This is a genomic window from Serratia sp. 2723 (assembly GCF_050434425.1).
GTDB lineage: Bacteria > Pseudomonadota > Gammaproteobacteria > Enterobacterales > Enterobacteriaceae > Chania.
On record NZ_JBNDIN010000011.1, the window covers coordinates 113542 to 171212 of the forward strand.

The window sequence follows — 57671 nt, forward strand, 5'->3', positions numbered from 1 at the left end:
GATAGTCCCCAGCCTGATAGCTGACTGCGCTATGTGCTGGTGTGCCTTTGGTGGTGAGGGCAAACAGCCGCTGTGGATTTTCGCTGGCGAGGAAGGCGGCATAGTCGGCATGGCGCTTGATGCAGGCAAATTCGTGATAATCCAACCCGGCACGACGCAGGCGTTTGTCGTCCCACGGGAAGCCCATGGGTTCGATCAGATGCAGTTGGAAACCGGTGTTGGCGCACAGGCGAATGATGTTACCGGTGTTCGGTGGGATCTCTGGTTCAAATAAAACGATATTCAGCATGTAAAAAGCCCCTCATGACGAGGGGCGCAGAATAGCAAAATCTTTGGGTGCTGGCGATTAACGCTGATGCAGCGGCAACCACAGCACCAGACGCAGGCCACCCAGCGGGCTATCTTCCGCTTTCACCCAGCCGCGATGCTGATTGACAGCGGATTCGACGATGGCCAAGCCCAGCCCGGTGCCGCCGGATTGGCGATCGCGTGCTTCATCGGTGCGGTAGAACGGCCGGAAAATCTGCTCACGATCTTCCGGGCTGACGCCAGGGCCGTCATCGTCCACCACGATGGTGATCCCCTGATTATCGGCGCTGAATGCCACCGCGATGCGCGTATTGGAGTAACGCAGGGCATTACGCACAATATTCTCCAGCGCACTGTCCAGGGCACCTGCGTTGCCGTAAATCGTCCATGGGCCAGGAGGGGAAGTGACCTCCAGCTGTTTGCCCATCTGTTCGGCTTCGAAACTGGCGTTGTCCAGCACGTCGGCCCACAGTTCGTTGGCCTTCAGCAGTTCGCGTACCAGCTCGCTTTTCTGTTGGCCACGGGATAGCAACAGCAGATCGTTGATCATCGAATCCAGCCGTTGGGCTTCGGTTTCGATACGCGCCAGTTCATGGCCTTCACCGTGGCGTCGGCGCATCAGAGCGGTCGCTAACTGCAGGCGCGTCAACGGGGTGCGCAATTCGTGGGAGATATCGGAGATCAGCCGTTGCTGGGCCGTCATCATTCTTTCGAGCGCGCTGATCATCTGGTTGAAACTGGCCCCGGTGGCAAGGAATTCCTGCGGCCCGGCTTCCAGTTCAGGGTGTTGTTTAAGGTTGCCACGTGCGACATCATCGGCGGCGTTTTTCAACTTACGTGCCGGTTTGGCCAAGCTCCAGGCCAGCCACAGCAACAGCGGGGCACTGATCAACATGGTGACGATCAACAGCAGCAGCGGCCGGTCGAACATCAGGTTGATAAAATCGGACTGCGAGCTGTTGGCGGGGCGGATCAGGTACAGCTGATAGTTGTCTTCACCATCGCGCACCGAGAACGGACCAACCAGCTCGACGCGGCCATATTTTTTCTTTTGCGGTTGGTCGGAGTTGTCCGACTGGCCGATAAAGTTGCGCACGATCTGCATTTCGTTGCGCTGCGCGCCGATCACTCGCCCTTCGCTGGTCACCAACAACAGACGCTGGCCCGGCGGTGCCCATTTTTCGATGGCGCGGAACAGACGACGCCACCACATCAGGTCGTTGGCAGGATCGTTTTGCAGTTCGGCCTCGACGTGCTGTTCCAGCATCAACCCCTGCCGCTGCTCGCTTGCCAGCAGCGTGGTCATTTGGCGGGAGTCGAGTTTGGGCACCATCAACACCAACATCAGCACCAGGGCCAATGTGAACCAGAAAATGGCGAAAATGCGTGCCGTCAAGCTGTTGATCATGTTGCAGATACCATCAGGTAGCCCCGTCCGCGCAGGGTCTTGAACCAGGGATGCCCATCTTTGCGGTCTGGCAGTTTGCGGCGCAGGTTGGAGATATGCATATCAATGGCACGATCGAACGGCGTCAGGCGTTTGCCCAGCACTTCCTGGCTGAGGAGTTCACGGGAAACTACCTGGCCGAGATGCTGTGCCAGCAGATATAACAGGGTAAATTCGGTACCCGTCAGATCCAGCACCTGCCCGTCGAAACTGGCTTCCTGGCGGCCGGGGTTCAACTGCAGGCCATCAACGTCCAGCGTAGGTGCGCTGGCGTCCACATTCTGCTGCTGCTCGCTCCAGTTGGAACGGCGCAGAATGGCCCGGATGCGCGCAACCAGCTCGCGATCGTTAAAGGGTTTTGCCAGGTAGTCGTCCGCACCCAGTTCCAGGCCAAGTACCCGGTCCAATTCGCTGCCGCGAGCGGTCAGCATGATCACCGGCGTCTGGTGGTGTTGACGCAATTCTTTCAACGTATCGATACCGTTCTTCTTTGGCATCATGATATCGAGCAACAGCAGATCGATGGAGCTGTCCAGTAACGACAACGCCTGTTCACCATCGTGAGCCACGACGATGTTAAAGCCTTCCATTTCAAGCAGTTCTTTCAGCAGCGAGGTGAGCTCGCGGTCGTCGTCAACTAACAGAATTTTATTCATAAGTGATTTACCTCCTGACGCAAAATACGTCATCAACTGTTGCCATTCCATGACTTTACGTAGTTTTACATGCACTGACGCATGTTTGCAGGTGCAGCGATACACTGCTCCTCGTTGATTCGCAAAGTGAGAAAGCTCGAGGAGTAAAAATGGTTAAGGTGGCCGCAGTAGTTATGGCATCAATATTGGCATTAGGTTCTACCGCTGCCTTTGCTGCTGATACTACACCGGAAACTGTCCAACCTCCTGCTAATGATGCACTGCTGAGAGCACTTGGTCAGAATCACATGTTCGACGGCGTCCGCTTGACCGAACAGCAACGCCAGCAAATGCGCGATTTGATGCGCCAGGCCCGTTACGATCTGCCTGGTGTTAATGTAGACGAAGTGGAAACCATGCATAAGCTGGTCACCGCAGATAAATTTGATGAAGCCGCCGTGCAGGCCCTGGCGGAGAAAATGGCTCAGGAACAGGTTAAGCGCCAGGTCGAGATGGCCCGGGTACGCAACCAAATGTATAACCTGCTGACGCCAGAGCAAAAAAGTGTTTTAGACCAGAAGCATCAGCAGATGAAGCAACAGCTTTCTGGTTTGCAGCAAACTTCTGCCCAGAAGTTGAGTATGACTGAGTAATCCCCTGTTTTTCCTTGCCATAGACACCATCCCTGTCTTCCCCCTCATGATGAGGGGGTTTTTTTTATTTCATTTTTAGTGATCTCTTTAAAAAAAACAATATGTTAAATTTTCAGTGAAAGATTGCGGTTTTTCAGAAACCGTTGAGTGTGGACACTATGTGGACGCTTTCAAACCCGGATACCTGATGAATACTTATCTGGGCAGAGGGGACTAAACGTATTGCCAGGTTTTTTTGTTTAACTGACAAGTATTCCGCAACGATGGCGGGACTTTTTTTACCTGACATTCCGTTATACTGAAGCCCATAAATTTTGGTTGGGGTTTTTTATGGAACAGCAATACGCGCGGCTGGTGCAGTCTGCTGCTTTAGCTGCTACCGGGATGGCTGCCGTTCTGCTGCTAATCAAGATCGTTGCCTGGTATCTCACCGGCTCGGTCAGCCTGCTGGCGTCGTTGGTGGACTCGTTGGTGGATATTGCCGCTTCGTTGACCAATCTGCTGGTAGTGCGCTACTCGTTGCAGCCGGCTGATGAAGAACACACCTTTGGCCACGGTAAGGCGGAGTCGTTGGCAGCGCTGGCGCAAAGCATGTTTATCTCCGGTTCTGCCCTGTTCCTGTTCCTGACCGGCTTCCAGCATCTTTACTCCCCACAACCTCTTAGCGCTCCAGGCACCGGTATGATCGTCACGGTTGTCGCCTTGATCAGCACCATGATCCTGGTGACCTATCAGCGTTGGGTAGTCAGAAAAACGCGCAGTCAGGCGGTGCGGGCCGATATGCTGCATTATCAGTCAGATGTGATGATGAATGGTGCTATTTTGATAGCACTTGGGCTAAGCTGGTACGGATTTCACCGTGCGGACGCGCTGTTTGCCTTGGGCATTGGGGTTTATATTCTCTATAGCGCGCTGCGTATGGGGTATGAGGCGGTGCAATCCCTGCTGGATCGCGCCTTGCCGGATGAAGAGCGTCAGGCAATTATCGATGTGGTATCGTCTTGGCCGGGTGTGAAAGGTGCACACGATCTGCGTACGCGGCAGTCTGGGCCAACGCGATTTATCCAGTTGCATCTGGAAATGGAAGACTCCCTGCCGTTGATGCAGGCGCATATTCTGGCGGAACAGGTGGAGCAGGCATTGTTGCATCGTTTCCCTGGGGCCGACGTGATAATTCACCAAGATCCGTGTTCTGTTGTTCCTCAGGGCCGACAGGGGCATTGGGAACTATAATCAACTGGTGTAGGTCAATGTTGGGTGGATTGAAAAATGACGTTGTTAGCACGCCGTGCCATGTGAAGTTTTTTCCTTAATGTTGCGTGACCTGAATCAATTCAGCTGGGTGTTTTTGTTATAATATCCAGCAATAAAAGCCGTAAAGCTGGTTTTGCGCCGTTGGAGAGATACTCGGTGAGTCGGCGAATACAGAATTCTTAAGAAATTGCATCTACAGTTCAGAGGTAGTCATGATCAAGAAAATCGGTGTACTGACGAGTGGCGGTGACGCCCCAGGTATGAACGCTGCCATTCGTGGCGTTGTGCGTGCTGCGCTCACAGAAGGTCTGGAAGTATTTGGTATTTACGATGGCTACCTTGGTTTGTATGAAGATCGCATGGAGCAATTAGACCGTTATAGCGTGTCTGACATGATCAATCGCGGCGGCACCTTCCTGGGTTCTGCGCGTTTTCCAGAGTTCAGGGATGACAGCGTGCGCGCCAAGGCGATTGAAAACCTGAAAAACCGTGGCATTGATGCGCTGGTGGTCATCGGCGGTGACGGTTCTTACATGGGGGCGAAGCGCCTGACCGAAGAAGGTTTCCCTTGCATCGGTTTGCCTGGCACCATCGATAACGACGTTGCAGGTACCGACTACACCATCGGTTACTTCACCGCGTTGGAAACCGTGGTGGAAGCGATTGACCGCCTGCGCGATACCTCTTCATCACACCAACGTATCTCTATCGTGGAAGTAATGGGGCGTTACTGTGGCGACCTGACCCTGGCGGCGGCCATTGCCGGCGGTTGTGAATTTATCGTCCTGCCGGAAATCGAATTCAGCCGTGACGATCTGGTTAACGAAATCAAAGCCGGCATCGCCAAAGGCAAAAAGCACGCCATCGTGGCGATCACCGAGCATATCTGTGATATCGACGAACTGGCACGCCATATCGAGCAGGAAACCAAGCGTGAAACCCGTGCTACCGTATTGGGCCACATCCAGCGTGGTGGTTCACCTGTTGCCTACGACCGTATTCTGGCTTCCCGCATGGGCGCGTACTCCATCGACCTGCTGCTGCAAGGTTACGGTGGTCGTTGCGTAGGGATCCAGAACGAGAAGATGGTGCACCACGACATCGTTGACGCGATCGAAAACATGAAGCGTCCGTTCAAAGGTGACTGGTTGGAAACGGCGAAAAAGCTGTACTAACCTGCCCCTGATTTTGCTAGGCGGGCGCGTATACGGCGCTCCTACAAAAATTCAGCCGCATTACCACTTGGTCATCAATCTGGAGCCTCCGTTTTGGAGGCTTTTTTTGGTCTGTTATCGCTATATTCCAGAATGGTCTAGTACCACATTTTTTATTCTTTAATTGTGAGAGAAGTTTCTGGCAGGCTTTGATGCTAAATCAACCGTTTGAGGTTGCGTCATTTTCTGGGGAAACGGCAATGCAAAAATGGGGTGTGGGTCTGGCTTTACTGCTGTTGGCATCGGGTGCCATGGCGAAAGATATTCAACTGCTGAACGTCTCATACGATCCAACGCGTGAGTTCTACCAGGAATATAACACGGCGTTTGGTAAGTATTGGCAGCAGCAGACTGGCGATCAGGTTACCGTACGTCAGTCACACGGTGGTTCCGGTAAGCAGGCAACCTCGGTGATTAACGGCATTGAAGCGGATGTGGTCACGCTGGCGCTGGCATACGACGTGGACGCCATTGCCGAGCGTGGCCGTATTGATAAAGCGTGGATCAAGCGCTTACCGGATAACTCGGCACCTTATACCTCGACCATCGTTTTCCTGGTGCGTAAGGGCAACCCAAAACAGATCCATGATTGGGCTGACTTGGTGAAGCCTGGCGTGTCGGTTATTACGCCGAACCCGAAAACCTCTGGCGGTGCCCGTTGGAACTATCTGGCCGCCTGGGGCTATGCGTTACACCAGAACGGTGGCGATAAAGCCAAGGCTCAAGAGTTCGTCAAGGAACTGTACCGCAATGTGGAAGTGCTGGATTCCGGCGCACGTGGTGCAACCAATACCTTCGTTGAACGTGGCATTGGTGATGTGCTGATCGCCTGGGAAAACGAAGCCTTGCTGGCAGAAAAAGAGCTGGGCAAAGACAAGTTTGAAATCATCACCCCAAGTGAATCCATTTTGGCCGAACCGACGGTATCGGTGGTGGATAAGGTCGTTGATAAGCGTGGCACCCGTGATGTGGCCACGGCTTACCTGAAATATCTGTATTCACCGGAAGGCCAGACCATTGCGGCCAAGAACTACTACCGTCCGCGTGATGCAGCCATTGCAGCCAAATTCGCCGAGCAGTTTCCAAAACTGAAGCTGTTCACCGTGGATGAGACCTTTGGCGGTTGGACTGAAGCGCAGAAAGTGCACTTTGCCACCGGCGGGATCTTTGACGAAATCAGCAAGCGCTGATCGCCAATTTTTGGCCATAAAAAACCCCGGAAAACCGGGGTTTTGTTATTTCAGGCCGGATAGAATCAGGCTTTTTTCGCTTGGGCAGCGGCTTTGACGATCACGGCGAAAGCGTCTGCTTTCAGTGATGCGCCGCCAACCAGCGCGCCGTCGATGTCTGGCTGAGCAAACAGCTCTGCGGCGTTCTTATCGTTCACGGAACCGCCGTACTGGATGATCACTTCGGCTGCGACCGCAGCGTCTTGCTTGGCGATATGGTCACGGATAAATTTGTGTACTGCCTGAGCTTGCGCTGGAGTGGCAGATTTACCGGTACCGATAGCCCATACTGGCTCGTAAGCGATGACGGTGCCTTTGAACGCTTCTGCGCCCTGAGTTTTCAGCACGGCGTCGATCTGGCGCGCACAAACTTCTTCGGTTTTACCCGCTTCGTTTTCTGCTTCGGTTTCACCGATGCACAGCACTGGGATCAGGCCAGCGGCTTTCAGCACGGCAAATTTCTCTGCGATCGCTGCGTCGGTTTCTTTGTGATAGGTACGGCGCTCTGAGTGGCCGATGATGATGTATTGGGCACCCACGTCTTTGAGCATGGTGGCAGAAACTTCACCAGTAAAGGCACCAGACAGGTTGATGTCGACGTTCTGTGCGCCCAGAGCGATGCGGCTGCCACCCAGTTCGTGCTTGGCCAGATCCAGATACATGACTGGAGGTGCGATGGCAACGCCACAACCGTCAACGCTGCTCAGTTCTTTACGCAAGGCGGCGATCAGTTCGTTAACCATGTGAACGCTGCCGTTAAGCTTCCAGTTACCCATTACTAATGGATGACGCATGTGTTTTCCTCCAAAAAGGGGACGCGAGAGTCTAAATGACAACTGCCGGACAGGCAGTTTACCTGCCCAACAGTATAGAGATGAATCAGTGCAAAGGCTTTGCTTTTTGTCATTAATTGCTGGGGTATCATGGCTCGGATAGCGTTAGCTTAATCGGTTCAACGGCGAAAGTTATCCCCTTATCGCCGTTATCTGCCACCACATAGCGTATTGCCCCGACCTGTTGCTGGTAGAAGTAGGAGCCTTTGCCTTTTTCCAGCAGGTTGTTCACCTTGATGATGCTTTCTTCCACGGTGAGCGCCGGTTCAAACTGGCGGCTCAGGGCCGCCATGTAGTTCACCGCGATGGCTCTGGCCGCTTTTTCTTCGCCATCCTGCAGCAGCAAATGGGTAATTTGCATGGTTTTGATTTTACCGGTGCCCTTTTCCAGCGCGGTAGAGGCGTACAGGTTTTCATTAATCTTGCTGGCCGCGCGGGTCAGCAAAGGGGAGTCATCTTCTCTGGAGGGGACGACGCGGAATTCACCAATCGGCAGCGTTGGGTTGTCGCGGTTGTACTTTTCGCGAAATTGCACCACCGTCAGATCGAAAGTGGGCGCGCCAGCCAGCAAGTAGGGGGCGTTTGCCGGTACTTCGGTAGGCGTATCCGGTGGAGCGGCCCAAGCATTGCCGATGGTGGAGCACAGGCAGGCTATAACAATGATTTTTTTCAGCATGGTATACGGCATCGGTAACAAGGATGACTCCGATTAAAACGATAATCTGGGCGAATTGTCAAAAATTCCGCGTGATTGTCGTTTGCTGACGCAAGGCGGTGCGATGGTCTGCGCTTTGCCGGGGCTAGCTCTACCCGGTATGGCCTATGTTACACTGCAGCGCAGAATATGGGCAGGCCAAGAGTGCATGAATCGATGACCTTACAGCAATGGTGTTTTTCATTTAATGGCCGCATCGGGCGGCGCGACTTCTGGATCTGGATGGCAGTCTGGGTGGTGCTGATGGCGGTGGCTTTCACGTTGGCCAACTACGATGTGGTGGCGATCCAGACTATCGCTTTTTGCATTGTGGCGCTGTTGTGGCCAACGGCGGCGGTGCTGGTCAAGCGCCTGCACGATCGAAATAAAAAGGGCTGGTGGGCGTTGCTGCTGATCCTGGCGTGGATATTGGCGGCCGGTAACTGGCAGATGTTGGCGCCAGTCTGGCAGTGGGGCGTGGGGCGTTTTATTCCGACGCTGATTGTGGTGATGATGACGATCGATCTGGGGGCTTTTCTTGGCACCCCAGGGGATAACCGATTCGGGCCAGAGGCCGAACCGGTAAAATTCCGCTGAACTACCAGTAATGCTCGCTGGTGATATGGCCAGGCTTGCGGCGCAGGTGTTTGCGCATCTGGTACTTCTCTTTCAGCGTTTGCTGGGTATCTCGCACCATCTGCGGGTTGCCGCACAGCATCACATGGCTGGTTTCGGCATCCAGGGTCAAACCTACCGCCGCTTCCAGCCGCCCGTCCTCCAGCAGAGTCGGAACGCGCCCGGTCAATGAGCCTGCTACCTCTTCGCGGCTGACCACGGTTTGAATACGCAGCTTGCCGTTAAAACGCTGTTGCAGCTGCTGCATCAGTGGCAGGTAGCTGAGATCGCGGGCAAATCGTGCAGCGTGCACCAGCACCAGATTGTTGAAGCGCTCCAGATCTTTGCCTTCTTGCAGAATCGACAGATAAGGGCCGATGGCGGTGCCGGTCGCCAGCATCCATAAGGTGTCGCAGTCTGGCACTTCTTCGAGCACAAAGAATCCGGCGGCTTCTTTGGTGACCAGCACTTCAGCGCCGGGCTGCAACTGATGAAGTCGTGGGCTGAGTTTTCCTTCCGGCACCGTGACCAGATAAAACTCCAGGTTGGGATCGCTGGGGGCATTAACGTAAGAATAGGCGCGCTGAACGCGCTCGCCGTCGATTTCCAGAGACAGCTTGGCAAACTGCCCGGCGGTGAAACTGTCGATCGGGGCATTGACGGTGATGCTGAACAAGCCATCGGTCCAATGTTGTACCCCTGTCACTTTGCCATTAACCCATTCAGCCATACTTTTAACGCTCCCGTGGTCGGATCAAATAAGCACAATGTCGTGAGCCGGAGATGGCATGCGCGGTGCGTTCTATCCGGTAGCCTTTACCAAACAGGCGATGGAACAGCTGCAGTTCGGAGTTACACAGGTTGCTGCAAGTATGGGCCGCCACGCCGATCGGACAGTGGTTTTCCACCAGTAACATACCCTGTGGGCTTTCCAACAGTTCCGCCATGTAGCCGTCGCGTTGGCGCAGGCTAACCAAGCGGTTGAGCTTGCCGAGATGGTCTTCTTCCTCAGCCAGCTCATCAGCGTACCGGTGATAGAGTTTATCCTCCCGTGCACGGATCAGCTTTTCTATGCCTTCGGCGCCGAACAGCTCATGTGCCGACTCCAGCAAAATAGCCGAAAGCCGATCGTGTCCGTCGGCAAACTGGGCGTGGCCCTGTGGGGTCAGCGACCAGTAACGCGTCGGGCGGCCTACTTTGGCACGTGTTTCCTCGTAGCAAACCAGCTCACGTTGTTCAAGGGATTGCAGATGCTGGCGGATCCCCATCGGCGTGATTGCAAGCCGTTCTGCCAGCATTTTGGCAGAATGAGGACCCAAGGTTTTTAACTGCAATAAAATCAGCTCTGGTGTTTTCATAAAACCCAAATCCCTGTGGCAGTATCTTATTTCAAGTTGATGGAAATAATTATCGATTAAGTGTTAAAGCCAAACTTCTGCAAGCTTATCATTTTTAACTCTTTCCTGTTACACGTACAGTTTGATTTACGAGACTGGTAGCGGGAGGTGCCAGTGTGACGGCGATCTATATTTGCCTGAAACTCGCTAAAAAAATTAGATTTGTTAGCTTATGCGACGCTGAGAAGCTGCTCTGTGGTTCCTCCTGGGTTATTGGGCAGGGTTGAGTGTCGTAATACTGAATAAGTTAATGAAGATAATGAGAAAAGTTGAGAACTTCCACCTGTTGGTGATGCTGATCCTGCTGGTTGCCGTCGGTCAGATGGCGCAAACCATTTATGTGCCTATTATCGCTGATATTGCCCGCGATCTCTCGGTGCCTTCCGGCTCCGTGCAGCGCGTCATGGCGGCTTATCTGTTGACCTACGGCTTCTCACAGTTGATCTATGGGCCGCTTTCCGATCGCATTGGCCGCCGCCCGGTGATCCTGGCGGGCATGATGATTTTCCTGCTCGGTGCTTTGGGCGCTTTGCTGGCCAACAGTCTATCGATGTTGGTGGCCGCCAGCGCTGTTCAGGGAATGGGGACCGGGGTGGCGGGTGTGATGGCCAGGACCATGCCGCGCGATCTGTATGCAGGCACTTCCCTACGTTATGCCAATAGCCTGCTGAATATGGGCATTCTGGTCAGCCCACTGTTGGCTCCGGTGATTGGTGGGGCGTTGGCGATGGTGTTTGGCTGGCGGGCCTGTTATGCCTTCCTGCTGGTGTTGTGCGCCGGTGTGGCGTTTGCCATGTTCCGTTGGTTGCCGGAAACCCGGCCACAGCAAACGGAAAAACGCCGCATGTTTTCCAGCTTTCGCCAACTGCTGGCGGACGGAACCTTCAGCTGCTATCTGGTGATGTTGATCGGCGCTCTGGCTGGCATTGCCGTATTTGAAGCCAGCTGTGGCGTATTGATGGGCGGGGTGTTGGGGCTGAGCGGTTTGACCGTCAGTATTCTGTTTATCCTGCCGATCCCGGCGGCGTTCTTTGGTGCCTGGTATGCCGGGCGTGACGGCAAATCCTTCCACAGCCTGATGTGGCATTCGGTGATCAGTTGCCTGTTGGCGGGGTTGATGATGTGGATCCCAGGTTGGTTCGGGGTGATGAATATCTGGACGCTGATCGTGCCTGCGGCGCTGTTCTTCTTCGGTGCCGGGATGCTGTTCCCCTTGGCGACCACCGGTGCGATGGAGCCGTTCCCTTATCTGGCTGGGGCGGCGGGTGCCCTGGTGGGCGGCATGCAGAATATGGGGTCTGGCCTGGCGACCTGGCTGTCGGCCATGCTACCGCAAACCGGGCAGTTCAGCCTTGGGTTGCTGATGTTTGCCATGGCGTTGCTGATTTTGCTGTGCTGGTGGCCGCTATCGAGCCGTATGCAGCATCAGGGACATACCGCCTGATAGAATCAGGGGCGCGTGCTGCGCCCCTAGGCGTTATAGCAGGAATTCGTGCAGCGCTGCGTCTTTGCGATCCAGATAGTGGGTTGAACGGATGCGGCGGATAGTGCGCGATTTACCCCGGATTAACAGGGTTTCGGTGGTGGCCATATTGCCTTTGCGGCTGATGCCCTCCAGCAGATCGCCCTTGGTGATCCCGGTCGCGGCAAAGATCACGTTATCGTTGCGCGCCATTTCATCCAGCACCAACACCTTACCGGCTTCGATGCCCATTTCTTTACAGCGGGCCAGTTCCTGCTCGCCGATACGGCGATTATCTTCGTTATCCCCTTTGACCTGATGACGAGCCAGCAGGCGGGCTTGCATATCGCCATCCAGCGCACGGATCACCGCAGCGGAGATCACGCCTTCCGGTGCGCCACCGATGCCGTACATCACATCCACTTCGCTTTCCGGCATACAGGTCAGGATCGACGCGGCGACATCACCGTCGGGAATAGCGAAAACCTTCACCCCGAGCTGCTGCATTTCTGCGATCACCGCATCGTGGCGTGGTTTAGCCAAGGTGATCACCGTTAGCTCCGTCAGTGGCTTGCCTAGGCAGGTAGCGATGTTATTCAGGTTGGTGGCTAGCGGTAAGTTGAGATCGATCACCCCACGCGCCTGCGGGCCGACGACCAGCTTTTCCATGTACATATCAGGAGCGTGCAGGAAGGTGCCGCGATCGCCTACTGCCAGAACCGCCAGCGCATTGGATTGCCCCATTGCGGTCATGCGCGTGCCTTCGATGGGATCGACGGCGATATCCACCGCATCGCCCAGCCCGGTGCCGACGTTTTCGCCGATATACAGCATCGGGGCCTCATCAATCTCACCTTCACCGATCACGATCCGGCCATCGATATCCACCCTGTTAAGCATAATGCGCATGGCATTGACGGCGGCACCGTCGGCGGCGTTTTTGTCACCACGGCCCAACCATTTATAACCCGCAAGAGCGGCGGCTTCGGTAACGCGGGAAAATTCGATGGCTAATTCACGTTTCATGGCAAACCTGTCAGTGAGTAAAGGGAAGAGAATATCGGCAAAGTTTACCACAGGGGGGAGGCGGCAGGGGGAGGCAAAAAAAACGCTGCCCGTAGGCAGCGCTGTTGCAGGGTAAAACGAATCAGTCGTGATCTTCCCAGGCTTGCGCACGAGCCACAGCCTTTTTCCAGCCGCTGTAACGGACATTACGTTCGGTAGTTTCGATACCCGGACGGAATTCACGCTCGATGTTGGCTTTGCTCTTCACCTCATCCAGATCGCTCCAGTAGCCAATCGCCAGCCCGGCCAGATAGGCCGCACCCAACGCCGTCACTTCACGCACCTCAGGACGCTCGACACGGGTGCCGAGGATATCGGATTGGAACTGCATCAGGAAGTTGTTGGCTACCGCACCACCGTCCACACGCAGCGATTGCAGACGGGTATTGGCATCGGCCTGCATGGCATCCAGCACGTCGCGGGTCTGGTAGGCGATAGACTCCAGCGTGGCGCGGATGATGTGGTTACTGTTGACGCCACGGGTCAGGCCGAAGATCGCGCCACGGGCATACGGGTCCCAGTAGGGGGCACCCAGGCCGGTAAAGGCGGGCACTACGTAGACGCCATTGCTGTCTTTGACCTTGGTGGCGAAGTATTCGGAGTCGGCGGCATCGCTGATCAGTTTCAGCTCGTCGCGCAGCCACTGGATTGAGGCTCCGCCAATAAACACCGCACCTTCCAGCGCATAGTTCACTTCTCCGCGTGGGCCGCAGGCGATAGTGGTCAGCAGGCCGTGGCTGGAGCGTACTGCCTCTTTACCGGTATTCATCAACAGGAAACAGCCGGTGCCGTAGGTGTTTTTCGCCATCCCCGGCTGGACGCAGAGTTGGCCATACAGCGCCGCCTGCTGGTCACCGGCGATCCCGGCGATAGGAATACGCGTCCCGCCTTTACCCCCGATGTTGGTCTGGCCATATACTTCGGAAGAAGGGCGGACTTTAGGCAGCATGGCGCGCGGGATATCCAGCGCTTCAAGCATACGATCGTCCCAGTCCAGCTCATGGATGTTGAACATCATGGTACGCGAGGCATTGGTGTAGTCGGTTACGTGAACCCGCCCTTGGGTCATCTTCCACACCAGCCAGGTGTCGACGGTACCGAACAGCAGTTCACCGCGCTTGGCACGTTCGCGCGCGCCTTCGACGTGGTCGAGGATCCATTTGACCTTGGTGCCCGAGAAGTAAGGGTCAACTACCAGGCCGGTGTTGTGGCGGATATACTCTTCCAGGCCATCACGCTTGAGTTTTTCACAGATGTCGGCGGTGCGACGGCACTGCCAGACGATAGCGTTATAAATCGGCTTACCGGTCTCTTTTTCCCAGACGATGGTGGTTTCACGCTGGTTGGTAATGCCGATCCCGGCGATCTGGTCTGAACTGATATCGGCTTTGGCCAGCACTTCGACCAAGGTGGAACTTTGTGAGGACCAGATCTCCATCGGGTCGTGCTCTACCCAGCCGGCCTTCGGGTAGATCTGCGTAAATTCACGCTGTGAAACCGCAACAATATTGGCATCGTGATCGAGCACTACAGCACGTGAACTGGTGGTTCCCTGGTCGAGGGCGACAATATATTTTTTCTCGGTTGTCATAATTTTTAGTCCTACTGTGGTTAACCGTTTAAAGCCGTGCCAATCACGCTTTACGTTGTTCTGATTTAGGGGCGGGTTGCTCTTCCTCGAAGCAAACGTCACAAGGCAGATGGCGACCGATCAGCGCGCGATAACCAAAGGCGCCCAAACCGGCACCGACGATAGGGCCGAAGATTGGCACCAGGAAGTAAGGGATGTCACGAGCGCCGGTGAAGGCCACCTTGCCCCAACCTGCCAGGTAGGCGAACAGTTTCGGGCCGAAGTCACGAGCCGGGTTCAGTGCAAAGCCGGTTAATGGTCCCATAGAGGCACCTATGACGGCAATCAGAATACCGATCAACAGCGGTGCCAGCGGGCCGCGTGGAATGCCGTTGCCGTCGTCGGTCAGCGCCAGGATCAGGCACATCAGGATGGCGGTGATCACGGTTTCTACCAGGAACGCCTGGCCAACGGAGATATGCGCGTTGGGATAAGTCGAGAAAATGCCGGCCAGCTCAAGGCTTTCGTTGCTGCCACGTACCATCTGGTGGGCGGCTTCAAAATCGAAGAACAGACTGTAATACAGCCCGTAGACCAGTGCTGCCGCGCAGAAGGCACCCGCAATCTGCGCAACGATGTAAGGAAGTACTTTGCGTCCATCAAAGCAGGCAAACAGCCACAGCGCGAGCGTGACGGCCGGGTTCAGGTGAGCACCGGAAATGGCGGCGGTCAGATAGATGGCCATCGCCACCCCCAGGCCCCAAATGATGCTGATTTCCCACTGGCCGAAGCTGGCACCTGCCAGTTTCAGCGCTGCAACACAGCCTACGCCAAAGAAAATCAACAGACCGGTGCCGAGGAATTCAGCGATGCACTGGCCTTTTAAGGTCGGACTGATGGTTTGGCTCATAATATTATTGTCCTGCAGACGACGGTTATAGGTTATCTAGGCTTGGCGCGTTAGCGTTTTGGCCTTGAGCTACAGAGTTTTTCTTTACGTCCCCTTATCGGTTGAGGATGTGATGTAAATTTATCGTTAACGAGCATAAACGAGAAATAGCGAAATCAAAATGTGTGTACTTCGTCATAAAATTGAGCGAATTCGCGTTGTTCGGTGTTCTTTCTGCGCCATAAAAAGGTGATCTGACCAGTTATTTTGTCTCTATTTGTTAACAACCCTGCCGTTTGGCAACGGTGACTTTCAGCTTTGACCGATAGCCACAGTCGGAAAATTGCAACAGAGTGCGCCTTGGGTCGGTATGTTGCTAGACACTGGGGGGCTGGCTACTTACAATCGTTTTTATTGCGGGAAAGGTTTTATCGAGACAGGCGCTGGGCCTGTTGGTTACGCGAGCATATTCGCAGTAGCTGCAGCTAAGGTTGCGGCGCTACTTATGGATGTACGCCTTGCTATCATGAGGGGACTGAAGAATGTCATTTGAAGTGTTTGAAAAACTGGAAGCAAAAGTTCAGCAGGCGATTGATACCATCACGCTGTTGCAGATGGAAATTGAAGAGCTGAAAGAGAAGAATAATTCCCTGTCTCAGGAAGTTCAGAGCGCTGCGGGTAACCACGAGTCACTGGTGCGTGAAAACCAGCAGCTGAAAGAAGAGCAGCACGTGTGGCAAGATCGCCTGCGCGCATTGCTGGGCAAAATGGAAGAAGTCTGATCCATTAGCACCAACGAAAAGGGCGCCTCAGGCGCCCTTTGTCATTTTCTGCGGTTACTCGATATCGAGCGGATCTTCAGAAAGGATGATGCCGGTGTTGTCGGCATAAAGATGATCGCCAGAGAAGAAGGTAACACCGCCAAAATTAACGCGGATATCACTTTCGCCTATCGCTTCGCTGGTGGCCCCTACCGGGATCGCTGCCATCGCCTGAATGCCGATGTCCAGTTCTTCCAGATCGTCCACCTGGCGCACTGCACCGTAAACCACGATGCCTTCCCATTCGTTCTGAGTCGCCAGACGGGCCAGCTCCGCGTCGATCAGGGCACGGCGTACCGAGCCGCCGCCGTCGATCACTAACACGCGGCCACGGCCGTTTTCTTCGAGCAGTTCAAACAGCAGGCCGTTATCCTCAAAGCATTTCACCGTAGTGATTTGCCCGCCAAATGAAGTACGCCCGCCAAAGTTGGAGAACAGAGGCTCAACTACGTTGACCTCTTCCTGATAGATATCGCAAAGTTCGGAAGTATCGTATTTCATAGGATTTTACGTCTGTTTGCCGCTGGAATAACCAGTATATCCCTTTATGCGCCCTGTTGGCAAAATCATCAGTGCCAGGATGCGTTCTGGCACCCAAGTCTCAACTAACTGAGCACCACGCCGATGGCAAACAGCACGTTGGCAAGCAAGGCAGCCTTGACCATATGTTCCAGCATAGGGCGCATACCGACGGCCGTAGGGTCACGTAAGACACGCATGCCGTGGCGATACAGCAGCGGGATGGCCAACACAAACAGCCAGCCCCACAGGCTGTGCAGGTTAAGCAGGGTAAACAGGGCAAAGCAGACCACGGCGGCGATCAGCAGCGTTGCGTGGTAATAGCGTGCATTCTGTGGGCCAAGGCGGACGGCCAGGGTATTTTTGCCGTTAGCGCGGTCACTTTCGATATCGCGCAGATTATTGATGTTCAATACCGCCGCCGCGAGCAGTCCACAGGCGGTGGCTGGCAACATCACGACGCTATCGAAAGTGTGAGTCTGTAGATAGTAAGTGCCAGCCACGCTGAGCCAGCCGAAAAACACCAATACCGAAATATCGCCCAGCCCCAGATAGCCGTATGGTTTGGTACCCACGGTGTAGGTAATGGCCGCAACAATCGCTAACCCGCCCAGCACCAGGAAGCCCACCACATCGCTGGGTTTTTCACAGGCGACGGCGATTAGCCAGCAACCGGAAATGGCGATCAGCACCACCGTCAGCATCAAGGCCCGTTTCATCTGGCTTTGGGTGATCATGCCCTTTTGCATGCCGCGCAACGGGCCGATACGATCTTCTTTATCGCTGCCTTTTACCGCATCGCCGTAATCGTTGGCCAGGTTGGAGAGGATCTGCAGCAGACCTGCGGTCAGCAGAGCCAGCAGCGCCACGCCGGGCTTCAGGCTGCCCTGCCAGGCGGCGATCGCGGAACCGACAACGATGGAGGCAAAGGCCAATGGCAGGGTGCGTGGTCGTAAACTTTCCAGCCAGGCTCTGGCCGGGGTGGTGGTGGTTGATGAGCTCATATTTCGCTTCAGTAAGTCAAAAGACGGTGTCCGTTAAAAATAAATGTGGGAGGCAATGCCTCCCACAAAGATAACTGACAGGACAGTGATAGAGCGATTATAGGATAAAACGACTCAGATCTTCATCCGCTACCAGCTCATCCAGGTGATTGCGCACATATTCGGCGTCAATTGTAATGGATTGGCCGCCAATTTCACTCGCATCGTATGAAATATCTTCCATCAGACGTTCCAGCACGGTGTGCAGACGACGCGCGCCGATGTTTTCGGTGCTTTCGTTAACCTGCCAGGCGGCTTCGGCGATGCGGCGGATACCGTCAGTGGTGAAATCGATGGTGACGCCTTCGGTGGCCATCAACGCTTTGTACTGCTCGGTTAATGATGCGCTTGGTTCGGTCAGGATACGTTCAAAATCTTCCGTGGTCAGCGCTTGCAGCTCAACGCGGATGGGCAGGCGGCCTTGCAGTTCCGGGATCAGGTCGGAAGGGCTGGCAGTCTGGAACGCGCCGGAGGCGATAAACAGAATGTGATCGGTTTTCACCATGCCGTGCTTGGTCGATACCGTACAGCCTTCCACCAGCGGCAGCAGGTCGCGTTGGACGCCCTCGCGGGACACGTCCGGGCCGGAACTCTGGCCGCTACGCTTACAGATTTTGTCGATCTCATCGATAAACACGATACCGTGCTGCTCAACCGCTTCCACCGCCTGCTCTTTCAGCTCTTCCGGGTTTACCAGCTTGGCCGCTTCTTCTTCGATCAGCAGCTTGAAGGCTTCCTTGATCTTCACTTTACGCGGTTTCTGTTTCTGCCCACCGAGGTTTTGGAACATCGATTGCAACTGGTTGGTCATCTCTTCCATGCCCGGAGGCGCCATGATTTCCACGCCCATCGGGGCCGAAGCCAGATCGATTTCGATTTCTTTATCGTCCAACTGGCCTTCACGCAGTTTCTTGCGGAATGCCTGGCGAGCGGCAGAGGGTTCATTCTGCTCTTCTGCCTGGCCCCAGTTGTTCTTGGCCGGTGGGATCAGCACGTCAAGAATGCGTTCTTCTGCCATCTCTTCCGCACGGGTGCGGTTTTTCTCGATCGATTGCAGACGCACCATTTTCACGGCGGCATCGGTCAGATCGCGGATGATAGAGTCCACTTCTTTACCCACATAGCCCACTTCGGTGAACTTGGTGGCTTCTACCTTGATGAAGGGAGCGTTGGCCAGTTTAGCCAGACGACGGGCGATCTCGGTTTTACCGACGCCAGTTGGGCCGATCATCAGAATATTTTTTGGGGTCACTTCGTGACGCAGCATCTCGTTGAGCTGCATCCGGCGCCAGCGGTTGCGCAGGGCAATGGCGACAGCACGTTTGGCTTTGTTCTGGCCAATGATGTAGCTGTCCAGTTCGCTGACGATCTCGCGCGGGGTCATCTCAGACATGGTATTCGATCCTTACGCTTTGGAAGGCAATTCTTCAATGGTGTGGAAATGGTTGGTGTAAATACAGATGTCACCGGCGATGGTCAGGGATCTTTCCACGATTTCGCGGGCGCTCAGTTCGGTATTTTCCAACAGCGCGCGGGCGGCCGATTGGGCATAAGGGCCACCGGAGCCGATCGCAATCAAATCATTTTCTGGCTGAATTACGTCACCGTTACCGGTGATGATCAGCGAGGCATTCTCATCGGCTACCGCCAGCAGTGCTTCCAGCTTGCGCAGCATGCGGTCGGTGCGCCAGTCTTTTGCCAGCTCAACGGCCGCTTTCACCAGATGCCCCTGGTGCATCTCCAACTTGCGCTCGAACAGTTCGAACAGGGTGAAAGCATCAGCGGTACCCCCGGCGAAACCGGCAATCACTTTGTCGTTATACAGGCGACGGACTTTTTTGACGTTGCCCTTCATTACCGTGTTGCCCAGTGTGGCCTGGCCATCGCCACCGATCACTACCTGGCCGTTGCGGCGTACGCTTACAATTGTTGTCACGAGCAGACCCTCGTTGCGGACGGAAAGAAGTCCCCGCAGCCTCTGCGTTGGCAGAGGCTACGAGGCATATTGAGACTATAGATGGGGGGAGATTGACGCTTTTCAACCCCCAACGGAGAGGGGAATGCAACTTGACATGCCCATGCCCTTCAGGCGCGCCAGGGTTTTGTCTGCGGCGGCGCGGCTGCTGTATGGGCCGAGCATCACGCGATTCCAGCCACCGCCTGCGGTAACTCGGCTTTCAACCCCTTCAAACGCCAGCTGTGCCCGTACCGACTCGGCCTGATCGGCTGCGCGGAACGAACCACATTGCACCATCCACTTCTGCTTCGACTCCGGTTTGGTTTCCGGCTTGGCCGCTTCCGTTTTCACTTCTGGCTTCGCTGCTGCTTCCGGCTGACGAGTCTGCACTGGCGGAGTCACGGCCTGTGGTTTTGGTTGCTGTACCTGCGGTTTCGGCTGCTGCACGGGTGCTGCGCCGTTGTTGAACGGGTTGCGAGGCTGAGTGACCTGCTGTTGCTGTACCGGTGGTGCCATCTGTTGCTGTACCGGCGGTTGAACCTGTTGCTGCCGGCCACCGTTACGCAGCTGTGAAGGATCGTTATAAGGCACTTCAGACAGCTGCGTTGGGCGCTGCTGCATATCGGCCTGCATCTGCTCCAGCAATTGGCGCTGTTCATCGGTCAACTGAGTTTTGGAATTGACCTCTCCCCCGGCTGTCGGTTCGGTAGGTGTTTTGACGCCGATCTGGCGGTTCTCCAGCTCTTTGATGTAACGCCAACGCTCTTCCGGCTTCGGTGGCAGGCCGTTGCCCGGGCGTGTGCCATGCGTAGGTAAAATCGGCGTTTCATCCGGTTTGTTGTGGGTAATGAAATAAAGACCACCGATAAAGACAACCAGAATGGCGACGGCAAGCGCCACCACGGTTTTGGATACCTTTGGAGAACTGCGTTTTTTACGGCTGGGGGTCTTGCGCCGCGCTGCTCCTGAGCGCCCGCGGCCTACATAGTCTCTCTGTGCCACTATAATTCCGCTGTGTCGTGATGAGGTTAAAACCTATCCTCTAGCTATTTTATCGGCCATTTTGCATCAGCTTACTGCCCTGTAGGTGTAGGCAGGCTCCGGGGAGCGGTTCTGGCAAAATGACCACAACAATGATCATTACGCCGGTTTGGCCGGCGCTGGGTCAGCCATGTTACTTAACCCGAAAATATTTGACTAGCGTTTAGGGGCTGCGGTGCTGCCTCTGATGATCAATTCAGTGTCCAGTAGCCGGGAGCCGCTGTTCACGGTTTGTCCATGCAACTGTTCCAACAGCAATAACATCACTTGCTGACCAATCTGGAAACGGGGCTGTGCCACGGTGGTCAGTGGGGGATCGCAATACTGCGCCAGTTTGATATCGTCAAAGCCGACAATTGACAGATCCTGCGGTACCCGCAAGCCCAGTTTTTTCGCCTGGGACAATACGCCGATCGCCATGACATCGCTGTGGCAAAAGACCGCCGTTGGCGGTTTCGGCAGCGCCATCAGTGAGGCTAATGCCTGTGCACCGGCTTCGTAGGTGAAATCACCACGGGTAATATAGCTGTTTTCGACGCTAATGCCATTACGGCGTAGCGCCTGAATGTAACCCTGCAGCCGGTAATGGCTCAGCGGCATCTGCTCTGGCCCGGCGATACAGGCGATCTGTTTATGACCGAGCTGGTGCAGATAATGTACGGCTTCAAACGCGGCGGTCAGGTTGTCGATATGTACCGTTGGCAGCTCCAGTTCCGGTGCAAATTCGTTGGCCATCACCATTGGCGGCAGGTTGCGCTGCTCTTCCTTGCTGGCGTCGAAAGGCAGGTTGGAGCCGAGCAGCACCATGCCATCGATTTGTTTGGTGATGATAAGATTGACGAAGGTGCGTTCCTGCTGGTTCTGTTGCGCACAGTCTCCGATCAGTACCAGGTAACCCTGCTGTGCGGCCGTTTGCTCGATCCCCTGGATCACGTCGGCAAAAAACGGATCGCAGATGTCCGGGACGATCACCAGGATGGTGCGGGATTCATTGCGTTTGATATTGCGTGTCAGGGCATGAGGGGAGTAACCCACGGCCAGCACGGCCTGTTCCACTTTCTGGCGCGTTGGCGTTGACACCTTTTCCGGATTCATCAGCGCACGCGACACGGTTGCCGTGGAAACGCCAGCCATTTCGGCAACGTCTTTCATGGTCGCCATGGGTAATTCTTGCTTGTGTTCCAACGCCTTTCTCCTTGCGTCAGCACCCGGCTAACGCGGTTACTTCAGTTTACTCACAAATGCTGGCATGCATGTGGTGGTGTTATTATTTTTAGCGTCATCCACACTCAAGCATTCCATTGCCTGGCTGAAAAATGCCTTCACCGACATTCTAAACAGATTACGGGCCGCATTTGTTACCTAATTTGCATGAAAAGTGTGACGCAGGAAGGTTTTTTCGTGTTCGCTCGCAAATTGTGGTGTAAACGTTTGCTTCTAATAGTGGAATTGAGAATTTTCCTAATCAACTATCAATGGGATCAACGTCTAACGTCCATTTAACTTTACGTGCCTGTGGCAGGGTGCCAATCAAAGGTAACGTGCTTTTTATCAGGTGCTGTAACAGTTTTCTGGACGGGTGCTGCAACAACAACTGCCAGCGGAAGCGGCCCCCGCGTTTGGGTTGTAGGGCCGGAACCGGGCCCATTACCCACAGCGAATCATCCTTCAACGGGCTGGCTTCCAACAGATTGCGTAGCTGCTGTAAGAACAGCGGTGCCTGCTGATTATCGTGATCTTCCGAACGCACGATGATGTGGCTGGTGTAGGGCGGCAGGAAGACACTGTTACGCTCGGCCAGGGTTTGCTTGGCAAAGGCATCGTAGCCCTGTTGCAGCAAGATTTGCAGTAGTGGATGCTCGGGGTGATGGGTTTGCAGCAGCACCTCGCCCTGTTTGCCCGCCCGCCCGGCACGGCCTGAAACCTGAGTATAGAGCTGGGCAAAACGCTCGGCGGAACGGAAATCGGCGGAGAATAGCGCGCCGTCCACGTCGAGCAACGCCACCAGGGTGACATCCGGGAAGTGGTGGCCTTTGGCCAGCATTTGTGTGCCGATCAGGATACGCGGGCCGCCACGGTGAATATCGGCCAGATGCTGTTCCAGTGACCCCTTGCGGCTGGTGGTATCGCGATCGATACGGGTAATGGCGGTTTCCGGGAACAGGGGAGCCAGTTCGTTCTCCAGCTGTTCGGTGCCGACGCCGACGGAAACCAGGTTGGTGGTACCGCACTGCGGGCACTGATGTGGCACCGGGCGCTGGCTGTCGCAGTGGTGGCAGCGTAGCTGGCGTTGATGCTGGTGGAACGTATAGTAATGGTCGCAACGCTGGCATTCGGCGATCCAGCCACACTCATGGCACAGCAGCGCAGGGGCATAGCCGCGCCGGTTAAGGAACAGGATCACCTGATTGCCGTTCTTCAGGTGGTGCTGCATGCTTTTCAGCAGGGGCTGAGAGAGCCCGACCTTCAGCGGCAGGCCTTTCAAATCGATCAGATGCTGATTGGCCGGTTTGGCGTTGCCCGCCCGCTGGGTCAGTTTGAGCTGACGGTATTTGCCTAACTGCACGTTGTGCAGCGTTTCCAGCGCCGGTGTCGCCGAACCCATCACCAGCGGGATATTTTCGGCGTGAGCGCGGAACACCGCCAGATCGCGAGCGTGATAGCGCCAGCCTTCCTGCTGCTTATAGGAGCTGTCGTGTTCTTCGTCGATGATGATCACCCCAAGACGTGAGAAGGGGGTGAACAACGCCGAGCGGGTGCCGATCACAATGGCGGCTTCTCCGCTGCGCGCACGTAGCCAAACGGCCAGCCGTTCGCTGTCGTTCAGGCCGGAGTGCAGGACTTCTACCGGCGCGTTGAAGCGTTCGCGAAAGCGAGCGATGGTCTGCGGAGTCAGGCCGATCTCCGGCACCAATACCAGCGCCTGTTTACCTTTCGCCAGAATATTTTCCAGCACGCTGAGGTAAACCTCGGTTTTGCCGGAGCCAGTGACCCCGGCCAGCAGCCAGGCGGCAAACTGGTCGTCTTCACTGCGGATTGCGCCCACGGCGGTGGCCTGTTCGGTATTAAGCCGCAGCCGTTCACCCAGTACGGCAAAGCCTGGCCGCCAATCCTGAGTTGCCACCGTTTGCGAACGCAGGTCGATCAAGCCTTTGGTGCGCAGCGCCTGGAGTGCGCTTTCCGTCAGCTCCAGTTCGCTGACCTGATGGCGGTATACCGGGCGTTGCAGCAGTGCTGCCAGAGCCTGTTGCTGTTTTGGCGCACGCTTCAGGCTTTCTGGCGGGGTGGCGCGCCCCTGCTCGGTAGCAAACCATTGCCACAGCGGGGCAGCCTCTGCGGGCTTACCCTGACGTAACAGAATGGGCAGCGCATGGAACAACACTTCACCGATCGGATAGTGATAGTAATCGCTGGCCCACAGCAGGATGCGCCACAGACTGGCGGTGAACAGGGAGTCGTTATCCAGCAGGCTATCGATGGGCTTGAGCCTTTCCAGCGGTAGTTCACTGCTCTCGCTGCTGCCGGTGATGATGCCTATCGCCCGTTGTTTTCCCCAAGGCACACTGACGCGCGCGCCGATGACCGGCTGCAGGCCGGCGGGCAGCAGATAATCGAAGGTGCGGGCAAGGGGAACCGGTAGAGCAACGTGTACAACAGGCATGTGGCTGTCCAGGTAGAAAAAAGTGTTGGCTAGTTTACACGGTAGGTTGGCAAATGTACGGATCCGATTGCGCGCTACATTTTATTCTGTATAATTTGCCGCCTTTGGTATAATCCCATATCAAAACCTATTATCAACCACGTGTGGTGTCTGGCGGAACAGGGCTGGATAGCGACACGGCCTTAACTGAGGTTTTCCCATGAAAAAAGGTATTCACCCTAAATACGAAGAAGTTACTGCAAACTGCTCTTGCGGTAACGTGATCAAAATCCGCTCTACCGTGGGTCACGATCTGAACCTGGACGTTTGTGGCGAATGCCACCCGTTCTACACTGGCAAGCAGCGTGACGTTGCTACCGGTGGCCGCGTTGACCGCTTCAACAAGCGTTTCAGCGTACCAGGCGTTAAGAAATAAGTTTTCTTATCGTCAGTTGAAAAAGGCGCCTTTGGGCGCCTTTTTTCGTTTTTGCCTCAGGTGCAGGCAGGATCAATATTCCCAGGTATCAGGGTCGACACCCAATTCTCGCATCAGTACTTTCGCGGCTTCCGGGATTTCATCGCTGCGTTCTTTGCGCAGGTCTTCATCGTTCGGCAGCGGCTGGCCGGTAAATGCGTGCAGGAATGCTTCACACAGCAGTTCGCTGTTGGTGGCGTGGCGCAGGTTGTTCACCTGGCGACGAGTCCGTTCATCCGTCAGGATTTTCAGCACCTTCAGCGGAATGGATACCGTGATTTTTTTGACTTGCTCGCTCTTTTTACCGTGTTCAGCGTAAGGGCTGACATACTCGCCGTTCCACTCAGCCATGGGACACCTTAAAATTATCTGAAAAATACAAAATTCCAAAAACCGGCCAATTATGCCCGATCTTCGCTGTGCTCACTAAATAAATGTCAGGTTTACGCGATAAGGGTCACTGAATCTGATGGTTTAATAGGCTATGCCTATGCATTGTTGGGCTAACTTCTTATCAATATTACAAACCGCCATAATTTTAGCGGGTATTGTTCCTTTGCTCAATCTATACGCAAAGAAGTTTGGATGTCCAGATGTATTGACGTCTATATCCGCTGCGGTTAATCTTTAGACCTCATTCCCCCACTTTTCGAGAGCCGAGCCACCCTATGACGCGTAAACCAGCCACGATTGCCGTACGTAGCGGTCTGAATGATGACGAACAGTACGGCTGCGTCGTCCCGCCGATCCATCTTTCCAGCACCTATAACTTCACCGATTTCAACCAGCCCCGAGCTCATGATTACTCACGCCGTGGTAACCCGACGCGTGATGTCGTGCAGCGTGCGCTGGCGGAGCTTGAAGGAGGTGCGGGTGCGGTGATGACCGGGAGCGGGATGTCGGCGATCCATCTGGTGACCACGGTACTTCTCAAACCGGGCGATCTGCTGGTGGCCCCTCATGATTGCTACGGCGGCAGCTACCGCCTGTTCGATAGCCTGAGCAAACGCGGAGCGTATCGGGTGCTGTTTGTCGATCAAGGGAATGAAGCCGCACTGCGCGAAGCGTTGGCGCAAAAGCCGAAGTTGGTGCTGATCGAAAGCCCAAGCAACCCGCTATTACGCGTGGTGGATATAGCGGCCATCTGTAAAGCGGCCCATGAAGCCGGTGCGCTGACCGTGGTAGACAACACCTTCCTCAGCCCGGCGCTGCAACAGCCGATCGAACTGGGTGCCGATCTGGTCGTTCACTCTTGTACCAAATACCTCAACGGCCACTCCGACGTGGTCGCGGGCGCGGTGATCGCTAAAGATAAAGATCTGGCGGTCGAGCTGGCCTGGTGGGCCAACAATATTGGCGTCACCGGTGCGGCATTCGATAGCTATTTGTTATTGCGGGGGATGCGTACCCTGTCGCCGCGTATCAAGGCTGCACAACATAATGCCGAGGCGATTGTCGGCTATTTACAGCAGCAACCCTTGGTCAAAAAGCTGTATCATCCTTCCTTGCCAGAAAACCCTGGCCATGAGATTGCGTGCCGTCAGCAACGTGGGTTCGGTGCCATGCTCAGCTTTGAACTGGACGGGGATGAAGCGCTGCTGCGCCGTTTCCTGTCTGCTCTGGAGCTGTTTACGCTGGCAGAATCCCTGGGTGGCGTAGAAAGCCTGATCTCACATGCGGCAACCATGACTCACGCCGGTATGGCGCCAGAAGCGCGTGCCGCAGCAGGGATTTCCGAAAGCCTGTTGCGTGTTTCCGTGGGGATTGAAGACAGCGAAGATTTGATTGCCGATCTGGAACAAGCCTTCCAGGCGGCGGCTACGAGGTAAGTCATGAATGCAATTGCGGTAGCAGGGCCGGTTAGCGGGCGTCAACTGCACAAATTTGGCGGCAGCAGCCTGGCAGATGTGAAGTGTTATCTGCGGGTGGCCGGGATCATGGCCGAATACAGCCAGCCGGGCGACATGATGGTGGTGTCGGCGGCGGGTAGCACCACCAACCAACTGATCAGCTGGCTGAAGCTCAGCCAGAGCGATCGTCTTTCCGCGCATCAGGTGCAGCAAACGCTGCGCCGTTATCACAGTGAGCTGATCGGCGGGTTGTTGCCTGCGGAAACGGCGGAACCGCTGATTGCCGAGTTTATTCACGATCTTGAACGTCTGGCGATCCTGCTGGACGGCAAGGTTGATGATGCGGTGTATGCCGAAGTGGTGGGGCACGGTGAGATCTGGTCAGCCCGCCTGATGGCTGCGGTGCTGAACAAGCAGGACATGCAGGCAGCCTGGTTGGACGCGCGTGATTTCCTGCGCGCTGAACGTGCGGCACAGCCGCAGGTCGACGAAGGCCGTTCCTATCCGTTATTGCAGCAACTGCTGGCACAGCATCCGGGTAAGCGTCTGGTGGTGACCGGCTTTATTTCGCGTAACGACAGCGGTGAAACCGTGCTGTTGGGGCGCAACGGCAGTGACTATTCAGCCACCCAGGTTGGTGCGTTGGCCGGTGTGGAGCGGGTGACCATCTGGAGCGACGTGGCCGGGGTTTACAGCGCCGATCCGCGCAAAGTGAAAGATGCCTGTCTATTGCCGCTGTTGCGTCTGGATGAGGCCAGCGAACTGGCCCGTCTGGCGGCTCCGGTGCTGCATACCCGTACCTTGCAGCCGGTGTCTGGCAGCGATATCGATCTGCAACTGCGTTGCAGCTATCAGCCGGAGCAGGGGTCGACCCGTATCGAGCGCGTGCTGGCTTCCGGTACCGGGGCCAAAATTGTCACCAGCCACGATGATGTCTGCCTGATCGAACTCAGCATTGCGCCGCAGCATGACTTCAAGCTGGCGCAGAAAGAGTTGGATCTGGTGCTCAAGCGCGCGCAGATCAAACCGTTGGCCGTAGGGGTTCATCCTGACCGTAACCTGATCCAACTGTGCTACACCTCGGAAGTGGTGGGTAGCGTGCTGCGTATTTTGCAGGAGGCAGGGTTGCCGGGTGAACTGCAACTGCGTGAAGGGTTGGCGCTGGTAGCGTTGGTGGGCGCGGGCGTGTGCAAGAATCCGCTGCATAGCCATCGTTTCTATCAGCAGTTGAAGGACCAGCCGGTGGAGTTCATCTGGCAGGCCGAGGATGGCATCAGCCTGGTGGCGGTGCTGCGTCAGGGGCCAACCGGTCTGCTGATCCAGGGCCTGCACCAAACGCTGTTCCGTGCGGAAAAGCGTATTGGCCTGGTGCTGTTTGGCAAAGGCAATATTGGTTCGCGCTGGCTGGAGCTGTTTGCTCGCGAACAGAAGAATATCTCTGCGCGCAGCGGCTTTGAGTTTAGCCTGGCAGGAGTGGTGGATAGCCGCCGCAGCCTGCTTGATTACGAAGGTCTGGATGCCAGCCGTGCGTTGGCGTTCTTTGAGGATGAAGCCCAGGAACTGGACGAAGAGTCGCTGTTTTTGTGGATGCGGGCGCACCCGTTCGACGATCTGGTGGTGCTCGACGTCACCGCCAGCGGGGAGTTGGCGGAGCAATATCTGGACTTTGCCAGCTATGGCTTCCATGTGATCAGTGCCAACAAGCTGGCGGGGGCCTCGTGCAGCGCCAATTACCGCCAGATCCGCGATGCGTTTGCCAAAACGGGCCGCCACTGGCTGTATAACGCCACCGTAGGGGCCGGGCTACCGGTGAACCATACCGTGCGCGATCTGCGCGACAGCGGGGACAGCATCCTGGCGATCAGCGGCATCTTCTCCGGCACGCTTTCCTGGCTGTTCCTGCAGTTTGACGGCACGGTGCCGTTCACCGAGCTGGTGGATCAAGCCTGGCAGCAGGGGCTGACGGAGCCGGATCCGCGTGTTGACCTGTCTGGACAAGACGTGATGCGTAAGCTGGTGATCCTGGCGCGTGAGGCGGGTTATGACATTGAACCTAACCAGGTGCGGGTGGAATCGCTGGTGCCTGCAGGCGCGGAGCAAGGCTCCATCGATCAGTTCTTCGAGAACGGCGATGCGCTGAATCAGCAAATGCTACAGCGTTTCGAAGCGGCCAACGAAATGGGCCTGGTGTTGCGCCACGTGGCGCGTTTCGATGCCAATGGCAAAGCGCGCGTTGGCGTTGAGGCCGTGCGGCCAGAACATCCGCTGGCTTCGCTGCTGCCTTGTGACAACGTGTTTGCCATCGAGAGCCGCTGGTATCGCGACAACCCGCTGGTGATCCGTGGGCCAGGGGCTGGCCGAGATGTGACTGCTGGAGCCATCCAGTCCGACCTTAACCGCTTGGCACAACTGCTTTAAATCCTCGCTTTAGCCTCGGGGGTGGCGCTGCGCGCCCCCGTTCAATCCTTCAACATGAAATTCTCTCATCTTGCGTGAGGATTAATCATCGTATCTCCCTCACTTTCCTGTTGACTCTTCGGGCAACATCCGGCATTTTCTATCTAGACGTCTAAACGTATAGACGCTTATTATAACGAAGCAAAACAGTGATCGATAAGAGGCGGACAGGGTATGAGTTTTTATCACGCAAACCAGCGGGAAGCGCTGAATCAGAGTCTGGCAGAGTTAAACGGCCAGATTAACGTGTCGTTCGAGTTCTTCCCGCCGCGCACCAGCGAGATGGAAGATACCTTGTGGCAGTCGATCGATCGCCTGAGCAGCCTCAAACCCAAGTTTGTTTCTGTGACCTACGGTGCCAACTCGGGTGAGCGCGACCGTACCCACAGCATCATCAAGGGGATCAAAGAGCGTACTGGTCTGGAAGCGGCCCCTCACCTGACCTGTATTGATGCCAGCCCGGCACAGCTGCGTGAGATCGCTACCGATTACTGGAACAGCGGTATCCGCCATATTGTCGCGCTGCGCGGTGATTTACCGCCAGGTGGTGGCAAGCCGGAAATGTATGCGGCCGATCTGGTCACGCTGCTCAAAGACGTCGGCGACTTTGATATTTCTGTCGCGGCCTACCCGGAAGTGCATCCAGAAGCGAAAAGCGCCCAGTCGGACCTGATCAACCTGAAACGTAAAATCGATGCCGGTGCCAATCGCGCCATCACCCAGTTCTTCTTCGACGTAGAAAGCTATCTGCGTTTTCGTGACCGCTGTGTGACTGCTGGCATCGATGTAGAAATCGTGCCGGGCATTCTGCCCGTGTCCAACTTCAAACAGCTCCAGCGCTTTGCCACCATGACCAACGTGCGGGTGCCAAGCTGGATGACCAGCATGTTTGCCGGGCTGGATGACGATGCGGAAACCCGCAAGATGGTCGGCGCCAATATCGCCATGGATATGGTGAAGATCCTGAGCCGCGAAGGGGTCAAAGATTTCCACTTCTATACGCTCAACCGTGCGGAAATGAGCTACGCCATTTGCCATACCCTGGGTGTACGCCCTGGTGCAGCTGTAGGCTGAGAGATAGCGGTTGCCGTTGCGGCAACCGCGCCATCATCAAGGAACGGCCGGGTGCGTGAGCATCTCCAGGAACCACTGCCGGAATCCTTCAACATCGATTTCCAGACAGACCTCGGCATTGGCTGGCAGTTTCAGACGGTTGGCCAGATCGACGCAGGTCGTTCCTCTGGTCAGCTCACCTTGCGTCTCTACCGCTACATGGCAGGCTTGAGTGGTAAACAGCTCGGGTTTTGCCAGATAGGCCAGAGCGCATAGGTCATGCATTTTCAGCCCACGGCTCATACTCCCACCCCGATAGTGTTGGAACAGGCTATGCAGCATGGCCCCGGTGCGGTTCAGCGTGGGTAAGCTGGCAATCATCTCGGGGGTGAGCGTAGCCCGGTTGGTGACGTCCAGCCCGCACATGACAATCGGGATACCGCTGGCAAACACCATGCTGGCGGCCTCGGGATCCACGTAGATATTAAACTCCGCGTTTGGCGTATGGTTGCCACGGCTGGCGGAGCCTCCCATCATGACGATCCGCGCGATAGATGGCTTACATTCCGGGTAGAGCGTGAGCAACAGGGCAATGTTGGTTAACGGGCCAATCGGCACCAAGACTATCGGCTCCTTGCTGGCCAGAAGCAAGTCGCGCATCACTTCAACGGCATGACCGCCAACGACCTGCCGTGTCGATTCTTCAAACTCGTACCCATCCAGGCCGGAGTTGCCGTGAATATGGCTGGCATCCTCCAGTTTACGCACCAGCGGAGCCGCTGCCCCGCGAGCTACGGGCGTGGACGCGCCCAGGAAATGCAGCAGGCGCAGCGCATTGTTGGTGGTTTTATCTACGCTGACGTTGCCAGCCACCGTACTCACCAGGCGCAGGTCGATTTTGGGATGAAACAGCGCGGCAACCAGCGCGACGGCGTCGTCGATACCAGGGTCGGTATCCAGGATCATGGCAATAGGTGCAGAGCTAAAGGACATAATATCTCCCATACAGGGTGGATCAGGCGTTAGCGCTGATGGTCAAAATAGCTGGCGATCTGCGGCTGGTCTGCGCCACTCGCCAGAGCTAATTGCAGTAAAATCCGGGACTTCTGTGGGTTGAGGAAGCCCGCGCCGATGGCAAAGGACTTGGTGCTGACATAGCCTGCGCCGGTACGCGTAGACATCACCACCGGGATCCCTTGCTTATGCAGCTTGCCAATGGCCGCCTCCATCTTGGTAGACACGTTACCGTTGCCATTACCGGCGATGACAATGCCTTTGGCGCCGCTCTTTAGGGCCGCATCCAGGATGGCGGTGTCCTGAGCCTGGTAGGAATAGAGTATTTCCACCTTCGGCAGGCTGGTTAATTTACTGACGTCAAAATAGCGCTTATCGATCGGCTGGGCGGCGGTGTAATAGAATTTGGGTTGTCCGCTGACAAACAGCCCCAGATAGCCGGGCTCCGTGGCTTTAAAGGTATCCAGCGTAGTGGAGTTGGTTTTGCTGGTGTAAAAGGCGGAGCCGATGCGGTCATTTAACACCACCAGCGTTCCCCGGTTTTCTGCCTGCTTGGCCGTGGCTAATGTCACTGCTTCCAGTAGGTTCATCGGGCCGTCCGCACTGATGGCCGTTGCCGGGCGCATCGAGCCGACCATCACCACTGGTTGCTTGCTGTTCACGGTTAAATCCAGGAAGAAGGCGGTTTCTTCCAGGGTATCGGTGCCGTGCGTGATGACGACGCCCTGCTGACCCTGTTGGTTCAACAACTGATTGACTCGTTTGCTCAGGGTAAGCAGAACCTTGTCGTTAACGTCGCCGCTGATGGTATTGGAGATTTGTTCGCCTTTCACCTTCGCAACCTGCGCCATTTCAGGCACGGCGGCGATCAGGGTATCGATGCCGACGGCCCCCGCCTTGTAACCAGTGGTATCCGTCTTGGAGGCTGAGCTGCCCGCTATGGTGCCGCCGGTCGCCAGGATGGTGACTTGGGGTTTACCCGTCTGTGCAGCTACCGGCAGGGCGAGTAGCGTGCTTGCCAACAGAACGGCCAGTGTCGATTTGTTCATTTTTCTCTCCTTGGAAAATAGGCCGCGCTCAACGGGCCAGCAAGAGGCGCTCAAGCAACTGGGTGAAGACGGTATAGCCAGTGAACAGCTGGCCTTCGTCGATATCGAACTCGGACTGGTGGTGGCCAGCCTTCAGATCGGAGCCAATCACAAAGTAGGCCGCCTTGCCGCCGTGAGACTGCACCCGCTTGATCAGCACGGTGGCGTCATCGCTGCCGTTGAAATTCATGCTGCGCTGCACGTGTTCTACCGAAGGGATGTCCCTGGCTATCGACATAATCAGCTCGGTCATTTCATCATCGGGCACGAAGTTGACCGCTTCCCCCATGATCTGGGTTTCGAGCTGCACGTCAAAGCTGAGCGCGGCCCCCTGGGCGCGGCGCATCGCTTCTTCATACATGAAGTTATTGATTTTTTCGTTCTCGCCCCGCACTTCGACCTGCATTTGCGCCTGGCTTGGGATGACGTTGCGCCCTTCACCGCCGTGTAACACCCCGACGTTAACGCGCGTCATACCTTCGCCGTGTGTCGGTAGGCTCAGGAGTTGCAGCGTGGTGTGGCAGGCTGCCGCCAAAGCGTTTTTCCCCAGATGGGGCTCCATACCGGCATGGGCAGCTTTGCCCTGGAAGCTCATGTCGATCTTCAGCGTCGAGAGGAATTTCTCTGGCGCTGCCACGATGGTGTTGCTGGGAATGTCACAGCCCAGGTGGCCGCAGGCAAAGAAGTCCACATCGTCCAGAATGCCGCTTTCGGCCATCGGGCGTGCGCCCCGTACGCCTTCTTCCGCCGGTTGGAACAGCAGCTTGACGCAGCCATGCAATTGGTCACGGTGATCCATCAGCCATTGCGCCACGCCGAGTCCTATCGCCATATGGCCGTCGTGGCCGCAGGCATGCATAAACCCAGGTTGGCTAGAGGCGAAGTTTTCCTGTTGTGGCGTATGGGTCGTACAGGTTGACTCCTGCACGTTGACGCAATCCAGTTCAAAACGCAGTGCCACCACTGGGCCAGGCCTGCCGGTATCGAAAACCGCGGCGCAACCGGTGTAATCCCCGATCCTTTGCAGCATGCCTTCATCAATGCCTGCGGCTTTGGCAGCGGCCTGCGAGTTCTTTACCGCCTGTCGATTGTAGCCACGAACAAAGTCGGGATTGATAACCTGTGTTCCGGTCAATACCTGATGCCCCATGGCTTCCAGCGTCTGGATCACGCGGGCGGTGGTGGCAAATTCGGTCCAGCCGGTTTCCGGGTAAGCATGAAATTGACGCCGCCAGTTAATCAGGGTACGGGGGTCGATAGTGCTCATTTGCATCTCCTCAGAACGAATAGCGGATCAGCGTGAAAATCAGGGTGGCGACAAACCCTACCAGCAATGGCACCGAGGTTCTTTTGACCACCTCAATCGGGCTGACTTTGACTACAGATGCCACGATGATCACCACCGCAGAAACTGGTGATATCGCGCGGATCAGGTTTGAGGTCAGCTGCATAGGCAGGGCAATCATGACCGGATCGACGTGAGCCTGATTGGCGATGGACGGAATAAGTTCAATAAAGGAGTAGAACACCGCATTACCGCTGCCGCTGATCAGCGTGATAAGCGCGGTCAGGCCGGAGAAGATAAACATCAGGCCGATGCCGGCGTTATTGACCTCTTTAACCAGTGAGGCCACGGTGCTGATGGCTCCGATGGCGGTCAACCCGGCCACCAGGGTGCTGGCAGCCACGATCAACACTACGACCTGTGAGAAACCTTGCCCCATGCCGGTGAAGAACAGCGACGAGTTTTTCATTTGTTCGCGCAGGTCGCCTTTGCGGATCAGTTCCACAATAAAGGCCAGTGCAAACGAGAACAGGGTGATTTCCACCAGGCCGATTTTGATCTGGCGGAAGAACAGGCCAAATACCACGATCAGGAATAACGGGATCAGCGGGAACAGGGCGTAGTAAGCCGGAGGGAGCTGGCTGTTGGTGGTCAATTTACTTTCATCGACGTCGGTAAACGCGGCTGCGCCCTGGCGCTTATCCATGTACTTTTGCCAAAAATAGTGCGCGATGCCGATAATGACCAGCACCGGCAGTGAGATAACGGCATGGTGCATAGTGACGTAGTCCACCACGTGCTCGAAACCCAGGATTTTGGCTGCGACCACGTTATCGCCCCCCAGCGGTGTGGGCACGATAGTCGCGGTGGTGGCAATGACCCCGGCGGCACTGAGTGAAGACATTTTTGCTACACGCAGAATGGGGTAAAGCGTGGCCATTAAAATCACGGCGAGGGAGGCGGCGCTGGGAATGATCAGCGACAGCAGTGACCCGATCCAGAATACGATCGGCACCAGAATATAGGGGGAGCGGATCTTCGCGATGGGCTTTGACATGATTTTAACCGCGACATCGTTTGCGCCAATGTGCGACATATAAGCGGAAAAGCCGAACAGTACCATGATGATGATACCTGCCCGGCTAAACTGCTTGATGAAGTCCAGCTCGATTTGTTTTAACGGATCCAGCCAGACGGTGCCCGTTCCTGCCCCGGCACTCAAAATAGGTAAGCCCAAGGTGGCCGCCGCCAACATGAGTACGATCCCTGAGCTAAACAACACCAGTTTGGTGTCGTAGTTCTTGGCAATGGCGTAACCGGCCACCACGAGCACTGCCAAGCTGATTATTAGTGCTACATCCATTTGCTTCCCCTGTCATCATCAATCTTCATGATAAATATCTTTCTGTGAAGATACTTTTAAGAAGGTAAGATCTTTGTCTATTACCTGCAACGAATAGTACCGGTAATTTTGATCTTAACTGCATTTATTATGAATTCCTTATTGAGCAAGGAATTCGGCATTTACTATGCAGAGAAAGTATCTTAACGTGAAGATACTTTCTCTGCGGATGTTCTGCCTACGGATAAGCCACCAGTATGAAAAAATTCTCTTTAATTGGCGTTTTGTTAACATTATCTGCTGCTTTCTTGTGGGGTACGGTGGGAACGGCCCAAAGTCTGGCACCCGGCTCGGCATCGCCTTACTGGCTAGGGGCACTGAGGTTGGTACTGGCCTGCCTATTCTTCCAACTGCTGTTTGCTTACCGCCAGGCCAAAAATACGGCGACGGCCAGTGTCGAAGGGCAGCAGGTTGCGGCACAGCGCCATTTGTACTGGGGGTTTGTGGTCGGTGCCGGGGTGTGTATGGGGCTATATAACCTGGCCTTCTTTGCCGGGGTAAAAGCCACCGGGATTGCCGTGGGTACCGCCACGACGATCGGCAGCGCGCCGATCTGGGCTGGTTTGCTTGAAGCCGTCTGGTTGAGAAAGTCACCGAGTGCATTGTGGTGGGGAGGCGTGCTGTGTGCCACTAGCGGCGGGATCTGGATGGTGCTTTCGCAATCGGCTTCCTGGGTGATTAACCCGGTCGGACTGATAACCTGTTTGGGGGCCGGTTTTTGCTATGCGCTGTATACCTTGCTCAGCAAGCGGCTGGTGGCCATCGCGTCACCGTTAACCATCACCAAACACACCTTTGCCATCGCCATGCTGATCGCCATACCGATGGCCTGGGGGATGGCGGGTACGCCGTCACTGACCTTGCCAACCTGGTTGATCATCGCTTATCTGGGGATTTGTACCACCGGCATCGCCTACCTGCTGTTTACCTTGGCATTGAAACACGTGAGTGCGGCCACCTGCGTTGCCTTGGGATTATTTGAGCCGATCGTGGCTTTTGCGCTGGCGATCGTGGTGGCAAGAGAGCCAATCAGCATGCTGGCCTTTGGCGGGTTATGCCTGATTTTAGCTGGGTTGTGGTTGGTATTGCGTGGTGAGAGGGTGCCCGACAAATAAGGAAAGACACCCTGACCCTCTCCGTCAGGAGAGGGAACATAACATGCGACAGATTAACGACTCTATTCTTCCTCAACACGGGCTATTGCCTCCACCGACAAAGCGGAACGGTGGCGCATATTTATGGGAACAGTCAACCCGTTCCCTGGTGGTAAACAGGATCTGGCAAAAGTGTAGCACTATCAGGAGCGTCCATTTAGAGAGTGTATATAGGTTGCAAATATTTTACTGCCAGGACTGATGCTTGCGGCTGTTCCTGCTGCAATAAATCTATCATGCTGGATGGCAATTTAGCGTTGATTTGATATTCATGTTTCATTTTTAAATGAACGGTTGTGCACTGTTTTTGGCAAGCATTGACATAATTAATGTTTTTATCAATTCCATTGATCATCGTTAGGCCTGATTAGGCAAAGCCAATGCGTTTACTCATCTTGAACCGATGATGGATTTTTGGGTTCTGGAGAATGGCGAATCACTTTGCCAATGATGTAAAACAAATAACTCTCATCAAAGGGGTAACATCGATATCTATTATGCTAGTCGAGCTATTGCAGGCTTTCTGTGACTATTAGAATCGAAGTTAATCTCTTTGCATCCCCGCCAAACCTCATTCAGATAATATTAATATCATATAATTATGGTTATTTTAGTTAATTCATCTAATTTATTGTAATTTTTCGATATAAAGATCTGTTTAGTTTATTTTTACATTACAATGCTCCTCATCGACAGACTCACGGCTTCTTGTGGTTCCTTATGTTTTTGCTGGTTTTTCCATAAGCATAAGAGAAGCAATTTTCAGAGCGTCGTCGATAAAAATATGGATTTCGCATCTATCAACACTGAAATATATGGAACTTTTTTATAAGGATTTTTTGCATGAAACTGAACAAAATCATGATGGCAGCAGTCATCGTTCTGGGTGTATCTTCTGTGGCTCACGCGGCAACCAAAGATCAGGGTCACGGTAAAGTGACTTTTACCGGTTCTATTATTGATGCGCCATGCTCTATTACCCCTGACAGCATCGACCAGACGATTGAGCTGGGGCAAGTTTCTAACGTAGCCCTGAAAGGCGGTGGTCAATCAAATCCGCGTAATTTCTCCATAGACTTGGAAAATTGCGAACTTGGTGAAAAGGATAACAATAAAGTATCCGTAACTTTCACCGGCATGGAGTCTAGTGCTGATAATGGCCTGCTGGGTGTTACTGGCACGGCGAAAGGTGCCAGCGTCGCTATTACTGATGGTTCAGGTAAAGTCATTGAACTGGGCAAAGCCTCCAGAGCTCAACTGCTGCAAAATGGTAAGAATAGCCTGAACTTTGCTGCTTATATGCAGGGCAACGGCGCTTCTGCTGTCATCACCGAAGGCGAATTCCAGGCGGTTGTCGGTTTCACCTTGGCCTATCAATAAGCACTGATCCCCTTGTTGGAGTGACGTGTTTTGCATGCGGAGAAATCCGCATGCTTTTCATGGGCGCGAAGTGGAATAAGGATCATAACCATGCTGAACGTCAATAATATTGCGGTAGTGTTTTCTTGCATATTTCTCATGATTCCTTTTTCTCCCCAGGCGGAGGGTACCATCCAAGGATGGGGGCGGGTCAATATGCAAGGAGCCATTATTGATACAGCCTGTGCAATTGCCGTAGAGAGTCGCGATCAAACCATTGATCTTGGCGTTGTACCCTTGGCAGATATTATTCGCGATGGCCATGGCCGGAGTAAACCTTTTGCCATTGAACTGGTGAATTGTGAATTAGAACGTGGTGGTAATAAATTACCCGATTGGAAACACTTTCAGGTGACTTTTGATGGTGATGCCGAGGGTGAATTATTTGGTGTACACGGGGAAGCATCCGGGGTAGCTCTGCAAATTAACGAACCTGGAGGGCGCTCAGCCACCCCAGGGGATCCTCTGCCTATGAATAATATTGTTCCCGGCACCATGCGGCTTAACTACACCATGAAACTGGTTGCTAATAACCATGTCTTGAAAGCTGGGGATTATTTTTCATCTATCCGGTTTAAATTGGATTACTTCTAAACGCCGTAATACACCGCCATTGTGAAAAGACATTAATAAAAGGCTAGGGATATGGAATTGTCACCGACTGGGAAGTTGGGTCGTTTTCAGGTGCTGGGGCTCTGGATTTCCCTGGCGCTAGGGACATCGTCAATGGTGGTGTTTGCCGCCGAAGAAATCCAGTTCAATACCGATGTTCTGGATGTGAAAGATCGCCAGAATATCGATTTGAGCCAGTTCTCTCGTGGTGGCTACATCATGCCGGGCACGTATGGCATGGCGGTACACATCAATAAAAACGATTTGCCGGAACAGGCAATCCCATTTTATGCACCAGAGGATGAGCCAAAGGGTAGCCGTGCCTGTGTAAATAAAGCTCTGGTGGAGCAGTTGGGGCTGAAAGAAGGGGTGATGCAAGAGCTCCGGTGGTGGCATCAGGACGAGTGCCTGGATGAGTCCAGCCTGGAGGGAATGGAAGTGCGTGGAGATTTATCCACCTCGGCGTTGTATTTGAATATCCCCCAGGCCTATCTGGAGTTCACTTCGGAGGACTGGGATCCGCCATCCCGCTGGGATGAGGGGATCCCAGGGCTGCTGCTGGATTACAACCTTAATATGCAAACGCAAAAGCAGTTGAAGCAAGGGGCGAGCAGTTACAACTTGAGTGGCAACGGCACGGCCGGGGCTAACTTGGGGGTTTGGCGTTTACGGGCAGACTGGCAGGCCAACATCAATCATCAAACGGCATCGGGCCGCTCCACAGACACACAGTTGGACTGGAGCCGCTATTACGCCTATCGCGCCATCCCGACACTGCGCTCGAAGCTGACGCTGGGGGAGAACAACCTGGATTCCGGCATGTTCGACAGCTTCCGCTTTATGGGGGTAAGCCTGGTGTCGGATGACAGCATGTTGCCGCCAAGCCTGCGCGGTTACGCACCGGAAGTGACGGGGGTAGCGAAAACCAACGCCAAGGTGACTATCAGTCAGCAGGGGCGGGTGCTGTATGAGACCCAGGTGGCATCCGGGCCGTTCCGTATTCAGGACATTAGTGATGCGGTGAGTGGTGAGCTGAAGGTGAAGGTGGAAGAGCAGGATGGCAGCGTGCAGGAGTTCGTGATGAACACCGCCAGCATCCCGTATCTGACGCGTCCAGGCTCGGTGCGTTTCAAGCTGGCTACGGGCAAGCCGTCAGATTGGCAGCACCATTCGCGTGGCCCGCTGTTTGGTACCGGGGAATTCTCCTGGGGCGTGAGCAACGGCTGGTCGCTGTATGGCGGTGGGCTGGCAGGGGGTGATTATAACGCGGTGTCGGTGGGTATCGGGCGTGACCTGATGGCGCTGGGGGCGCTGTCTGTTGATGCCACCCAGTCACGGGCGCGCTTGCCACAGGCCGGTGGCACGCTCAGCGGCGGTTCATACCGTCTTAGCTATTCGAAGGATTTTGATGAGTACGACAGCCAGGTGACCTTTGCGGGTTATCGCTTCTCAGAACAGAACTTCATGAGCATGAGTGAGTACCTGGATGCACGTTATTACGGCACTCGTACCGGCAACGGTAAAGAGATGTACACCATCACGTTTAATAAGCATTTCCGCGAGTTGGGGCTGAGTACCTACCTCAACTATAGCCATGAGACGTTCTGGGATCGCCCGGCCAATAACCGTTACAACCTGACGATGTCACGCTATTTCGACCTCGGCAGGTTCCGCAACCTGAGTCTGTCTTTGTCGGCGTACCGCAATGAATATAACGGCACCAAAGATGACGGGGCGTACCTGTCTTTGTCGATGCCTTGGGGTGACCGTTCTACGTTGAGTTACAACACGACGGTGAATCGCGACGACATCACCCATCGGGTGGGGTATTACGACCGGGTTGATGAGCACAATACCTATCAGCTCAGTGCTGGCCATTCTCGCACAGGGGCCAACCTGAGTGGCTATTACACCCATGAAGGCAATATGGCTCGCCTGAGCGCCAATACCAGCTATCAGGAAGGGCGTTACAGTGCGTTTGGCATGAATGCCCAGGGCGGGATGACGCTGACGCCGGAAGGTGGGGCCATCCACCGCGTAGGGGTGCAGGGTGGCACGCGAATGCTGATTGACACCGATGGAGTGCCAGATGTGCCGGTGCGCGGCTACGGCAGCACCAGCAATACCAACGCCTGGGGCAAAGTGGTGCTCGGTGACGTCAACAGCTACTACCGCAACAAGGCCAGCATTGACCTGAACAAGCTTGGCAACAACGCTGAAGCCAGCAACTCGGTGGTGCAGGCCACGCTGACAGAGGGGGCCATTGGCTACCGCCGGTTTGATGTGATTGCCGGTGAGAAGGCAATGGCGGTCATTAAGCTGGCCGATGGCAGTGAGCCGCCGCTTGGAGCTACGGTGATGAACACCCGTAAGCAGGAAACCGGCATTGTGAATGATGGCGGCGGCGTTTATCTGAGTGGCCTTAAAGCGGGTGAAATCATGACGGTGTACTGGAATGGGAGTGCGCAATGTGCAGTGCAGATGCCGACACCGTTGTTGGTGGACATGCTGTTGAACACCTTATTGCTGCCTTGTCGCCCATTAAGTAGCCCAGTGTTGATATCTAACGATAAAGAATCGAAAGCGGGTACTCCGCAGGAAACGGCGTCAGTTAAATCAGGGCCGGATACTGCCGCTGTAGCTGAGTAATGAAAGCATTTTTACCCCCATTTTGAGAGCCCGTGAGGGCCAGGAAGAAGCCATGTGCAACAGTGAATTGACCCTAAATCCACACGATGGAGTCGTAATGTCTATGCGAAGCAACACCCTGAAATCGGCGGCAGTGGCCGCTACCCTATTGGCCTCGCTGGCCAGTCAGCAGGCTCAGGCGGCTATTGCGCTGGATCGTACGCGGGTCATTTTTGAGGGTAGCCAGAACTCGGTCAGCCTGAACGTCAGCAACCAAAACAAGCAACTGCCCTATCTGGCACAGGGGTGGATTGAGGATGAGCAAGGCAACAAAATCCAGAGCCCGCTGACCGTACTACCACCGGTACAGCGCATCGAACCGGGCAAGCCGAGCCAGGTGAAAATCCAGGCGCTGCCAGCGGTTAAGTTGTTGCCGCAGGACCGTGAGACCGTGTACTACTTCAACCTGCGGGAAATTCCGCCGAAGAGCAACAAGGCAAATACGCTGCAAATTGCCCTGCAGACGCGTATCAAACTGTTTTATCGCCCGGCGGCGATCGCCATGGACAGGAATGCGGCTCCGCCACAGGAGCAGATAACGTTGACCCGCCAGGGTGACAAGTACGTGGTGCACAACCCAACGCCGTACTATGTCACGCTGGTGGACGCCAGCAGTAAAAAGGACGGGGCTGGGGTAAAAGGTTTTGAACCGATGATGGTGCCGCCAAAAGGCAACTTGCCGTTGACCGTGGGCGTGACCAGCGTGGGCAACAACCCGGTGCTGACCTATATCAACGACTACGGTGGTCGGCCGCAGCTGAGTTTTAGCTGCGGTGGAAGTGCCTGCACGTTGGTGCCGGAGAAGAAAGGCGCATAAGGCACGCTCAAACACCACGAGATTGAGCGTGAGATATCAGCGGATTGGCACCATGGAGCAGGAGAACAACATGACAGGGAACAAAAACCGTGCGTATTGGCTGACCGAACTGCGCTATTACGGCAGCTTGGTGGCGTTGGCGATGAGCGTGCCCGTAAGTTTGGCTACCGCCATGCTGTTGCTGCCGTCTTCACAGGCGGCAGATAACAGGGCGGTAGACGGCGCAAACGGCACGCTGTCGGTACAGGGGGCGCTGACCGAGAGTGCCTGCAGGCTGGAGATGGATAGCGCACGCCAGGATATTCAACTGGGTGAGACCGGAACCGGTCGTCTGTGGCAGGTGGGGGATCGCGGTGAGCCTGTGGCGTTCGAGCTGCGCCTGAAGGACTGCTTGCGCAGTCCTGCCGGTAGCGGGGACGTCCGTACCGGTGGGTTGACCTGGGCTGACAATCAGCCAGCAGTGTCTGTGAGTTTCAAGGCGACCCGCGATGCCGATAATCCGCAGTTGGTGAAGGCGCAGGGCGTATCCGGCATGGGGCTACGGATGGCAAACGATCGGGGGCAGGATGTGCGGCTGGGCAGTTGGGGCCAACCCTTGTTGCTGGCGCCAGGCCAGAACACCCTGATCTACACCGTTGCACCGGAGCGGACGCTAGCCAACCTGATAGCGGGCAGCTACCGGGCCGTGGTGGACTTTCACCTGAGCTATGACTGAAGGGGCGGGGTATGAATGACAGAGCCAGCGTGGGGGTAAAGGTGTTTTGCGGTCTATTGGCTGCGATGCCGTTGGTTGTCGGCGCGGTTACCCAGATTGTGGAGATCAAGGTAGAGGTGTCGGTACCGCCTTGTACTATCAATGGGGGTCAGGCGGTAGAGATTGATTTTGGCAAGATTGGGGTCAGCAAAGTTGACGGCGAGAACTACCAGCAGCCATTTGAGTTGATATACGAATGCGCAGGTGCGAGCACCGACATGCTGTTGCGTTATCTGGGGGTGGTTACCACGTTTGATAACGCGGCGGTGCAGAGCAATATTCCACAGCTTGGTATTCGGCTACAGCAGCAAAAGAGCGGAACTATGACTCCGTTTGACGTGGGCAGCACGTTGGCCATTCCTTCCTCCCAAAAGTCGTCACAGTTTATTGCCATGCCGGTGAAAAAGGCCGGGGTGACGTTGCAGGAAGGGATCTTTACCGCTGGGGCGACTTTGCAGCTTGAATATCCGTAGGAGAAATAAGCATGACAAAATTGGCGTGCTGGTTGTTGGCAGGTTTTGGAATGGGGCCGTTGAGTGCAGCCCTGGCGGCCCCCACTGCGGGGGTCAACGTGCAGTATCGAGGTGAGCTGGTGGCGGAGCCTTGCACCCTGCTGCCCGAGGATGAAAATATTCTGTTGGATTTTGGTACGGTGATCGACAAATACCTGTACCTCAATAGCCGCACTCAAGGCAAGTTGTTTCAGTTGCATCTGATGGATTGTGACGTCAGCTTGAACAACATGCTGAAGATCACCTTCAGCGGCCCGGCAAGCACCGCTCTGCCTGGGTTGCTGGCTCTAGACGGCGTTAACTCGGTGACCGGCATAGCTATCGGCATGGAAACGCCGCAAGGTCAGCCGCTACCGCTGAATCAACAGACGAATGCCTACCCGCTCAGAGACGGCAATAACGTGATTAACCTACAGGCCTATGTACGCGGCGAACCGGAGGCGATAAACAACAAAGCCATTGGCCGTGGGGTATTTACCGGTATTGCCACTTTTAGGCTGGACTATGAGTAAAACGTCGAATGGCGGCAGCCCGAATATGCAGCTGTCGAGGGGGATCCCTATGAAATATGCTGGGTTAACTGAACAAGCAACCCTTTGCAGGCAGCAAGCCAAGGATTGCACGGGTTTTATTTTAATCGCGGGTGTTAAATATGTATAGAACGCTGCTGATCCCCCTCCTGTTACTACTCTCACTGCCTGGTGCATGGGCGTATTCCTCGTGGGGGGAACCAATAAAGACGGAAATAAGAGATTCCAAAGTGTGGTTCATCTATAAATGGAGTATCGTTGATGACTCGCTACCGGTTCCAGGGGACGTAACATGCGCCAACAACGCGAGTGAGTGTTATGTCGGGTTTTACCCCCGATCTGGTCTTGGCCCGATCGGCAAACTCTGTGACGCTGGCGGGACATGTAACGGCACCGCTTCGAGTGTGCACGATATATCAATCAAAGTTAGGGCCAATACTAGCTGGGAAAGTGCGTACCAGGCTTATGTTAGCAAGTTCTCCATGTCGGGAGGAGCCTCTGTACCAATAGCGTCCGTTGAAGAGATGAAAGATGCGGCATGGGGTACGCTATGTGTGGGTTTCGGCGCGTTGCCTGCTGCTAGTGCGGGGGTCGCGGTTCTAGCGCCTAACACTACCTGTGGTCTCTTCTCGAAGCCAGACACGCAGTGTACGATTTCGCTTGGTTCCGAGATCAATCTGGGGACGGTAGCACCTGGGCAGTCGATACCCGACGGGAGCGTATCAGGATGGTTCTCGTGCAGCGGTGCCGGTGCCGATGGTGCCTCTATTGGTGCTTCGTTACTCACGTCAAACCCCAAGCTTGGGGGGAAGCCGATTGAACTCACAATGAATGGGTATTCAATGACATCAACGTCGAAGGTTGTAGGGCGGGGTTCGTATGGGCAACTGCTCCTTAAAGCACATGTAAACGGAACGATTGACGCGCCAGGATCTTATCAAAGCTCTGCCACCATTATGCTTAATTATTACTAATGTCAGTGGGCCGAATCCTATCTTGGGCGCCGCATTGACAAGAACGTCTATGCCAGCCTGATACAGATATTGCAGCATCAGCAGCATTTCGCGCAGGCAGAACGATTCCGCCGGGATGCGCGGATCCTGTTCCCAACCGATGTGCGTTTTCAATCGGTAATCGTTCACAAGCCGCCTCGGTAGCCGAAAACAAGGAGGTAGAGTGAAATCACATTTGGTGCTCGCCATTCAGGACAACAACCCTGGTGATCCGGGACGAGTCAAGTAAGAGCGCCGCCAAAACTCTTGCCCTTTGGGGGGAGGGAAAGGGGGGAGACAATTCTGGCTAACGACATCAGGCCGATTTGGTTTTTTCGTTCAGCTGTGATTTTTGCGAGAGGATCAATTTTTTCAGTAGCTCCGCCAACTGGTTTTGATCTTCCTCGTCCAGCCCCTGGATCAAGGCTTTTTCGATTGCCACATGGGTTTCTACCGTTTCCAGGGTTAATTTCCGGCCTTCCGGCGTGATCTTAACAATCACGCCACGCCGGTCTGAAGGATCGGGCATGCGGACAATATACTTTTTATTTTCCAGGCGATTAATCCGGTTGGATAAGCCACCAGAGGAAATCAGGATTTTCTCTTGCAGATCTTTGGGAGAAAGCTGGCGGTCGGGGTTGCGGGCCAGGGCGGCCAGCACTTCGAATTCACCAATCGTCAGGTTATAGCGCGCGAAGTTGGCATCGACAAACTGCGAGATATAGTGGCTCATGCGTACGATCCTGGCGATCACCGGCAGGCCAGACAAATCTAAAGTGGGTACCGTGTCTAACCATTCCTGGATTAAACGATCAACGAAATCTGTTTCAGTGACATTGGTCTTATCGCCCATCTTTTATCTCTTCCTGACTGAATTCATCGCATAATCAACGCAAAAGGTGCGGCCAAACGGAGCATGGACTCAAAATGAGTGTCAGCAATAATAGCATTGATAACCCGCCGTGAGTGACCGATGGGACAAAAATCCGCAGATTAGAATGGGGATAACCGGGGGGAGAATAAGCACCGACGCCGATCGCATCGGTGCTTGCAGCAAATGGTGAAGCAATATTAGCCGGTGTTGCGCATCCCGGCCGCCACGCCAGCGATAGTGACCATTAGAGCCTGCTCAACGCGAGCATCCGGTTGCTCCTGCTGGCGCGAACGGTGCAGCAGCTCGGCCTGCAACACGTTAAGCGGGTCGGTGTAGACGTTGCGCAACGCGATAGATTCGGCGATCCACGGCAGGTCTTCCATCAGGTGATCGTCGTTGGCGATGGTCAGCACCGCCTTGATATCGCTGGCCAATTGATCGCGTAGCTGCTGGCCGAGCGGCCACAGGGACTTGTCCACCAGACGCTGATCGTAGTATTCCGCCAGCCACAGGTCGGCTTTGGCGTAAACCATCTCCAGCATCGCGATACGGGTAGAGAAGAACGGCCAGTTGTGGCACATGGCTTCCAACTGGTCCTGCTTGCCAGCTTTCACCGCTTCTTGCAGGCCAGCACCGGCACCCAGCCAGGCTGGCAGCATCAGGCGGTTCTGTGTCCAGGCGAAGATCCACGGAATAGCACGCAGGCTTTCAACACCGCCGTTCGGGCGACGTTTGGCCGGGCGTGAACCCAATGGCAGTTTCCCCAGTTCCTGCTCTGGCGTAGCGGCGCGGAAGTAAGGCACAAATTCTGGGTTTTCACGCACGTAGCCGCGATACATGTTGCACGAGGTTTCGGACAGTTCGTCCATCAGCGTGCGCCATTCTGGCTTAGGCTCCGGCGGTGGCAGCAGGTTGGCTTCTAACACCGCACCGGCGTACAGCGCCAGGCTGCTGATGGTGACTTCTGGCAGGCCGAATTTAAAGCGGATCATCTCGCCCTGTTCGGTCACGCGCAGGCCACCTTTCAGGCTGCCTGGTGGTTGGGACAGCAGAGCGGCGTGGGCAGGTGCGCCACCACGGCCAATCGAACCACCACGGCCATGGAACAGCGTCAGCGCCACTCCGGCCTTCTCACAGGTTTTGATCAGTGCGTCCTGTGCGCGGTATTGCGCCCAGGAGGCCGCCATCACGCCAGCATCTTTTGCCGAGTCGGAATAGCCGATCATGACCATCTGTTTGCCCTGAATAAAGCCGCGATACCAGTCGATGTTCAGCAACTGGGTCATCACGTCGTCGGCGTTGTTCAGATCGTCCAGGGTCTCAAATAGTGGGGCGACCGGCAGGGCAAATGGGCAACCCGCTTCTTTCAGCAGCAGGTGTACGGCCAAGACGTCGGACGGGGTGCGAGCCATGGAAATGACGTAGGCGGCGATCGAACCTTGTGGCGCTTCGGCGATCACCTGGCAGGTTTCCAGCACTTCCTGCGTCTCTGCACTCGGCTCCCACTTCAGTGGCACCAGTGGACGCTTGGAGTTCAGCTCACGGATCAGGAACGCCTGCTTGTCGGTTTCTGACCAGCTTTCATAATCCCCCAGGCCCAGATAGCGGGTCAGTTCGGCAATGGCTTCGGTATGGCGGGTGCTTTCCTGGCGCACGTCGATACGCACCAGCGGTACGCCAAAGCAGCGTACGCGGCGCAAGGTGTCCAGCAGTTGGCCATTGGCGATAATGCTCATGCCACAGGCCACCAAAGATTGATAACAGGCGTATAGCGGTTCCCACAACTGCTCGTTATTTTCCAGCAGATCGTGCGGACGCAGCACGCGTTCGCCTTTCAGGCGGCCTTCAAGGTAGGCTTGGGAGCTCATCAACTGGCTGCGCAGTTGCTTCATCAATTCGCGGTAAGGTTCTTGTACTTCGTCACCACCGGCCAATTCCCGCAGTTCCGGGGTACATTCGGTCATCGACAGTTCGGAGACCAGCACCTGAATATCCCGGGTGAACAGATCGCAGGCCTTCCAGCGGCTTAGCAACAGTACGTGACGGGTGATTTCAGCGGTCACGTTCGGGTTGCCGTCGCGGTCGCCACCCATCCAGGAGGTGAAGCGGATAGGCACGGCTTCCACCGGCAGGCGGTAATCGATGGAGTTTTCCAGCTGTTCGTTGAACTCGCGCAGGAAGGCCGGTACGCCTTCCCACAGGCTGTTTTCCACCACGGCAAAGCCCCATTTGGCTTCATCGACCGGGGATGGGCGATTCTTGCGGATCTCGTCGGTATGCCAGGACTGTGCGACCAGTTGGCGCAGACGGCGCATGATTTTATTGCGCTCGTAGTCGGCCAGATCGTTATGGTCCAACTGGCTCAGGCAGGTGTTCACCTCAACCAGCTTGTGGATCAGGGTGCGGCGGGTAATTTCCGTTGGGTGAGCGGTCAGAACCAGCTCGATGGAAAGGTCGTCCACCGCCTTTTGCAGCTGTTTGTTATCCAGCTTGTTGTCTTTCAGCTTGGTAAACAACTGCGCCAAGGCTTCCGGGTTGCTGGCCGCTTCGCCGTGCGGCGAGATGCTGTGGTATTGCTCGGCAACGTTGGTCAGGTTAAGGAATTGGCTGAAGGCGCGGGCAACGGGCAACAGCTCATCGTTGGACAGGTTCTGCAGCGTGGAGAGCAGCTCCTGACGATGCGCCTCGTTACCGGCACGTGAGGATTTGGAAAGCTTACGGATAGTTTCAACGCGATCGAGAATATGCTCGCCCAGCGCTTCTTTAATGGTATCGCCTAGCAATTTGCCGAGCATACTGACATTACTTCGCATTGCCGAATATTGTTCGTTCATATAATCCCTGACCCAGTTCTTTGCATACTTATCATCCTCCGATCGTGGTGTTTTTCGCCACTACCTGAACACGATGAGTACGTGATTTTTCATCTTGTAAGTAAATTTCACGTGCCGACGCAGACCGCCGGTTTTATCTGGTCACGTGCCTGTCCAATCATCAATTGACACTATTTTTAGCAAAAAAACATCAAATTCGGCGTATTTTCTGAAATTTAATTACGCGCGGCCGGTTATCAGTCTGGCTTATCGGCATAAATTATTACTTCTTAAGAGGTAGGGGATGGTAACCCATTCCCCTGTTGTTATTAAGGTTTATTGCCGGCAGAAATGGTCGACCAATTGACCCAGCAGTTTACGCGTTGGCTCAATAAACGCGGTGTCCAGATACTCATCCGGCTGATGCGCCTGGTTGATCGAACCTGGACCGAGCACCAGCGTAGGGCAGACTTCCTGGACGAACGGCGCTTCGGTACAGTAGTTGACCACTTCGGTGCGTGAACCCAGCAGTTTTTCAATCACCGCCACCATGTGATGGTCAGTTGGGCATTCGTAACCTGGGATCGGCGGATGCAGCTCATCGATCGTCAAGCGGCCCGGCCAACGTTGGCTTACCGGAGCCAGCGCTTCATGCAGGAGTTCGTTGATGTTGTCCAGCGTCATACCGGGCAACGGGCGGATATCCATATGCAGCTCACAGCAGGCACAGATACGGTTAGCCGCATCGCCGCCGCTGATATGGCCAAAGTTCATGGTGGGGTAAGGCACCGCGAACGCCGGATTGTTGTAGCGCTCCTGTAGCGTTTTGCGCAACGCCATCAGATGCCCGATGGACTCATGCATCAGATCGATGGCATTGACGCCGCGTGCCGGATCGCTCGAATGGCCCGACTGGCCGACGATGCGGATCGCACTGGAGATATGGCCTTTATGCGCGCGCACTGGTTGCAGCGAGGTTGGCTCGCCGATGATGGCAAAGTCCGGGCGGATTTTACTGGAGGCTGCAAAGTAACGTGCGCCAGCCATCGTCGTTTCTTCATCAGCGGTAGCTAAAATGTACAGCGGCTTGGTCAGCTTGCCGGCATCGATATCGCGTACCGCATCCAGGATAAAGGCGAAGAAGCCCTTCATGTCGGCGGTGCCCAGCCCGTACAGCTTGTTGTCGTGCTCGGTCAGGGTAAAGGGATCTCGCGTCCAGCGCCCCTGATCGTAGGGCACCGTGTCGGTATGGCCCGCCAGCAGTAGGCCACCGCTGCCCTCGCCAAGGCTGGCCAGCAGGTTGAATTTGTTGCGGGTGTCCGGCACGGGCTGCACGTCGACGCGGAAGCCCAAATCGTTGAACCAGCCGGCCAGCAAGTTGATTAATGCTTCATTACTCTGATCGAGGGCGCCATCGGTGGCGCTGATCGATGGAGTGGCGATCAACGCCCGGTACAGCTCAATAAATGGAGGTAATTTCATCTTCACTGTTGACAGCCTTTGGTTAGGATAGTATCAATATTCATGCATTTATTTTGAATAAAAATACAGTAAGCTAGAGCGTAAGGGAACCTGTAACCCGGATGTTGATAAAAACATCATGCTCAACCACGTGGGTGAACCGCGCAACAACGCGACCAAGCCCTGCTACCAGGGTCGCAGTGACTCTTAGATTGCTAGCCAAGAAGGTGAAAGGCCACATGTTGAATACGCTGATTGTTGGTGCCAGCGGTTATGCCGGAGCAGAGCTCACGGCTTACCTGAATCGCCACCCACACATGAACATAACCGCTTTAGCGGTTTCAGCGCAAAGTGCAGATGCAGGAAAATTGCTTTCCGAGCTGCACCCTCAATTAAAAGGCATCGTCGATCTGCCATTACAGCCGCTGGTTGATGTTGCCGCAGCGGCCAAAGGCATCGACGTTGTTTTCCTCGCGACCGCCCATGAGGTGAGCCACGACATCGCGCCAGCATTCCTGGCTGCGGGTTGCGTGGTGTTCGATCTCTCCGGCGCATTCCGCGTGCAGGATGCTGATTTTTATCAACAGTATTATGGTTTTACACACCAGCATGCCGACTGGCTGGCGCAGGCAGTTTACGGCCTGGCGGAGTGGCAGAGTGAAAAACTCAAGCAGGCGCAGTTGATTGCCGTGCCGGGCTGCTACCCAACGGCGGCGCAGCTGGCGCTCAAACCGCTGCTCGACAAGCAATTACTGAACCTGGATCAATGGCCGGTCATCAACGCCGTTAGCGGCGTGAGCGGTGCAGGGCGTAAAGCCAGCGTTACGACCAGTTTCTGTGAAGTCAGCCTGCAACCTTACGGCCTGTTCAATCATCGTCATCAGCCAGAAATTGCTGCCCATCTTGGGGTGCCAGTTATCTTTACGCCACACTTGGGTAACTTCCCTCGGGGTATTCTGGAAACCATCACCTGCCGCCTGAACAAGGGCGTCACCGCGCAAGACGTGGCAGCGGCTTACCATGCGGCGTATGACGACAAACCGTTGGTGCGGTTGTATGACCAAGGGGTGCCAGCACTGAAATCCGTGGTGGGCCTGCCGTTCTGCGATATCGGCTTTGCCGTGCAGGGCGAGCATCTGATCGCCGTAGCCGCAGAAGACAACCTGTTGAAAGGTGCGGCAGCTCAGGCGGTGCAGTGTATGAATATTCGTTTCGGCTTCCCGGAAACCCAATCCTTACTTTAAATCAGCGTGAGTAAACAGCAATGAATCCATTGATTATCAAACTAGGTGGCGTGCTACTGGACAGCGAAGAAGCGCTGGAGCGTTTGTTTACCGCGCTGGATGTTTATCGCCAGGAACATCAGCGCCCGCTGGTGATCGTTCACGGCGGTGGTTGCGTAGTGGATGAGCTGATGAAACAGCTCTCCCTGCCGGTAGTGAAGAAGAACGGCCTGCGCGTTACTCCAGCCGATCAGATCGACATCATCACCGGCGCACTGGCAGGAACGGCCAATAAAACCCTGCTGGCCTGGGCGGTGAAGCACAAAATTAATGCCGTTGGCCTGAGCCTGGCAGACGGCGGCAGCGTTGCGGTAACACAACTGGACCCGGCGTTGGGCCACGTGGGCCATGCAGTGCCAGGAACGCCTGCGCTGCTCAATACCTTGTTGGGCGCTGGCTACCTGCCGGTGGTCAGCTCCATCGGCATTACTGCCGAAGGCCAACTGATGAACGTAAACGCCGATCAGGCTGCGACGGCCCTGGCCGCCACGCTGGGGGCGGATTTAATCCTGCTGTCGGACGTTAGCGGTATTCTCGACGGCAAAGGGCAGCGCATCGCGGAAATGACAGCACAAAAAGCCGAGCAACTGATTGCTCAAGGCATCATTACCGATGGTATGGTGGTGAAGGTCAATGCGGCGCTGGATGCCGCACGTACCCTTGGCCGCCCGGTAGATATCGCCAGCTGGCGTAATGCCGAAAAGCTCCCTGCTCTGTTTAATGGTGTGTCGATTGGCACCCGGATCCTCGCTTAAATTTAGAATTAAAAAGGAATAACACAATGCAAAACAAAGGCATCAAGAAAATCGTTCTGGCGTACTCCGGCGGTCTGGATACTTCGGCCATCATTCCATGGCTGAAAGAGAACTACGGCGGCTGTGAAGTGGTAGCCTTCGTGGCGGACATCGGCCAGGAGCGCGGCGATCTGGAAGGCGTTGAGCAGAAAGCTCTGCAATCCGGTGCCTCTGAGTGTCATGTTGTCGATCTGCGTGAAGAGTTTATCCGTGACTACGTTTATCCGGTGCTACAGACCGGCGCACTGTACGAAGGCAGCTACCTGCTGGGGACTTCAATGGCGCGGCCGATCATTGCCAAGGCCCAGGTTGAGCTGGCGCTGAAAGTGGGTGCCGATGCGCTGTGCCATGGTGCAACCGGTAAAGGCAACGATCAGGTGCGTTTCGAAACCACCTATACCGCGCTGGCTCCTCATCTGAAGGTCGTTGCGCCTTGGCGTGAGTGGAACCTGCGTTCCCGTGAGGCCCTGCTGGATTACCTGAAAGAGCGTAATATCCCAACCACCGCTTCGTTGGAGAAGATCTACAGCCGTGACGAAAACGCCTGGCACATCTCTACCGAAGGCGGCGTACTGGAAAGCCCGTGGAATGCGCCAAACAAAGATTGCTGGGTCTGGACTGTCGATCCGTTGGAAGCACCGGACAAGCCAGAACAGGTGACCGTCACCGTAGAGAAAGGCTGCGTGGTGGCCGTTAACGGTGAAGCGATGAGCCCGTACAAGTGCCTGGAGGCCCTGAACGTGCTGGGTGCCAAACATGGCGTGGGCCGTATCGATATCGTGGAAAACCGCCTGGTAGGCATCAAATCCCGTGGTTGCTATGAAACCCCAGGAGGCACCATCATGGTTGCCGCACTGCGCGGGATCGAGCAGTTGGTACTGGATCGTGATAGCTTTAAATGGCGTGAGCAGTTGGGCCTGGAAATGTCCTACGTGGTCTACGATGGCCGCTGGTTTGCTCCGCTGCGTCGTTCCATTCAGGCTTCCGCACAAGCGCTGGCGGAAGAAGTTAACGGCGAAGTGGTATTGCAGCTGTATAAAGGTCAGGTGACGGCGATCCAGAAGAAATCGGCCAACAGCCTGTACTCAGAAGAATTTGCGACCTTTGGCGAAGACGAAGTTTACGATCACAGCCATGCGGGTGGCTTTATCCGTCTGTTCTCGCTCTCTTCCCGTATTCGCGCATTGAACGAGAAGAAAAAGTAACGTCGTTGGTTTAGCGTCAATTTGAGGGGCGCAGCATGCTGCGCCCTTTCGCATACTTATTCAGGAGCAAGATTATGGCACTTTGGGGCGGACGGTTTAGTCAGGCAGCGGATCAGCGGTTCAAACAGTTAAATGATTCCCTGCGCTTCGACTATCGCCTGGCGGAACAGGATATTGTGGGCTCCGTCGCCTGGTCAAAAGCGCTGGTGACCGTCAACGTACTGACGTCAGCAGAGCAACAGCAGCTTGAGCAGGCACTGAACGTGCTGCTGGAAGAAGTGCAGGCCGATCCTCTGGCGATCGTTAACAGCGACGCAGAAGATATTCACAGCTGGGTTGAGCAGAAGCTGATCGATAAAGTCGGCGATCTGGGCAAAAAGCTGCATACCGGCCGCAGCCGTAACGATCAGGTGGCCACCGATCTGAAACTGTGGTGCAAACATCAGGTCAGTGAACTGCATCAGGCGTTGGTACAGCTGCAACAGGCGCTGGTAGAAACCGCCGAAGCCAATCAGGATGCGGTGATGCCGGGTTACACCCACCTGCAGCGTGCCCAGCCGGTAACTTTTGCCCATTGGTGCCTCGCTTACGTCGAGATGCTGGCGCGTGATGAAAGCCGCCTGCAGGATACGCTGAAACGCCTGGACGTCAGCCCACTGGGTAGCGGTGCCTTGGCCGGAACTGCTTATCCGATCGACCGTGAACAACTGGCTGGCTGGTTGGGATTTGCCTCTGCCACGCGTAACAGCCTGGACAGCGTCTCCGATCGTGATCACGTGCTGGAGCTGCTGTCCAATGCTGCCATCAGCATGGTGCACCTGTCGCGCTTTGCAGAAGATCTGATCTTCTTCAACAGCGGCGAAGCGGCGTTTGTCGAGCTTTCGGATCGCGTGACCTCTGGTTCATCCCTGATGCCACAAAAGAAAAACCCGGATGCGTTAGAGCTGATCCGTGGCAAGTCTGGCCGCGTGCAAGGGGCCTTGACCGGCATGATGATGACGTTGAAAGGCCTGCCGTTGGCCTACAACAAAGACATGCAGGAAGACAAAGAAGGGCTGTTCGACGCGCTCGATACCTGGATGGATTGTCTGCAGATGGCGGCATTGGTGCTGGACGGCATTCAGGTGAGGCGCCCGCGTTGCCAGGAAGCGGCACAGCAAGGCTATGCCAACGCTACCGAACTGGCCGACTATCTGGTTGCCAAAGGCGTGCCGTTCCGCGAAGCGCACCACATTGTGGGAGAAGCGGTAGTGGAAGCGATCCGCCAGGGCAAGCCGTTGGAAGACCTGCCGCTGAGCGATTTGCAGAAATTCAACAGCGTGATCGGTGACGACGTTTATCCGATCCTGTCGTTGCAATCTTGCCTGGATAAGCGCGCGGCCAAGGGCGGCGTTTCTCCTCAGCAGGTTGCCTATGCGATCGCCGAGGCGAAAAAACGCCTGTTCTAAGCTACGCCTGAGGGCAGCGCAATGCTGCCCTTATCCTGCCAATCGGGCGCACAAATAGCGGTTCAGGCTAACGCCTTCATCCATAGCATTAATCGCCAGACGACGATGCTGTTCCGGGGTCATCCGCAGTACCAGTTTCCCACTGAAATTTTTCTCTGCCAGTGCCTCTGGTGGCGTTTCACCTTGGGCGAGCATATCCGCAATCACATCGCGGACCAGCTTTTCAATACCGTCTAGCGCTGCGGTACGGGTAGTGGCCAGCCATGACAGTGAGGGGAACTCCGTACAGAGGCCGACATATTCACCGTCTTCCGCTGACCAGGTAATACGGTAGGTGTAGTGCTCATGTTTTTCCATGTTCTTCCTCCAGTTTAGCCAATGCAGAGATGACCTGTTTGACCTGATATACCTTTGCCATGCCGCCATCTGCACGTTGGATATTCACCCGTGGGTCTCCCGGCCAGGGCATTTTGTAAACCTTGTGGCTGCCACCATTCAAACGCGGTGGGCCAAACCAGTAAGTGCAGATCTTTACCAATGCGTTGAATTTGATATTGGCTTGCCGCTGTTGCAGATCGTCAATGGTTTCTCTGAGTCCTTTCATTTAATCACCCTATATTAGTATCAATAGTAGTATCATTTCAAGATAAAGCAGCCTAAAAATGACGCTAAAATCAAAACTCAGCAAGCAGGATGGCTCAAGGCTGGAATGCCATACGCAAAAAACCGGGCGCGAAGGCCCGGTGGAGGGGGGTGACAGAGCGAAAGGCTTATTCGCCAGGGCAGCGCTGGCAGCGTTCCGCTTCGGACTCGCCCAGCTTCAGCTTGGTTTGCAGATCGCGCAGCGCGGTACGTAGGCCCTCTTCGATCACCGGATGGTAAAACGGCATCTCCAGCATTTGATCGATGGTCATCTGTTGCTGATGCGCCCAGGCCAGCAGATGGGCGATATGCTCCACGTCCGGTCCCATCATCTCAGCACCCAGGAAGCGGCCAGTCCCTTGCTCGCCATAGACGTGCAAGATGCCTTTATTACGCAACATCACCCGCGAACGGCCCTGGTTTTCGAACGACACGGCGCCAACTTCAAAGCAACCACAGGCGCTGAATTTCTGGTTCAGTTCACGGAAGGTCGAGCCGACCATGGCGATTTGCGGGTCTGAGAACACCACGGAAATCGCACTGCGGCGCAGGCCTGGCGTCACTTCCGGGAAGCTGCCCGCGTTGTGCCCGGCAATACGAGCCTGATCGCTGGCTTCGTGCAGCAGCGGTAACTGGTTGCTGGCATCTCCGGCAATGAAAATATGCGGCACGCTGGTTTGCATGGTTAAGCGATCGGCCTGTGGCACGCCTTTGGCATCCAGCACCAGAGTGGTATTTTCCAACCCCAGCTTGTCGACGTTCGGGCGGCGGCCAGTGGCAGCCAGCATGTAATCCACCATCATTTCCTGCGCTTGGCCGTGCAGATCCTGGTAGCGGATAAACACTTTGTCGCCTTCGCGCTGCATGATGTCCACTTTGACATCCGGGTCGAGATAAAACTCTTCGCCCAGCGTTTTAGCGGCATATTCCCGCACTATGCTGTCGGTCAACGGGCCAACCGCGCCGCCAACGCCGAATACTTTGGTGGCAACGCCAAGGCGATGGAGTGCCTGGCCCAGTTCCAGTCCGATCACTCCTGGGCCAAATACCGCGACGGACTGCGGCAAATCATCCCAGTTAAATACATCGTCATTGACGATCAGGCGATCGCCCAGATCGTTCCACGGCGCAGGCCAGCTAGGGCGGGAACCGGTGGCGATCACGATACGCTGCGCGACGATGCGCGTATGCTCGTCAACCTGCAAGGTGTTGTCGTCAATGAAGCGGGCATAGCCCTGAATTTTATCTGCGGCCGGGATGCTATCGACCCCTTCCAGCACAAATCCGACAAAGCGATCGCGCTCGCGTTTGACGCGATCCATCACTTCACGGCCATTGATGGTGGTTTTTCCCGCAGGATGGATGCCAAACCCTGGAGCCCGTTCGATCTGGTGCACCGCTTCTGCCGCAGCAATCAGCAATTTGGAAGGCATACAGCCAACACGAGCACAGGTGGTGCCAAAAGGTCCGCCCTCAATCATCACCACGCTCGGGGTAGAAAGTTTTGCTGCGCGGTAAGCGCCTAGACCGGCTGTGCCGCCGCCAATAACGGCGACGTCGACATTCAACAGTTTCATATCCGCTCCTGAAGGGAATAAAAAAGGGCGGGTTAGCACCCGCCAAAAGTCACATTACTTCTATTCCGTTGGTTTTTCAGGCGACAGATTGTTGAACTGCGCCTGAGACTCATCGGGTTTATTTTTATCATTCAAGCGGACAGGAAGTTTTCCAGGTCGTCGCTACCACCGATGTGGCGACCACCGATAAACACCTGTGGCACGGTAGCGCGGCCGCTGACAGCGCGCAGGCTGACCGTGGTCGCGTCTTGGCCCAAGACGATTTCTTCATATTGGATCCCGCGCTCTTGCAGCATTTGTTTGGCTTTGGCGCAGAATGGGCAGCCCGGCTTGGTGAACAGGGAGACCGATTCCTGCACTTTGAATTCCGGTGCCAGGTATTTCAGCATGGTGTCGGCGTCAGAGACTTCAAACGGGTCGCCCGGCTTGTTTGGCTCGACGAACATTTTTTCTACTACGCCGTTACGCACCAGCATGGAGTAGCGCCATGAACGTGGGCCAAAGCCCAGATCGGCTTTCTCAACCAGCATGTTCATGCCCTTGGTGAATTCACCGTTGCCGTCCGGCACGAAGGTAATATTTTCGGCGTGTTGGTCCGCTTTCCAGGCGTTCATCACAAAGGTGTCATTCACCGAGACGCACAGGATGCTGTCAACGCCGTGTTGCTTGAACACGCTGGACAGTTCGTTATAGCGCGGCAAATGGCTGGATGAGCAGGTTGGGGTGAACGCACCCGGCAAGGAGAACAGGATCACGGTTTTGTCTTTGAACAGGTCATCCGTGGTGACATCGATCCATTGGTCGCCCTGGCGAGTATGGAAGGTAACCTGAGGGACTTTTTTGCCTTCTTGACTGGTAAACATGAATTAACCCCTTAATTAGGAAAATGAATTTTTTATGTTGGCGCCGTTGCGCTTCGTTGGGGGACATTATTCACTGAGGGGCTTGATAGTTCTAATCACTCGTTGCTATCTTATCTATCGCCATGAGCTATCATGGCCAGGAGGGAAACAACAATGAATATTCGTGATTTAGAGTATCTGGTCGCCTTGGCCGAGCATCGCCATTTCCGGCGCGCTGCCGACTCGTGCCATGTCAGCCAACCTACATTGAGTGGGCAGATCCGCAAGCTGGAAGACGAGTTGGGCGTAATGCTGCTTGAGAGGACCAGCCGTAAGGTGCTTT

At 55.2% G+C, this 57671-nt stretch carries 53 protein-coding genes (2 of these 53 only partly in view); 24 read left to right on the forward strand and 29 right to left on the reverse strand.

The genetic code is table 11. The features are described 5' to 3' along the window. The 3 genes in view from trmL to cpxR are tightly spaced (at most 57 nt apart) and all read right to left on the reverse strand, a layout consistent with a single transcriptional unit that may run on beyond the window. On the reverse strand, positions 1–289 hold the 5' portion of the coding sequence (trmL, locus tag ABIE29_RS16925; RefSeq protein ID WP_261156553.1) for a tRNA (uridine(34)/cytosine(34)/5-carboxymethylaminomethyluridine(34)-2'-O)-methyltransferase TrmL. Its footprint begins 185 nt before the window's first position; only the first 289 of its 474 coding nucleotides appear in the window; the start codon lies at positions 287–289; its stop codon lies beyond the left edge, outside the window. Positions 290–346: 57 nt separating this feature from the next. Further along, positions 347–1717, reverse strand: coding sequence for an envelope stress sensor histidine kinase CpxA (cpxA, locus tag ABIE29_RS16930; protein WP_429619835.1), 1371 nt, complete (start codon positions 1715–1717; stop codon positions 347–349). Then, positions 1714–2412: an envelope stress response regulator transcription factor CpxR gene (cpxR, locus tag ABIE29_RS16935; protein ID WP_429619836.1), complete on the reverse strand. Its 699-nt coding sequence runs from the start codon at positions 2410–2412 to the stop codon at positions 1714–1716. The genes cpxA and cpxR overlap by 4 nt, the downstream gene beginning before the upstream one ends. Before the next feature lie 149 nt (positions 2413–2561). On the opposite strand from cpxR, the gene cpxP reads away from it, so the two are divergent. From cpxP to ABIE29_RS16955, 4 genes are all read left to right on the forward strand, one after another. Further along, positions 2562–3044 (forward strand): cell-envelope stress modulator CpxP, encoded by a 483-nt coding sequence (gene cpxP, locus ABIE29_RS16940; RefSeq protein ID WP_429619837.1) that lies wholly within the window; start codon positions 2562–2564, stop codon positions 3042–3044. Between the two features lie 330 nt (positions 3045–3374). Continuing rightward, a complete protein-coding gene (gene fieF, locus ABIE29_RS16945; RefSeq protein ID WP_429619838.1) occupies positions 3375–4277 on the forward strand; it encodes a CDF family cation-efflux transporter FieF in 903 nt (300 codons plus the stop codon). A 233-nt stretch (positions 4278–4510) separates the two neighbouring features. After that, positions 4511–5473, forward strand: a complete 963-nt coding sequence (gene pfkA / locus ABIE29_RS16950; RefSeq protein WP_024527901.1) for a 6-phosphofructokinase — start codon at positions 4511–4513, stop codon at positions 5471–5473. A gap of 239 nt (positions 5474–5712) precedes the next feature. Then, positions 5713–6702, forward strand: coding sequence for a sulfate ABC transporter substrate-binding protein (locus ABIE29_RS16955; RefSeq protein WP_429619839.1), 990 nt, complete (start codon positions 5713–5715; stop codon positions 6700–6702). 65 nt (positions 6703–6767) lie between these two features. On the opposite strand, the gene tpiA is transcribed toward ABIE29_RS16955, so the two are convergent. Then, entirely contained in the window at positions 6768–7535 is a 768-nt protein-coding gene (gene tpiA, locus ABIE29_RS16960; protein WP_429619840.1) for a triose-phosphate isomerase, read from the reverse strand. A 127-nt stretch (positions 7536–7662) separates the two neighbouring features. Further along, positions 7663–8250: a DUF1454 family protein gene (locus ABIE29_RS16965; protein WP_429619841.1), complete on the reverse strand. Its 588-nt coding sequence runs from the start codon at positions 8248–8250 to the stop codon at positions 7663–7665. A 195-nt stretch (positions 8251–8445) separates the two neighbouring features. Here ABIE29_RS16965 and ABIE29_RS16970 point away from each other — a divergent pair, with 195 nt between their 5' ends. After that, positions 8446–8865: a DUF805 domain-containing protein gene (locus ABIE29_RS16970; RefSeq protein WP_429619842.1), complete on the forward strand. Its 420-nt coding sequence runs from the start codon at positions 8446–8448 to the stop codon at positions 8863–8865. Between the two features lies 1 nt (position 8866). Here ABIE29_RS16970 and fpr read toward each other — a convergent pair whose 3' ends face one another. Both fpr and ABIE29_RS16980 read right to left on the reverse strand, forming a co-directional pair. After that, the gene (fpr, locus tag ABIE29_RS16975) at positions 8867–9613 is read right to left on the reverse strand and encodes a ferredoxin--NADP(+) reductase (protein ID WP_429619843.1); all 747 of its coding nucleotides are present in this window, start codon (positions 9611–9613) and stop codon (positions 8867–8869) included. A gap of 4 nt (positions 9614–9617) precedes the next feature. Continuing rightward, positions 9618–10241, reverse strand: a complete 624-nt coding sequence (locus tag ABIE29_RS16980) for a helix-turn-helix transcriptional regulator (RefSeq protein WP_429619844.1) — start codon at positions 10239–10241, stop codon at positions 9618–9620. Between the two features lie 298 nt (positions 10242–10539). Between ABIE29_RS16980 and emrD the strand changes: the two genes are divergently transcribed. Further along, positions 10540–11724: a multidrug efflux MFS transporter EmrD gene (gene emrD, locus ABIE29_RS16985; RefSeq protein WP_429619845.1), complete on the forward strand. Its 1185-nt coding sequence runs from the start codon at positions 10540–10542 to the stop codon at positions 11722–11724. Positions 11725–11757: 33 nt separating this feature from the next. On the opposite strand, the gene glpX is transcribed toward emrD, so the two are convergent. The 3 genes from glpX to ABIE29_RS17000 form a co-directional block, all read right to left on the reverse strand. Then, the gene (gene glpX, locus ABIE29_RS16990; protein ID WP_429619846.1) at positions 11758–12768 is read right to left on the reverse strand and encodes a class II fructose-bisphosphatase; all 1011 of its coding nucleotides are present in this window, start codon (positions 12766–12768) and stop codon (positions 11758–11760) included. A 121-nt stretch (positions 12769–12889) separates the two neighbouring features. Continuing rightward, on the reverse strand, positions 12890–14398 hold the full coding sequence (gene glpK / locus ABIE29_RS16995; protein WP_429619847.1) for a glycerol kinase GlpK: 1509 nt from the start codon (positions 14396–14398) through the stop codon (positions 12890–12892). A 43-nt stretch (positions 14399–14441) separates the two neighbouring features. Further along, positions 14442–15287, reverse strand: coding sequence for an MIP/aquaporin family protein (locus tag ABIE29_RS17000; RefSeq protein WP_429619848.1), 846 nt, complete (start codon positions 15285–15287; stop codon positions 14442–14444). Between the two features lie 521 nt (positions 15288–15808). Between ABIE29_RS17000 and zapB the strand changes: the two genes are divergently transcribed. After that, positions 15809–16048, forward strand: coding sequence for a septal ring assembly protein ZapB (gene zapB, locus ABIE29_RS17005; RefSeq protein ID WP_021181887.1), 240 nt, complete (start codon positions 15809–15811; stop codon positions 16046–16048). A 54-nt stretch (positions 16049–16102) separates the two neighbouring features. Here zapB and rraA read toward each other — a convergent pair whose 3' ends face one another. The 7 genes from rraA to priA form a co-directional block, all read right to left on the reverse strand. Next, positions 16103–16588: a ribonuclease E activity regulator RraA gene (gene rraA, locus ABIE29_RS17010; protein ID WP_021181888.1), complete on the reverse strand. Its 486-nt coding sequence runs from the start codon at positions 16586–16588 to the stop codon at positions 16103–16105. A 104-nt stretch (positions 16589–16692) separates the two neighbouring features. After that, a complete protein-coding gene (locus ABIE29_RS17015) occupies positions 16693–17610 on the reverse strand; it encodes a 1,4-dihydroxy-2-naphthoate polyprenyltransferase (RefSeq protein WP_024527907.1) in 918 nt (305 codons plus the stop codon). Positions 17611–17707: 97 nt separating this feature from the next. Continuing rightward, on the reverse strand, positions 17708–19042 hold the full coding sequence (gene hslU / locus ABIE29_RS17020) for an HslU--HslV peptidase ATPase subunit (protein WP_429619849.1): 1335 nt from the start codon (positions 19040–19042) through the stop codon (positions 17708–17710). 12 nt (positions 19043–19054) lie between these two features. Beyond that, a complete protein-coding gene (hslV, locus tag ABIE29_RS17025) occupies positions 19055–19585 on the reverse strand; it encodes an ATP-dependent protease subunit HslV (protein WP_429619850.1) in 531 nt (176 codons plus the stop codon). A gap of 102 nt (positions 19586–19687) precedes the next feature. Further along, a complete protein-coding gene (gene ftsN, locus ABIE29_RS17030) occupies positions 19688–20608 on the reverse strand; it encodes a cell division protein FtsN (protein WP_429619851.1) in 921 nt (306 codons plus the stop codon). Positions 20609–20803: 195 nt separating this feature from the next. Next, a complete protein-coding gene (gene cytR / locus ABIE29_RS17035) occupies positions 20804–21832 on the reverse strand; it encodes a DNA-binding transcriptional regulator CytR (protein ID WP_429619852.1) in 1029 nt (342 codons plus the stop codon). A 280-nt stretch (positions 21833–22112) separates the two neighbouring features. After that, the gene (priA, locus tag ABIE29_RS17040) at positions 22113–24308 is read right to left on the reverse strand and encodes a primosomal protein N' (RefSeq protein ID WP_429619853.1); all 2196 of its coding nucleotides are present in this window, start codon (positions 24306–24308) and stop codon (positions 22113–22115) included. A gap of 199 nt (positions 24309–24507) precedes the next feature. On the opposite strand from priA, the gene rpmE reads away from it, so the two are divergent. Further along, entirely contained in the window at positions 24508–24723 is a 216-nt protein-coding gene (gene rpmE / locus ABIE29_RS17045) for a 50S ribosomal protein L31 (RefSeq protein ID WP_021181895.1), read from the forward strand. 72 nt (positions 24724–24795) lie between these two features. On the opposite strand, the gene metJ is transcribed toward rpmE, so the two are convergent. Then, positions 24796–25113, reverse strand: coding sequence for a met regulon transcriptional regulator MetJ (gene metJ, locus ABIE29_RS17050; protein ID WP_006317756.1), 318 nt, complete (start codon positions 25111–25113; stop codon positions 24796–24798). A 317-nt stretch (positions 25114–25430) separates the two neighbouring features. Here metJ and metB point away from each other — a divergent pair, with 317 nt between their 5' ends. From metB to metF, 3 genes are all read left to right on the forward strand, one after another. Next, positions 25431–26591 carry a cystathionine gamma-synthase gene (gene metB, locus ABIE29_RS17055; protein ID WP_429619854.1) on the forward strand — a complete coding sequence of 387 codons (1161 nt, stop codon included), beginning with the start codon at positions 25431–25433 and terminating at the stop codon, positions 26589–26591. Positions 26592–26594: 3 nt separating this feature from the next. Beyond that, the gene (locus tag ABIE29_RS17060; RefSeq protein WP_429619855.1) at positions 26595–29030 is read left to right on the forward strand and encodes a bifunctional aspartate kinase/homoserine dehydrogenase II; all 2436 of its coding nucleotides are present in this window, start codon (positions 26595–26597) and stop codon (positions 29028–29030) included. 213 nt (positions 29031–29243) lie between these two features. Then, on the forward strand, positions 29244–30143 hold the full coding sequence (gene metF, locus ABIE29_RS17065) for a methylenetetrahydrofolate reductase (RefSeq protein ID WP_429619856.1): 900 nt from the start codon (positions 29244–29246) through the stop codon (positions 30141–30143). Positions 30144–30179: 36 nt separating this feature from the next. Here metF and rihC read toward each other — a convergent pair whose 3' ends face one another. Genes rihC through dcuC form a run of 4 tightly spaced genes read right to left on the reverse strand, consistent with a single transcriptional unit; the run spans position 30180 to position 34872 of the window. Then, the gene (rihC, locus tag ABIE29_RS17070) at positions 30180–31115 is read right to left on the reverse strand and encodes a ribonucleoside hydrolase RihC (RefSeq protein ID WP_429619857.1); all 936 of its coding nucleotides are present in this window, start codon (positions 31113–31115) and stop codon (positions 30180–30182) included. Between the two features lie 29 nt (positions 31116–31144). Then, positions 31145–32185: a type II asparaginase gene (locus ABIE29_RS17075; RefSeq protein WP_429619858.1), complete on the reverse strand. Its 1041-nt coding sequence runs from the start codon at positions 32183–32185 to the stop codon at positions 31145–31147. Between the two features lie 28 nt (positions 32186–32213). Then, the gene (locus tag ABIE29_RS17080; RefSeq protein ID WP_429619859.1) at positions 32214–33491 is read right to left on the reverse strand and encodes an amidohydrolase; all 1278 of its coding nucleotides are present in this window, start codon (positions 33489–33491) and stop codon (positions 32214–32216) included. Positions 33492–33501: 10 nt separating this feature from the next. Next, a complete protein-coding gene (gene dcuC, locus ABIE29_RS17085; protein ID WP_429619860.1) occupies positions 33502–34872 on the reverse strand; it encodes a C4-dicarboxylate transporter DcuC in 1371 nt (456 codons plus the stop codon). Positions 34873–35108: 236 nt separating this feature from the next. On the opposite strand from dcuC, the gene ABIE29_RS17090 reads away from it, so the two are divergent. The 8 genes from ABIE29_RS17090 (at position 35109) to ABIE29_RS17125 (ending at position 43379) form a co-directional block, all read left to right on the forward strand. Next, the gene (locus tag ABIE29_RS17090; protein ID WP_429619861.1) at positions 35109–36026 is read left to right on the forward strand and encodes a DMT family transporter; all 918 of its coding nucleotides are present in this window, start codon (positions 35109–35111) and stop codon (positions 36024–36026) included. Between the two features lie 882 nt (positions 36027–36908). Beyond that, positions 36909–37445, forward strand: coding sequence for a fimbrial protein (locus ABIE29_RS17095; protein ID WP_429619862.1), 537 nt, complete (start codon positions 36909–36911; stop codon positions 37443–37445). A gap of 138 nt (positions 37446–37583) precedes the next feature. Beyond that, positions 37584–38078, forward strand: coding sequence for a fimbrial protein (locus tag ABIE29_RS17100; RefSeq protein WP_429619886.1), 495 nt, complete (start codon positions 37584–37586; stop codon positions 38076–38078). A 51-nt stretch (positions 38079–38129) separates the two neighbouring features. Beyond that, on the forward strand, positions 38130–40745 hold the full coding sequence (locus ABIE29_RS17105; protein ID WP_429619863.1) for an outer membrane usher protein: 2616 nt from the start codon (positions 38130–38132) through the stop codon (positions 40743–40745). Between the two features lie 103 nt (positions 40746–40848). Beyond that, a complete protein-coding gene (locus tag ABIE29_RS17110) occupies positions 40849–41601 on the forward strand; it encodes a fimbria/pilus periplasmic chaperone (RefSeq protein ID WP_429619887.1) in 753 nt (250 codons plus the stop codon). Between the two features lie 70 nt (positions 41602–41671). Next, positions 41672–42316 (forward strand): fimbrial protein, encoded by a 645-nt coding sequence (locus ABIE29_RS17115; RefSeq protein ID WP_429619864.1) that lies wholly within the window; start codon positions 41672–41674, stop codon positions 42314–42316. Positions 42317–42327: 11 nt separating this feature from the next. Beyond that, on the forward strand, positions 42328–42828 hold the full coding sequence (locus ABIE29_RS17120) for a fimbrial protein (RefSeq protein WP_429619865.1): 501 nt from the start codon (positions 42328–42330) through the stop codon (positions 42826–42828). A gap of 11 nt (positions 42829–42839) precedes the next feature. Beyond that, the gene (locus ABIE29_RS17125) at positions 42840–43379 is read left to right on the forward strand and encodes a fimbrial protein (protein WP_429619866.1); all 540 of its coding nucleotides are present in this window, start codon (positions 42840–42842) and stop codon (positions 43377–43379) included. Positions 43380–44705: 1326 nt separating this feature from the next. Here ABIE29_RS17125 and ABIE29_RS17130 read toward each other — a convergent pair. The 3 genes from ABIE29_RS17130 to argE all read right to left on the reverse strand — a co-directional run bounded on the left by ABIE29_RS17130 (position 44706) and on the right by argE (position 49558). Then, complete coding sequence (locus ABIE29_RS17130) at positions 44706–45242, reverse strand: MarR family winged helix-turn-helix transcriptional regulator (RefSeq protein WP_429619867.1); 537 nt, start codon at positions 45240–45242, stop codon at positions 44706–44708. 218 nt (positions 45243–45460) lie between these two features. After that, a complete protein-coding gene (gene ppc, locus ABIE29_RS17135; protein WP_429619868.1) occupies positions 45461–48097 on the reverse strand; it encodes a phosphoenolpyruvate carboxylase in 2637 nt (878 codons plus the stop codon). Positions 48098–48412: 315 nt separating this feature from the next. Continuing rightward, the gene (gene argE / locus ABIE29_RS17140; RefSeq protein ID WP_429619869.1) at positions 48413–49558 is read right to left on the reverse strand and encodes an acetylornithine deacetylase; all 1146 of its coding nucleotides are present in this window, start codon (positions 49556–49558) and stop codon (positions 48413–48415) included. 218 nt (positions 49559–49776) lie between these two features. Here argE and argC point away from each other — a divergent pair, with 218 nt between their 5' ends. From argC to argH, 4 genes are all read left to right on the forward strand, one after another. Further along, complete coding sequence (gene argC, locus ABIE29_RS17145) at positions 49777–50781, forward strand: N-acetyl-gamma-glutamyl-phosphate reductase (RefSeq protein ID WP_429619870.1); 1005 nt, start codon at positions 49777–49779, stop codon at positions 50779–50781. A 20-nt stretch (positions 50782–50801) separates the two neighbouring features. Then, the gene (argB, locus tag ABIE29_RS17150; RefSeq protein WP_021181908.1) at positions 50802–51575 is read left to right on the forward strand and encodes an acetylglutamate kinase; all 774 of its coding nucleotides are present in this window, start codon (positions 50802–50804) and stop codon (positions 51573–51575) included. Between the two features lie 26 nt (positions 51576–51601). Continuing rightward, positions 51602–52819, forward strand: a complete 1218-nt coding sequence (locus ABIE29_RS17155) for an argininosuccinate synthase (protein ID WP_021181909.1) — start codon at positions 51602–51604, stop codon at positions 52817–52819. Positions 52820–52893: 74 nt separating this feature from the next. Beyond that, positions 52894–54267, forward strand: coding sequence for an argininosuccinate lyase (argH, locus tag ABIE29_RS17160; RefSeq protein WP_429619871.1), 1374 nt, complete (start codon positions 52894–52896; stop codon positions 54265–54267). Between the two features lie 30 nt (positions 54268–54297). Here argH and ABIE29_RS17165 read toward each other — a convergent pair whose 3' ends face one another. From ABIE29_RS17165 to ABIE29_RS17180, 4 genes are all read right to left on the reverse strand, one after another. Continuing rightward, a complete protein-coding gene (locus ABIE29_RS17165; RefSeq protein WP_429619872.1) occupies positions 54298–54624 on the reverse strand; it encodes a type II toxin-antitoxin system HicB family antitoxin in 327 nt (108 codons plus the stop codon). Then, positions 54611–54871: a toxin HicA gene (locus ABIE29_RS17170; protein WP_429619873.1), complete on the reverse strand. Its 261-nt coding sequence runs from the start codon at positions 54869–54871 to the stop codon at positions 54611–54613. Before ABIE29_RS17170 ends, ABIE29_RS17165 begins: the two co-directional genes overlap by 14 nt. 166 nt (positions 54872–55037) lie before the next feature. Then, complete coding sequence (locus tag ABIE29_RS17175; protein ID WP_429619874.1) at positions 55038–56486, reverse strand: dihydrolipoyl dehydrogenase; 1449 nt, start codon at positions 56484–56486, stop codon at positions 55038–55040. 131 nt (positions 56487–56617) lie between these two features. Then, on the reverse strand, positions 56618–57349 hold the full coding sequence (locus tag ABIE29_RS17180; protein WP_429619875.1) for a glutathione peroxidase: 732 nt from the start codon (positions 57347–57349) through the stop codon (positions 56618–56620). Positions 57350–57502: 153 nt separating this feature from the next. On the opposite strand from ABIE29_RS17180, the gene oxyR reads away from it, so the two are divergent. Then, positions 57503–57671, forward strand: partial view of a DNA-binding transcriptional regulator OxyR gene (gene oxyR, locus ABIE29_RS17185; RefSeq protein ID WP_429619876.1) — the beginning only. 749 nt of this gene lie beyond the right edge of the window; 169 of the gene's 918 nt are visible here — the first part of the coding sequence; the start codon lies at positions 57503–57505; the stop codon falls past the right edge of the window.

Excerpts from the sequence above, each read along its gene's own strand:
- cpxA (WP_429619835.1), bottom strand. The coding sequence starts at position 1,717 with ATGATCAACAGCTTGACGGCACGCATTTTCGCCATTTTCTGGTTCACA.
- cpxR (WP_429619836.1), bottom strand. The coding sequence starts at position 2,412 with ATGAATAAAATTCTGTTAGTTGACGACGACCGCGAGCTCACCTCGCTG.
- cpxP (WP_429619837.1), top strand. The coding sequence starts at position 2,562 with ATGGTTAAGGTGGCCGCAGTAGTTATGGCATCAATATTGGCATTAGGT.
- fieF (WP_429619838.1), top strand. The coding sequence starts at position 3,375 with ATGGAACAGCAATACGCGCGGCTGGTGCAGTCTGCTGCTTTAGCTGCT.
- pfkA (WP_024527901.1), top strand. The coding sequence starts at position 4,511 with ATGATCAAGAAAATCGGTGTACTGACGAGTGGCGGTGACGCCCCAGGT.
- ABIE29_RS16955 (WP_429619839.1), top strand. The coding sequence starts at position 5,713 with ATGCAAAAATGGGGTGTGGGTCTGGCTTTACTGCTGTTGGCATCGGGT.
- tpiA (WP_429619840.1), bottom strand. The coding sequence starts at position 7,535 with ATGCGTCATCCATTAGTAATGGGTAACTGGAAGCTTAACGGCAGCGTT.
- ABIE29_RS16965 (WP_429619841.1), bottom strand. The coding sequence starts at position 8,250 with ATGCTGAAAAAAATCATTGTTATAGCCTGCCTGTGCTCCACCATCGGC.
- ABIE29_RS16970 (WP_429619842.1), top strand. The coding sequence starts at position 8,446 with ATGACCTTACAGCAATGGTGTTTTTCATTTAATGGCCGCATCGGGCGG.
- fpr (WP_429619843.1), bottom strand. The coding sequence starts at position 9,613 with ATGGCTGAATGGGTTAATGGCAAAGTGACAGGGGTACAACATTGGACC.
- ABIE29_RS16980 (WP_429619844.1), bottom strand. The coding sequence starts at position 10,241 with ATGAAAACACCAGAGCTGATTTTATTGCAGTTAAAAACCTTGGGTCCT.
- emrD (WP_429619845.1), top strand. The coding sequence starts at position 10,540 with ATGAGAAAAGTTGAGAACTTCCACCTGTTGGTGATGCTGATCCTGCTG.
- glpX (WP_429619846.1), bottom strand. The coding sequence starts at position 12,768 with ATGAAACGTGAATTAGCCATCGAATTTTCCCGCGTTACCGAAGCCGCC.
- glpK (WP_429619847.1), bottom strand. The coding sequence starts at position 14,398 with ATGACAACCGAGAAAAAATATATTGTCGCCCTCGACCAGGGAACCACC.
- ABIE29_RS17000 (WP_429619848.1), bottom strand. The coding sequence starts at position 15,287 with ATGAGCCAAACCATCAGTCCGACCTTAAAAGGCCAGTGCATCGCTGAA.
- zapB (WP_021181887.1), top strand. The coding sequence starts at position 15,809 with ATGTCATTTGAAGTGTTTGAAAAACTGGAAGCAAAAGTTCAGCAGGCG.
- rraA (WP_021181888.1), bottom strand. The coding sequence starts at position 16,588 with ATGAAATACGATACTTCCGAACTTTGCGATATCTATCAGGAAGAGGTC.
- ABIE29_RS17015 (WP_024527907.1), bottom strand. The coding sequence starts at position 17,610 with ATGAGCTCATCAACCACCACCACCCCGGCCAGAGCCTGGCTGGAAAGT.
- hslU (WP_429619849.1), bottom strand. The coding sequence starts at position 19,042 with ATGTCTGAGATGACCCCGCGCGAGATCGTCAGCGAACTGGACAGCTAC.
- priA (WP_429619853.1), bottom strand. The coding sequence starts at position 24,308 with ATGCCTGTTGTACACGTTGCTCTACCGGTTCCCCTTGCCCGCACCTTC.
- rpmE (WP_021181895.1), top strand. The coding sequence starts at position 24,508 with ATGAAAAAAGGTATTCACCCTAAATACGAAGAAGTTACTGCAAACTGC.
- metJ (WP_006317756.1), bottom strand. The coding sequence starts at position 25,113 with ATGGCTGAGTGGAACGGCGAGTATGTCAGCCCTTACGCTGAACACGGT.
- metB (WP_429619854.1), top strand. The coding sequence starts at position 25,431 with ATGACGCGTAAACCAGCCACGATTGCCGTACGTAGCGGTCTGAATGAT.
- ABIE29_RS17060 (WP_429619855.1), top strand. The coding sequence starts at position 26,595 with ATGAATGCAATTGCGGTAGCAGGGCCGGTTAGCGGGCGTCAACTGCAC.
- metF (WP_429619856.1), top strand. The coding sequence starts at position 29,244 with ATGAGTTTTTATCACGCAAACCAGCGGGAAGCGCTGAATCAGAGTCTG.
- rihC (WP_429619857.1), bottom strand. The coding sequence starts at position 31,115 with ATGTCCTTTAGCTCTGCACCTATTGCCATGATCCTGGATACCGACCCT.
- ABIE29_RS17075 (WP_429619858.1), bottom strand. The coding sequence starts at position 32,185 with ATGAACAAATCGACACTGGCCGTTCTGTTGGCAAGCACGCTACTCGCC.
- ABIE29_RS17080 (WP_429619859.1), bottom strand. The coding sequence starts at position 33,491 with ATGAGCACTATCGACCCCCGTACCCTGATTAACTGGCGGCGTCAATTT.
- dcuC (WP_429619860.1), bottom strand. The coding sequence starts at position 34,872 with ATGGATGTAGCACTAATAATCAGCTTGGCAGTGCTCGTGGTGGCCGGT.
- ABIE29_RS17090 (WP_429619861.1), top strand. The coding sequence starts at position 35,109 with ATGAAAAAATTCTCTTTAATTGGCGTTTTGTTAACATTATCTGCTGCT.
- ABIE29_RS17095 (WP_429619862.1), top strand. The coding sequence starts at position 36,909 with ATGAAACTGAACAAAATCATGATGGCAGCAGTCATCGTTCTGGGTGTA.
- ABIE29_RS17100 (WP_429619886.1), top strand. The coding sequence starts at position 37,584 with ATGATTCCTTTTTCTCCCCAGGCGGAGGGTACCATCCAAGGATGGGGG.
- ABIE29_RS17105 (WP_429619863.1), top strand. The coding sequence starts at position 38,130 with ATGGAATTGTCACCGACTGGGAAGTTGGGTCGTTTTCAGGTGCTGGGG.
- ABIE29_RS17110 (WP_429619887.1), top strand. The coding sequence starts at position 40,849 with ATGCGAAGCAACACCCTGAAATCGGCGGCAGTGGCCGCTACCCTATTG.
- ABIE29_RS17115 (WP_429619864.1), top strand. The coding sequence starts at position 41,672 with ATGACAGGGAACAAAAACCGTGCGTATTGGCTGACCGAACTGCGCTAT.
- ABIE29_RS17120 (WP_429619865.1), top strand. The coding sequence starts at position 42,328 with ATGAATGACAGAGCCAGCGTGGGGGTAAAGGTGTTTTGCGGTCTATTG.
- ABIE29_RS17125 (WP_429619866.1), top strand. The coding sequence starts at position 42,840 with ATGACAAAATTGGCGTGCTGGTTGTTGGCAGGTTTTGGAATGGGGCCG.
- ABIE29_RS17130 (WP_429619867.1), bottom strand. The coding sequence starts at position 45,242 with ATGGGCGATAAGACCAATGTCACTGAAACAGATTTCGTTGATCGTTTA.
- ppc (WP_429619868.1), bottom strand. The coding sequence starts at position 48,097 with ATGAACGAACAATATTCGGCAATGCGAAGTAATGTCAGTATGCTCGGC.
- argE (WP_429619869.1), bottom strand. The coding sequence starts at position 49,558 with ATGAAATTACCTCCATTTATTGAGCTGTACCGGGCGTTGATCGCCACT.
- argC (WP_429619870.1), top strand. The coding sequence starts at position 49,777 with ATGTTGAATACGCTGATTGTTGGTGCCAGCGGTTATGCCGGAGCAGAG.
- argB (WP_021181908.1), top strand. The coding sequence starts at position 50,802 with ATGAATCCATTGATTATCAAACTAGGTGGCGTGCTACTGGACAGCGAA.
- ABIE29_RS17155 (WP_021181909.1), top strand. The coding sequence starts at position 51,602 with ATGCAAAACAAAGGCATCAAGAAAATCGTTCTGGCGTACTCCGGCGGT.
- argH (WP_429619871.1), top strand. The coding sequence starts at position 52,894 with ATGGCACTTTGGGGCGGACGGTTTAGTCAGGCAGCGGATCAGCGGTTC.
- ABIE29_RS17165 (WP_429619872.1), bottom strand. The coding sequence starts at position 54,624 with ATGGAAAAACATGAGCACTACACCTACCGTATTACCTGGTCAGCGGAA.
- ABIE29_RS17170 (WP_429619873.1), bottom strand. The coding sequence starts at position 54,871 with ATGAAAGGACTCAGAGAAACCATTGACGATCTGCAACAGCGGCAAGCC.
- ABIE29_RS17175 (WP_429619874.1), bottom strand. The coding sequence starts at position 56,486 with ATGAAACTGTTGAATGTCGACGTCGCCGTTATTGGCGGCGGCACAGCC.
- ABIE29_RS17180 (WP_429619875.1), bottom strand. The coding sequence starts at position 57,349 with ATGTTTACCAGTCAAGAAGGCAAAAAAGTCCCTCAGGTTACCTTCCAT.